This is a genomic window from Mesorhizobium sp. WSM4806, assembly GCF_055811635.1.
The window spans coordinates 1-57671 of the sequence record NZ_JBVVQZ010000003.1; the positions used below are offsets into that span (position 1 = coordinate 1).

Below are 57671 nucleotides of genomic sequence, written 5' to 3' on the forward strand. Positions count from 1 at the left end.
GGCAGTAGGGCAGTAGGGCAGTAGGGCAGTAGGGCAGTAGGGCAGTAGGGCAGTAGGGCAGTAGGGCAGTAGGGCAGGGGTTCGAGCGCCCTTAAACATATTGCCCTACTGCCCTACTGCCTTATTCCCCTTAGCCACTCATTCCCCAGCGCCAGGGCGTCGGTAATCTCGAATCGTTCGGCAACGCCGACACGGATGATGTTCAGGCCGCCCTCGCGGGTGTAGCGGAATTCACCTGACGCGTTCGAGCCGGCGGGCCGACCGGCCTGGAATCTGATGACCCGGGTGCCGCCATCGGGCCAGGTCACGGTGATCTCGGCTTTGTCGCCCGTGTGGACAACGCCTGCCTTGCAGCTGGTCATCGGCTGGCCGACATGGCGCGCGCAAGGAATCTCGTTGCGGGCACCCAGCGCCGGCGCGGGCCTGCCTGGCGGCTGCAGCCGCGCAACGGTTTGCGCGTTGGCCGGAGGCGCCGCATTGGCGGCGCGATTGCGGATGGGCTTGTCCGCTGCCGCGGGCGCCTGCTTCTCGCCGGCCGAAGGATTTTCGCTGGCAAAAAGCGCCAGGCGGTAAGCATCCTCGATGGCCACTCTGCCGATTGCCTCAACGGCAGTCATCGTGGGTTCGCGACCGGTCGCATCCAGGCGCGCCGTCAGGTCCGGCGGTGGCTGATCTGCAGTTGCCGGGTTCGAGTCGCCGGCTGCAGCGGCCGTGCTTTCGCCGGTCGCTTCGATATCCACCTCCGCAACTGCCGCCGGATTCTCGGGGTTCAGGTAGCGCGCGGGAGCCCATCCCGCCAGTTGCGGGTTGTCAATTTCTGCGACCTTGCACCAACGATAGCCATTGACGTCGTTGCAGCCGAGATTGTTGACGCTCGTGCCATTCGGCAGCCGAGCCTTGATCTTGCCCATCGCCGATGCCGTGGCGCGGACGTTCAGGAGATCGCCCGGAGCAAGGTCGGTCACGATGGAGACGAAAGGCGCCTCCTCGGCCCTGGCCGGCAGCAGCGCCGTCAGCAGGAGAGGGGCGGCAATCAGCAGCGTCGTTCGGAGCGTAACTGTGCGCCTCATCATTTTGGCCGTGGGCGATATAAGCATTTCCGAGGCGCGGCCGGGCACAGAATCGCCGCCGCATTCCAGGACGATTTTATAAGCGACGACATGGCGCTATGTAAGCCGGAAAATGCGGCCGGGGAATGGTGTTCGGTCCGCGGCATGAGCAAGCTCAGCGTGCGGCATGAACGCGTTCCGCGTTCATGCCTGGGGTATGAACTCGTTGCGTTCAGTCGGACATAAATCCGGTGCGCAGTGCGTAGGCCCATTCCGGCCGCCCCGCCTGTTCGGCCTGCCGCGCTGCCGCCTCATGGTCATAGTCGACGGCGATGGCGTCGAAGCGGTCGGAGCGGCCCGGCCCACCCAATTCGACGATGCCGTAGCGTGCATGCGGAGAGCCTTGCTCGGAGACATGCGCCGGTGGCGTGTCGTCACCATAAGCGGGGCAGCCGATGCTGCCCGGATTGAAGACCACCGGGCCGTCGGGGATACGGATCAGTTCGCTGCGGTGGCTGTGGCCACACAGCACGATGCGGCAAGCGGGATCGAGCGTGGCCAGCCGCCGCTTGATGGCGACGAGCGGCGCGCGCGCCAGCCGGCCGTCGGCCATCGTATCGGTAAGGTATTTTTCGTCATGGTCGGGTCGGGCATGAAAGGCGGTCACGGCTGGGGCGATCTCCAGCGTGAGCGGCAAGGCCAACAGTGCCTCGCGCTGGACCGATGTCAGCCGTTCCTGCGCATAGCGGTCGGACGGCCACATGGCTTCATCCGCGGTATCGCGGGCGACGCGGCGGTCGTGGTTGCCGCGAACTGTCGGCAGGGCGAGCGCTTCAAGCCGCTCCATGGTTTCGCGCGGCCAGAGCGGGCCGGAGACGCAATCGCCGAGATTGAGGATGAGGTCAGCACCACCGCGCTGGCGCAGATCGTCGAGCACGGCGTCCAGGGCGAGGATGTTGCCGTGGATATCGGCGAGAACGGCAATGCGCATGGGAAGCTCCGTGAGTTGACGAATGACTGGCAGGGGAAGAGCGGACCCTACAGGACTTGGGTTCCTCGCCCCCACCAAAGTGGGGGAGAGGTGGCTCGGCGAAGCCGAGACGGAGAGGGGGACTGCGCCGACGTGATTCCGAATGCTTTTAGACAACTTTCCCCTGGTGTGCCACTTCAGAGGCCCCCCTCTCCGACCGCTTCGCGGCCACCTCTCCCCCGCTATGCGGGGCGAGGAACCCAAGTCCTGCTAGGCTAGGCGCGAACTTCAATCTCGGAGGCGCCGACCGCGGGCAGAGCTGGGTCGTCGACGGCTGCGGCAATGACGCTATCGAGCAGCCCCGGAAAGCGTGCATTGAGATCGTCGCGGCGCAGCGTGATCAGCCGGCTGGTGCCGACGACCTCGGTGCGGGTGACGCCGGCCTCGCGCAATTTGGCCAGGTGGTAACTGAGATTGGTCTTTGAGCCGAGATCGAGGAACTGGCTGCAATTCAGCGGCACGCCCTCCTTGCTGGCGAGATAGCGCACGATGGCCAGCCGGGTGGGATCGCCGAGCACGGCAAGCACGTTCGGCAGGCTGATCTGGTCGGCGGTGGGGTGGGGCAGCGTCATGCCGGAGAACTAAGCGCAATCAGGGCCGATTTCAACGCATCTCCTCCTGGTGGATGCCCTCAGTTTCCACCTCCCGCTACCTTGTCCTGACATGGGGCTGTCAGCAGGGTTCGGCTATTCTCGGGCGGCTCATTGACAACATGCGCCATTATGTACAATTGTTCAATGACTTTTGAACTAAGGATTTCACCATGGACAAGCGCCTCTTCTGGCTTGCGCTCGGATCATTCACGATCGCGACCGAAGGCTTCGTCATCTCCAGCCTGCTGCCTGACATCGCGGGGGATGCCGGCATCTCGGTCTCGCTCGCCGGGACGCTGATCACCGCCTTCGCGCTCGCCTATGCGCTCGGCGCGCCGATCCTGGCGACGCTGACCGGCGAATGGGACCGGCGACGCGTCATCTTGTGGACGCTGGTGTTTTTCGTGCTGGGCAACCTGGCGGCGGCGCTCAGTTCCTCCTTCGAACTGCTGCTGATCGCGCGCATCGTCATGGCGCTGTCGTCCGGCCTGTTTGCGGCGACGGCGCAGGGGACGGCCGTGGCGCTTGTCGATGATCATCACCGCGCCCGCGCCATTGCCGTCGTCGTCGGCGGCACTACGGTGGCGGTGGCGGTCGGCGCACCCCTCGGCGCGCTTGTCGCGACGGTTGCGGGCTGGCGCGGCACGTTCTTTGCCATCGCCGGGCTCGGCGCACTGGCCGGCGCAATCCTGTGGTACCGGCTGCCGCGCGGCATCGTCGGCACCAAGCTGCCGCTCAGGCAGCGGCTGGCCGCAACGCTTCGCCCCGGCGTGCCGTCGATCCTGCTGACTACACTTTTGGCGCTCACCGGCGCCTTCACGGTCTTTGCCTTTGTCGCGCCGCTAGCCATCGAAGGCGGCGGCTTGAGCCCGATCGCGCTGCCCGGCATGCTGCTTGCGTTCGGTGTCGGCGCCGTCATCGGCAACATCGCCGGCGGGCAGGCGGCCGACCGCTTCGGTGCGACGCGCACCGTCACTTGGTCGCTGGCGCTGAGTGCGGTCATGCTGGTGATGCTTTCGGTCATCCCGGCCTTCCTGCCGCACAGCATCGCCGGGCCGGCGCTGATGGCCATGATGGTGCCGTGGGGCATCGTCGGCTGGGCCTTCCCGCCGGCGCAGGCCAGCCGCATCATCAGGCTGGCGCCCGACGCAGCGCCCATCGTGCTGTCGCTCAACGCTTCGGCGCTCTATCTCGGCGTGGCGCTGGGCGCCGTCGTCGGCGGCGCGGTGCTGCGCTATGGCGCGCCGGCTGATCTCGGCCTGATCGCAGCGGTGTTCCCGATCCTGGGTCTTGGCGTCATGCTGGCCGGCCACCGGGCCGCCCGGGCGGTGGCCATGCCGGCGGAGTAAAGGAAGATCGCGGAAGCGTGGCGCTGTCCTCATCGCGCTGCCGGGCAGAATTTGGGTTCCGAGCAAGGAACTCAGGTCCTGTAACCCCACACTACTTCCAGGTCCGGCGCCTCTCGATCTCGGCTTCGGACGGCTGTTGCTGGGCGAAGGATCCAGTCTTGATCTCACCGGCGCGTTCATAGCTCGCTATGATGACGCCGGTGGTCGATGCCTGTGAGCGGTTCAGCTTGAAAGCCGCCGGGATTGCGCCGCTGCCAAACAGCCGCTTGCCCTTGCCCAGTACCAGCGGGAAGGTCAGCAGGCTGATCTCGTCGATCAGGTCGTTGGCGAGCAAGGTCTGGACGAGTTCGCTCGATCCCTGGATGAGCAAGCCCGGCCCATCCTCCTGCTTGAGCTGGCGCAGGGTAGCCACGACGTCGTCGCCAAGCGACTGGCTGTTTTGCCACGACAGCGTGTCGGGCCGGTGGGTGGCCACATATTTGGTGACGGCGTTGAAACGGTCGGCGATCGGATCGTCTTTCTGGTACGGCCAATGCGCGGCGAAGATGTCGTAGGTCTTGCGGCCGAGGAGCAGCGCGAAGGGTTTTGCGAAGGTCTCACCAATAAAGGCGCCCCCGACGTCGTCCCAGTAATGGAACGTCCAGCCACCGAATTCGAAGCCGCCGAGCGGGTCTTCTTGCGGCCCACCGGGCGCTTGCATGACGCCGTCGAGGCTGACGAATGTCGCAGTGGTGATCTTCCTCATTGGATTCTCCCTTTCATTATCCGTGCCGTTGCCGCCGAATTTCGGCCAAAGGACGTGCGAGCGGAAGCCTGCCCGACAGGGCCGGAAAATTTCTGGGTCCCCGGCGCATATCGAGCGGCAAGCACGGGACGCCTCGACGCGGCGACGTCATTGCGACCGCCTGCCGCCAACACTTTGCGACGAGAACCAGACGTCGCCGATGACGGCGGTGGCGGTGCGGTCCGGTGCCTTGTCGGCCGTCAGCCAGATCTTTCGGCTGCGTGCCGCCTTGTCGCGGTCGATTTTTGTCGAGGCCGCCGAGGCGCCGATGCAAGGGATAAACCATGATCGCATGAACGGATCGCAGGCAAACCCCTTATCCGTGCGTGTCACCATCACCGCGAGGCCAATGCGCTCGGCCGGACGCCACGGAAAGACCATGCGGCCGCCGGGCTTCAGCGCCTTCAGCCATTCGGCTGGGGGTGCCGCAACGCCGGCATTGACATAGATGATGTCGGACGGTGGCAGGCCGCCGACGACCGCATCGCCATGGATGGCGGTCACATTGCCGTAGGCTTCGAGATTCTTGATCGCACGTTCGGCGAGACTGGAATCCAGTTCGAAAGCGGTGACTGCGCCGCCCGGCGAAACCAGTTTTGCCAGCAGAGCTGTGTAATAGCCGGTGCCGGCGCCGACATGAGTGACGGCCTCGCCGGGTTTTGGCGCCACCTTGCCGATCCACATGGCATGCAGGAACGGCTCGCCATTGTTGATGCCCTTTTCGGCGTCGAGCGACACCAGCACGTTCTGATAGATGTGAACAGGATCGGCGCTCGGCGTTTCTACCTTGCCGTTGCCGGCGACGACCGTCCACGGCCCGGGCCCGAGAAAAGCTTCGCGCGGCACCGCGGCGAACACGTCCTCGAGACGCGGATCGGCCGAACCTGCATTGGCAGCCATCAGTCGCGCGTAGAATTTTCTGGCTTCGGCAATTCTGGTCATGTCGCGTGAGAAGATAGCGCGATTGACCGAATTGTCGCGCAGCCCCACGAGCTCACTCAATGCATGGTCGAGAAAACCCTCAGCCGACGCGGCGAAGCGCGGCGCCGTGCGCTGCTCAAAGATTATATGCAGCTTGTCGCCGACCTGATCGAGAACGGCAACGAGGCCCGGTCGACATCGCGGCGCGGCTCGGCGTCGCCCAGCCGACGGTGGCCAAGATGCGGACGCGGCCGACAGTCCTGCCGGAACCGCCGCGCTGCCGCGGCGTTTGAGATCGTGCCAGCAATTGGCGCGAGACCGAGGAGGATACGATGGGCGTTGAACAGGCACCGACAGCGAAGGGCAAGCAAGCGGCCAAGGGATTGAAGCAGGCTGCGGCGAAGGACGAACGCAAGACCGAAGCGGATACTGGACGCCCGCTCAAGAAGGGCGGGGCCCGCTTCGAGGAGCGCTCGAAAAGCTCGGACGGCAAGAGCGCGGGCACCAAGCAGAAGATCTGAGCGTGACTGACCAAGTCCAAGACCAAAAAAAGCGCCGGCAGGGCTCTCAGCCGCGGGTGTCGTGCACGGACTGACCCCAGAGCCGGCGGGCCCGTCATGCGAAAAATACTGTGACTTGGCGCAACCATTGGGATAATTGTTTGTTGGGTCGGATCGGGCCATGAGATCGGCAAGGTACCGATACGTGCATCGCGGGGAGTTGCCATGCTCTGGAAAGGTCGTCGTCAAAGTGACAATGTCGAGGACCAACGCGGCCAGGGCGGCGGGCTCAACCTGCCGCGCGGCGGCCCCGGCCGTCTCCGCATCCCGATCGGCGGCCGCTCCGGCGGCGGAATGTCGCTGTCGACCATCATCATTCTCGTGGTCCTCTATTTCGGGCTGAAGGCCATCGGCATCGACCCGCTTCAGATCCTGGCCGGTGGCGGCTTGGTGCCGGGTGGCGGCGGTCAGATCACCGACAACAGCGGAGAACAGGGCGGTGGCACCGGGGCACCCGCCTCCGACGAGATGAAGCAGTTCGTTTCGACTGTCCTGGCCGAGACCGAGGACACCTGGACCGGCATTTTCCGGGCCGAGGGCCTGACCTACGAGGACCCCAAGCTGGTCCTGTTCAGCGGGCAGATCCGTTCGGCTTGCGGCTTCGCCTCGTCCGCGGCCGGCCCGTTCTACTGCCCCGGCGACCGCAAGGTCTATCTCGACACCACCTTCTTCCAGCAGCTCGACCAGCAATTCGGCGCTTCGGGCGATTTTGCCCAAGCCTATGTGATCGCGCATGAGGTCGGCCACCATGTCCAGAACCTCACCGGCATCCTGCCCAAGTTCAACCAGATGCGGCAGCAGATGGGCGAGGCCGAGGCCAACCACATGTCGGTGCAGGTCGAGCTCCAGGCGGATTGCTTCGCCGGCGTCTGGGCGCATTTCACCGGGCAGAAAGGCATTCTGGAACAGGGCGACATGGACGAGGCGCTGAACGCCGCCCAGCAGATCGGCGACGACACGATGCAGAAGAAGATGCAGGGCTATGTCGTGCCGGAAAGCTTCAACCATGGCACCTCGCAGCAGCGTCAAACCTGGCTGGCACGCGGCTACAAGAGCGGCAAGCTGTCGGACTGCGATACGTTCAACACCCCGATCTGAGGTGTTTGGGCTCTCGTTGAAATGGCGTTGAAAGGGGCGGCGGTGCAGCCGCGCTCATATCGACAGTTGATGTCAGGATGAAAATTCCTGGCCTGTTCCCTTATTGTTCTGTGGGGCTTGCTCGCCTATAACGAGCTTTCCACCTTCGCTGCGAGGCGGCTCCAGGAGTCGATACCGTCATGATCGAAGCCAAAACCGCCAGGCGGGGCCTTGCGCTTGTTTTCACCACGCTGCTGCTCGACATCACCGGCATCGGCATCATCATGCCGGTGCTGCCGGCCTATCTGCAGGAACTGACCGGCGTCGGGGTCAGCGAAGCGGCGATCGAAGGCGGCTGGCTGTTCTTCGTCTATGCGGCCATGCAGTTCCTGTTCGCGCCGCTGGTCGGCAATCTCAGCGACCGCTTCGGCCGTCGTCCGATCCTGCTGGCCTCGGTGCTGACCTTCGCCGTCGACAATCTGATCTGCGCGGTGGCCTGGTCCTATTGGGTCCTGTTCATCGGCCGGGTGCTGGCCGGCATCAGCGGCGCCAGCTATTCGACCGCCTCCGCCTTCATCGCCGATGTCAGCACCGACGAGAACAGGGCGAAGAATTTCGGCCTGCTTGGCATCGCCTTCGGCGTCGGTTTCGTCATCGGCCCGGTGCTGGGCGGGTTGCTCGGCGAATTCGGGCCGCGCGTGCCGTTCTGGGGCGCGGCGGTGCTTGCTCTGATCAACTTCATCGTCGGCTGGTTCTTCCTGCCGGAAACGCTGGAGCAGCATCACCGGCGCCGCTTCGAATGGCGCCGCGCCAATCCTCTCGGCGCCCTGAAGCAGATGCGCAATTACAAGGGGATCGGCTGGATCGGCCTGGTGTTCTTCCTGATGACGCTCGGTCACATGATGTACCCTGCCGTGTGGTCGTTCGTCGGCAGTTACCGCTACGGCTGGAGCGAACAGCAGATCGGCTTCTCACTCGGCGTCTTCGGCCTTGGCGGGGCGTTGGTGATGGGTTTTGTCCTGCCGCGCGTCATCCCACGGCTCGGCGAATGGCGGACCGCCGCCATCGGCCTTGCTTTTACCGCGCTCGCCGCCTTCGGCTATGCCGCGGCGTGGAAGGGCTGGATGATCTATGCGGTGATCGTGGCGACCTGCCTCGAGGCGCTGGCCGATCCGCCGCTGCGGAGCCTGGCGGCGGCCAAGGTGCCGCCCTCCGCGCAAGGCGAACTGCAAGGTGCGATGACGAGCGTGTTTTCGATCACCAGCATCATAACGCCGCTGCTTTATACGGGAATCTTCGCCTGGTTCACCGGGCCGAGCGCGCCGGTGACGTTCGGCGGCGCGCCCTTTGTGCTCGGCGGTATCTTTCTTGCTTTGTCGCTGATCGCGTTTGTGCTCAGGGTCGAGAAGCCGAGCGCGGTGAGGGACGTCACGACGGCGACGGTGCGAACCTGAATCAGGCGCGCTCCGCCAGCGCCGGCTCGCCGCGCTTTTCGCGGATGAGATTGACGAAGCGGCGGAACAGATAATGCGAGTCCTGCGGGCCCGGCGAGGCTTCGGGATGATGCTGGACCGAAAACACCGGCCTGCCAGTCAGGGTGATGCCGCAGTTCGAGCCGTCGAACAGCGAGACATGGGTTTCTTCGACGCCCGTGGGCAACGAGCCGGCATCGACGGCAAAGCCGTGGTTCATCGAGACGATCTCAACCTTGCCGGTGGTGTGATCCTTGACCGGATGATTGGCGCCGTGATGGCCTTGATGCATTTTGGCGGTCCTGCCGCCAAGCGCCAGCGCCAGCATCTGGTGGCCGAGGCAGATGCCGAAGACCGGGATGTCGGTCTTTAGCAAGTCCTGGATGACCGGAACGGCATAGTCGCCGGTGGCTTCCGGGTCGCCGGGACCGTTGGAGAGAAAGATGCCGTCGGGCCGCATGGCCAGGATATCCTCGGCGCCGGTGTTGGCCGGCACCACGGTGACCTTGGCGCCCAGGCCGGCAAGCAGGCGCAATATGTTGCGTTTTACGCCGTAGTCGATGGCGACGACATGCATGGACGGATCGGTCTGTTCGCCAAAGCCCTCGTCCCAGACCCAGGGCGTCTCGCGCCAGATCGAGGACTGGCCGGAAGTGACGTCCTTGGCCAGGTCAAGCCCGATCAGGCCGGACCACGCAGCGGCGCGGCGCTTCAGCTCCTCGATGTCGAAGATGCCGTCGGGCGCGTGCGCGATGACGGCGTTGGGCATGCCCTTTTCGCGGATCAGCGCGGTCAGCGCGCGGGTGTCGATGCCCGAAAGCGCCACGATGCCACGTTTCTTCAGCCATTGGTCGAGACCAGAAGCGGCGCGATAGCTGGACGGATTGGTGACGTCGGCCTTGAACACGGCGCCGACGGCGCCGGCCCGGGCAACCGGGTTGAGATCCTCGATGTCCTCGTCATTGGTGCCGATATTGCCGATATGCGGAAAGGTGAATGTGACGATCTGGCCGGCATAGGACGGGTCGGTGAGGATTTCCTGATAGCCTGTCAGCGCGGTGTTGAAGCAGACTTCGGCGACGGCGGAGCCAGTGGCGCCAAGGCCGCGGCCCTCGATGACGGTGCCGTCGGCCAGCACCAGCAAGGCGGTCGGCTTCTCGGTGGCCCAAGTGGGGGTCGACGCGGCGGTCATCGTTGCCATGGCGGCACTCCTAAAGGCTGCGCCCTTCAATCGGTCCGGCGAACCATTCTGCGCAGCAAACCGCGCGCAGCGGCGATTTCGCAGCCAGCGCGCGCAACAAAAACTCAGTTCATGCAAGGCCCAGTACATAGGGGAAGGCGCCAGAGCGGTCAATGACGCTACGCCCGCAGGCGCGATTTATTTCGTCGAACAATATCAGCGGTTTGCCGGGCGGCGTCGAATTTGCCTTGGGCTTTCGGCACGGCTATTGTCCGTCGCATTCGAAGGAGAAAGCATCATGCGCGGCAAAATCGCCGAATCCCTGAAGACCGCGATGAAGGCGCAGGACAAGCGCCGGCTGCCGACATTGCGGCTGATCCAGGCGGCCATTCACGATCGCGACATCGCCAATCGCGGCGCCGGCAAGGAGCCGGCCAGCGACGACGAGATCCTGCAGATACTGGCCAAGATGGTGAAGCAGCGCGAAGAGTCGGCCAAGGCTTTCGACGACGGCAAGCGGCCGGAGCTTGCCGCGCAGGAGCGCGATGAGATGGCCATCATCCGCGATTTCCTGCCGACGCAACTGGGCCAGGCAGAGACCGAAACGGCGATCCGCACCGCCATCGCCGAGACCGGCGCCAGCAGCGTCAAGGACATGGGCAAGGTTATGGCCGTGCTCAAGGAGAAATACGCCGGCCAGATGGATTTCTCCAAGGCGAGCGGCATCGTCAAGGGACTGCTGCAGTAGGATTTTGCCGCTGCAGCGAGCTCGTAAGGCATTGGAGGAGGCGACAGCGAGGAGCCAGCCCTGGCCGCATATGATTGATTCTCAGGCGCTCTTCGGTTTCTGAGAGCGGGCGGGGCGGGCGGCAGCTCGCACCGACAGGTTCAGTGCCACGGCGGCGCGAATGAGCGCCTTCAACGCCTCTTCATCGATCTTGTCGCCCTCATGGATGTCGATGGCGCGCCTGGTGTTGCCTTCGAGGCTGGAGTTGAAGAGGCCAGATGGGTCCTCCAGCGTGGCGCCCCTGGCGAAAGTCATTTTCACGACATTCTTGTAGGTCTCACCGGTGCAGATAATTCCGGCGTGTTCCCACACCGGAACCCCTCTCCACTTCCACTCCTCGACCACTTCGGGATCGACCTGCTTGATGAGGGTTCGGATCCGAGCGAGCATCTCGCCCCGCCAATCGCTCAGCTCATTGATTCTCGCATCTATCAATTGAGAGGGGGTGTCTCCTCCTGCTCCCTCCGTCGAGTCGCCCTTCTTCATGGCTGTTGTCGCTTTGGTCATGATTGGTCCCAGTGGCTTTGTGAACGTTCGACGTCCGGCGTCTGGCGTACGCATCGATGCGGCGAGCCGTTTGCCGTTCCGGCGCGAGCAACAAACTCTCGACGTCGAGGAGGAACCTTCGTCGCTCCAGACCCGTTTTGCAACCAGGATCATGACGAAAAATGGAGCTTCGATTTGGCGGCGCGTTTGTTGAACATTTTCGGCGCCGCCACCAGCGCCGGCGCCTATTCGCCAGGGCAGGAACAAGCCCCCGCGGCGTTTCGGCGCCATGGGCTCGCAGAGGCGCTCGCGAGCCGAGGCAGAACCATCAGGGATCATAGCGATGTTGCATCGTTCCGGTGGCGACCGGACTCTTCGCGGCCGCAGGCCATGAACCTGGAGGCCGTGCGCGGGGCCTGTGACTTGGTCGCAAGCCACGTGGCGACGGCGATTTCGGCGCAGGAAGACGTGCTTGTTTTGGGCGGCGATTGTACCGTGGAGTTGGGCACGGTCGCCGGGGCGAACACGGCCGGCGCGCGGATCGGACTCGTCTACATGGACTTTGACGCCGATCTCAACACACCTGACACGAGCGACGGCGCCTTGGACTGGACTGGTGTCGCCCATCTGCTCAACATCCCGGGATGCGAGCCTTCGCTCGCGGGGCTCGGCCCAACGCGTCCGATGCTCGTGCCTCAGCAACTTCTCTATTTCGGCGTCGAGAATATCACTCCGCCTGAAGCCGCCGCGATCAGAGATCACGCGATCAAGGTCATTTCGCGTGAGGAAGCTTTGATTGATATCGAGGCGGCGGCGGCGCGCGCGGCCGAATGGGCGGCGCGCTTTGACTGTGTGCTTATTCACTTCGATGCCGATGTGCTCTCCTTTATCGATTTCCCGATTGCTGAGAATGTGCGCCGTTGCGACGGTCTCAAACTGGAGCAAGCCGCCTTCGTGCTAAAGCAGTTGACCGCCCTGCAGCAATGGCGCGGCCTGACCGTCACAGAAGTTAATCCGGCCCATGCGCCAGACGAGCCCACCGCGTTTGCACGCCTGAATGAGGTGTTTGCAGACGCCCTTGGCTAATTCGTGATGCATCTCACAGTCGCTCGCCTGGCAATTGGCTGGCTTGCTTCACCCAGGCGGCGAACTGGGCTTCGTCGAGCTGGTCCTCATAAATGTCGAGGTAGCGCACGTCCTTGTGCCTGGACTCGCCGGGAGGAACAGGACGCAGTGACGTGCCCCGGAAGAAGGTCACTTTGACGTAGCGGGTGAAGACATGAAACGACAGGAACCAGCCCTGGCCTTCGATGCCGTAAAACGGCGAGTTCCATTTGACGGCCTTGTGCACGCCGGGGACGGTGCGCACGATGATTGCGTCGAGGCGGCGCCCGACATCGCTTTTCCAGCCCAACATGGCCGCGATGTAGGCCTGCACCGGGGCGTCACCTTCGGCCTTCGCGATCTGGGGGTTGCCGCCTGCGAGGAGTGCCGGCTTCGCTTCCTTCCCGGACTGCGGCTTCGGCATCGCCTTGCGCGGTTTGGTTGCCGCGCCCCGCTCGGCGGCGGCCTTTGCCGACTTCTCGGACCTGTGGTCGGCCATTGTGTTCACTCCAAAGTAGGTGGACCCAATCGATGACATTTGATTTTAGAAAGCCGCCCCTGAAGATCAACTTCAGAATCCGAGGGCGGCAGCGGAGCGATCGTACGTCATGGTTGAACTCGTCAAACCGGCGCTTGAACATCTGCCGTCGTACAAGGCCGCCCTTGAGCGCGGCTGGTCGCCGGACAATGTACGGCTAATGGAGGCGACGCGCGAGCAGCTTGCGGCCATCGAAAAGAATCCAACGGCCGTCCTCGCCGATCTCGACGACCCCGATGCCAAGGGTGGTCCGATCACCTTGCTTGATGGGACGAACGTGCCGCGCCTGCCGGGATTCCGGCGCTGGATCTGGGACGGCGAAGTCGCCGGCTCGATCGGCCTTCGCTGGCAGCGCGGCACCGCCGAGCTGCCGCCACATGTGCTCGGCCACATCGGCTATGCCGTAGTGCCATGGAAGCGGCGGCGCGGCCATGCGACAGAGGCAGTGAGGCTGATGCTCGGCGAGGCGAGGGCGCTCGGCCTGCCCTTCGTCGAGATCACCGCCAAGCCGGGTAATCTCGCCTCGCAGAAGGTGGTCCTGGCCAATGGCGGACGGCTCGTCGGGCGATTCTTCGAGGACGCTGCCTATGGCGGCGCCGAAAGCCTGCGCTATCGCATCGACCTGTAGCGCCTGCCGACTATTCGGCAGCGGCCGGCAGCGGCGGCATCGTGTTTCGGCGCCACTCCCAGATATGTGAGGCGAGCGCGACCGCCACGGCGACCAGCATGGCCATGGCGCCAACCACCGGCAGGCTGCGATAGCCATAACCGGCATTGAGCATGGCGGCGCCGAGCGAGGCGGCCAGCGCGATGCCGACATTGAAGCCGGCCGGGATAAGCGATGAGGCGAGATTGGAGGCGTCCGCCGTCCAGGTCAGGATACGGGTCTGGATCGGGGTGCCGATGGCAAAGCTGAGACCACCCCAGATAGTGATCGCAACGACCATCGGCACCGGGTACGGGCTGGCGGTGTAAATGACGGCAAGTGTCACCGCCTGCATGAAAAGCATGGTGATGAGCGACGGCATCAGTTTCCAGTCGGCGAGCCGCCCGCCAAGAAAGACGCCGATCGTCGCGCCGACACCGTTGAGCAGCAGCACCCAGGGCACCAGGCCCTCGCCGAGGCCGGTGACTTCAAGCAGCGTCGGCGTGATGTAGGTGAACAGGCCGAACTGGCCGATCATCAGCATCAGCATGAGGATTAGCGACGTCCAAACCTGCTGGCGTGCGAGCACGCGGACCTCGCTGCCGAAACTGACGGGCCGGCGCGACGATCCCGTCCGGCGCGGCAGGAGGGCGGCCATGGCGGCGATGGAAACCACACCAAGCGCGCACATCACCCAGAACGTCGCGCGCCACCCCCAAATATTGCCAATCGCCGTGCCGGCCGGCACGCCGATGACATTGGAGACCGTGAGGCCCGACAGGATGAGCGCCACGGCCATTCCACGCTGATCCTGGCGGACCAGGCCGACCGCAACCACCATCGCGACGCCGAAATAGGCGCCGTGCGCCACGGCCACTGCAATCCGCAACAGCAACATGGAGGCGAAGTCGGGCGCAAGGGCGCAGGCGGCCTGGCCGATGGTGAAGGCTGCGGCAAGGCTAAGCAGCAACGCCTTGCGGGAAAGCGTCTTGGTGGCGAGCGTCAACAGCGGTCCGCCGATCGCGATGCCGCCGGCGTAGCCGGAGACGAGGTAGCCGGCGGTTGGGATGGAGACGCCAAGGCCGTCCGCCACCTGCGGCAGCACGCCGGCGATGACGAACTCGGTGGTGCCGAATGCGAACGCAGCGATGAACAGGGCGATGAGGGGAAGCATGGCGTGGGAAGGCGATCCTTGAACGAGATGGCTCAAATCACGGACGAGAGCGGCGGGCAATCGAGAAATTCTCGACGCCGCTTTAGGTTTTCTTCATCGGTTCAGCCAAGCTCCGGCCGCACAAGGCTAGACGGTCGTCGTCTTCCTTCCGTAGGGGATTTTCAACCATGCCCGCTCGTGAAAATAGTAGAGCAGCGATTTGGTGATGACCTCGGTCACGCCGATGGCCGCAGCGAGCTTGATGCTGCCCGTCACGATGAGCGAAATGATTATCGTGTCGACCGTGCCGGTGACGCGCCAGGAAAGCGCCTTGGCGAAACTGCGCGAATGGGTATCCATAGACTTTCTCCCGGCGGATTTTAAGCGATCCTTAGAGCGCCTTGCGTTCTGGTGGAACCAAAACCGCGCTCCAGGTCTTTGCTTGACGCGTGTTGTCCGGCGCCAAGCGAAGACGGTTGGCTGAAAAATGCTCTAGCCGACAGACGGAAGGGTTAGCAAAGACTAATTTTCGCGCGCGGGCTCCAGGCAATTCCCGCGCTGGGCCCAATTTATCCGGCCTTCAGCCGCGAGCCGGTGAGCAGGCCGCGTTCCTCGAGCACGGGGTAGGCTATCGAGGCAAGCAGCGAATTGATCTGCTTCAGGTCGCGGATAGTGTCGAGATGGATGGAACTGGTCTCGACGCTCTTGGCGGTGCCGTCGCGCAGCCGCACGAAATGGCTGGCGCTGGTCTCCTTCTCGCGGTCGCGCAGCCGATCCTTTTCCAGCACCAGCTGGCGGGCGGTCTCCGGATCGCGCGAGACCAGCACGTTGAAGGCAAGCCGCGCGTTGGCGAGCACCGAAGCGTGGAAGCCGCTAAGCTCGCGCCAACCCTCGGGCGTGAACTCCAGCCCGCGCTCAAGCTTTTTCCTGACATGCACCAGCATGTTGCGCACGATGATGTCGCCGACCTGTTCGAGCTTGACGCAGGCGCCGATCAACTCCTGGCAGCGTAGCGCCTCGTCCTCGCTCAGCGGGTTCCTGGTGACCTTGGCCAGATAGAGCTTTATCGACGCATGTTTCTTGTCGACGCGGTCGTCGAGCGCGGCCAGCGCCTTGATCTTGTCGGCGTCGGCGCTTTCATAGAGCTCGATGATGCGCTTCAGCATGATCTCGACCGTCTCGCAGACCCGCACCACCTCACGGGTGGCGTTGGCCAGCGCCTGGCTCGGCACATCAAGGGCGCTGTCGTTGAGCGCGGACAACTCGACGACGTCGAGGGCTTCTGCCGGCGCCGGTTTGGTGCCGAGCGCCACGATCTTTTCCGAAACGCGGTAGACAAGGCCGGCCAGCGGCAGGCCGGCAACCAGGATCAGGATGTTGAAGAGGATGTGGGCGTTGACGATCTGGTCGGGCACGGTGGCGCCGAGAAAGGCGACCGGCGGCTTCAACCACAGGAACAGGATAAGCATGGCCAGCGAGCCCATGCCGCGCATCAGGAGATTGCCGATCGGTACGACACGCACGCCCGGCTCCGCATTGCGGGTGAGCAGCGGCGCGATGATCGACGAACCCAGATTGACGCCGAGCACCAGCACGATGCCGAGTTCGGGCGGGATGAAGCCGCGGCCGGCGAGCGTCACCATCAAAAGGACCGCGGCGATCGAGGAATGGAACAGCCAGGTGACCAGCGCCGCCAGCAGATAGGCGGTGACCGGGTCGCCGGAGAAGTAATCGACGACGACCGGCATCAGCGTGCTCTGGCGCAGCGGCTCCGAGGCCTGGCCGATCATTTCCAGCGACAACACCAGCAGGCCGATGCCGACCAGGATGCGGCCGAACTGGCGCCAGTCGCGCCGCTCGGTGGCCATGAACATGACGGTGCCGGCGACAAGACAGACCGGCACCAGCAGCGACAGGTCGAAGGTGAGCAGCTTGACCACCAGCGCCGAGCCGATCTCGGCGCCGCGCACGGCAAGCTGGCCCGATATACCGCTGACGATGCCGGCGCCGGCGAAGGACCCGACCAGCAAGGTGACGGCAGTGGAGCTTTGCAGGGCGATCGCCAGGCCGCAGCCGGCCAGAACCGCCATGAAAGGATTGCGCATGGTGGCGCGCAGCTTGTGGCGCAGCACATCGCCATAGGCGCGCTCGACACCTGTCTTCACCAAGCGGGTGGCAAACAGCATCAGCGCCACCGCGCCGGCAAGATGCAGCAAAACGACCGAACCGCTCATGTCAGGCTCGCATTCCGACAGCCACCAGCAATATGGGAGCCGTGATGGCAAAGGCGCAAAAGAGGGGGCGAATCAAGGACATTGCAAAGGTCGATACTACTCCGATTACTTTTAGCCGGATAATAAATTTTGCCCAATTCGGCCGGCTGTTGCGCGACAGGGCGTGTCGGAAATGGATGGATCGCAAAATGGTTGCATCGCCGGCCGGCTTCTTGATGGTCGCGCGCTCAAGTGCCGACGACCGCTTCAGATCAGGTTTGAGCCGAGTGTTGAGTTAGATGTTATAAATACATGAAATCATTACAAAAACGTAATCCGCGTGTTCAGTTTCGGTTCATTCTTCGGGCTCTATTGCTTGGGCATCGACAACCAAGGAGTACCCCGTCATGAAACGCATCATTCTTTCCGCAGTCGCCGTATCGATGCTGGCTGCGACGTCCCTGCAGGGTCAGGCAGCGCCGCTGAACGCGCCGAATGCACCGCAGTCGACCTACAGCCAGGTCGACTGGAAGAAGCCGGACAGGCACGTCAAGACGCGCGTCGTGGTGAAGAAGAAAGTCGTCGTCAAGAGGAACCATTGGCGCAACGGCCAGAGATATTCGAGTTGGAGGCGCCACCAGCCGGTCCGCGACTATCGCCACTATGGCCTGCGTCGTCCGGGCCGTGGCCAGGAATGGATCCGCGTCGGCAACGACTATCTCTTGGTCAGCGTCGTCTCCGGCATCATCTTCGGCGCGATTGCCGCGCACTGACCGTCAAAAACGTCGACCGGCACAATGCCGGATAGGAAGGAAGGCGGCTTGCAACGGCCGCCTTCTTTTTGCCCTGTGAAAACCGGGTATGGTTCGCATTAGGAGTCGTCGGGTTTCGCCGGCGTGATTATATGGAGGCAAACGAGCCGTTCCCGATGCGCTTTCCACCTGCCTTCCTCGACGAGATACGCGACCGCGTGCCGATTTCCTCGGTGATCGGCCAGCGCGTGGCGTGGGACAGGAAGAAGACCAATGCGCCACGCGGCGATTATTGGGCGTGCTGTCCCTTCCATGGCGAGAAGAGCCCGTCCTTCCACTGCGAGGACAAGAAGGGACGCTATCATTGCTTCGGCTGCTCGGTTTCGGGCGACCACTTCAAATTCCTCACCGAACTTGACGGAATGAGCTTTCCCGAAGCGGTCGAGAAGATCGCCGACATGGCCGGGGTGCCGATGCCGGTGCGCGATGCCCAGGAGGAACGGCGCGAAAAGGAACGCGCCAGCCTGACCGAAGTCATGGAAATGGCGACCGTCTTCTTCCAGGAGCGGCTGCAGGGGCCGGAAGGCGCAAAAGCCCGCGCCTATCTGCGCGACCGCGGGCTGACGCCGGCGACGCAGCAATCGTTCCGGCTCGGCTATGCACCCGATAGCCGCAATGCGCTGAAGGAGCATCTTGCCGCCAAGGGCGTGCCCAAGGCCGATATCGAGGCATGCGGGCTGGTGCGCCATGGCGACGACGTTCCGGTTTCCTACGATTGGTTCCGCGACCGCATCATGTTCCCGATCCCGGACTCCAGAGGCAAGATAATCGCCTTTGGCGGGCGGGCGCTGGCAGCCGATGCGCTCGCCAAATACATGAATTCGCCCGACACCGAGCTCTTCCACAAGGGCAACGTGCTCTATAATTTCGCCCGAGCGCGCCAAGCGCTGGGAAAGTGGGCGCTGGCCAAGGGCGGCACGGTGATTGCCGTCGAGGGCTATATGGACGTGATCGCGCTGGCGCAGGCCGGTTTCGAAAATGTCGTGGCGCCGCTCGGCACCGCGCTGACCGAAAACCAGCTTGAACTGCTGTGGCGGATGGCCGGCGAGCCGGTGCTGTGCTTCGATGGCGACCAGGCCGGACTGAAGGCGGCATGGCGCGCCGCCGACATGGCGCTGCCGGCGGTCCAGGCAGGCCGCTCGGTGCGTTTTGCGCTTCTGCCCGAAGGCAAGGATCCCGACGATCTGGTCAAGGCCGAAGGGCCGGACGCGTTTGGCGCCGTGCTTTCCGAGGCGCGGCCGCTGGCCGACCTTTTGTGGATGCGCGAAACGGCCGGCGGCATCTTCGACACGCCGGAACGACGGGCGGAACTGGAAAAAACGCTGCGCGAACTGACCAGCCGCATCCGCGACGAGAGCTTGCGCTATCACTACCAACAGGAAATGCGCGAGCGAGTGCTAAGCTTTTTCGGCGCCCAGCGCGGCGCGCGCCAAACCTATCAAGGGGGGCGCCAAGATGGGCGGTCCGGCGGGCGCTTTCAGGGCAAGGGCTCAGCTGCTGGCGGGCAGTTCGCACGCGGCGGCAATGCCGGTGGACGCACCGCGATCACCGAAAGCCTTGGCCGCTCGGCGCTGGTCAAGCGCGGCAGCGAGGGGATGTCGGTGCGCGAGGCGACGATCATCGCAGCTCTTGTCAATCATCCGGCGCTGATCGACGAGAATTTCGCGCATGTCGAGTTCCTCGACCTCGCCAACACCGATCTGAAGCGATTGCACGCGGCGATCCTCGATGCGATGGCGCATGACATGGCCAACGACCGCAACGCGGTGATCGCGACGATCGAACGTGCCGGCTGCGGCGAGATCTGGGCGCGCGTGGTGGCGCTGATCAAACGGGCGCGGCAATGGCCGGCGCTGGAAACAGCCGGACTTGACGATGCCCGCGACGCCTTCAGCCAGGCGCTCCACTTGCAGCGTAGCGCGCGCACATTACATAAGGAGCTGAAACAGGCAGAAGCGGCGCTCGCCAGCGATCCCACGGACGAAAATTACCGGCATCTCGTCGACATCCAGGCGCAATTTCGTGATGTGCAGGCAACGGAGGCGCTGATCGAAGGGTTCGGCGTGTCTTCGGGCAGGGCCGGGCGGGTGTAGGTCGAAGCTTACGAAAGAGTGAAAGTGCAGACCGTGCTTGTGCGCCGAATCAGCCGCGGCGCTTTAAGTCGGGTAATTGATTCGCTTTTTTCATGCGAATCATGCGAGAGGCGCTTGACCTTCTGGCAGAATGACGGAATCAGGACGATTCGAAACGTTAACCCGCGCCGGCGTCGACGGAAATGCAGCGATGTGAGGTACCGGTCACTGGACAGGCAGTCAGCCTGCCACAGATACCAGGGTTAATCTGGACTTAACGAGAGATGCAGTTACTGGCCCGGGGAAACGCGTTCTAGCGCGAGCGCATCTGATAAACCGGTACGGCAGCTTACGCGGCTTGATACTTATGCGGCTAGATACCTGGCCGCTTGGAGAAAATAAAGAATGGCGACAAAAGAAAAGGAAGAGGTCGAGACCGAACGCGAAGGCGCCACCGATGGCCCTCTGCTCGACCTTTCCGACGATGCTGTCAAGAAGATGATCAAGGCCGCCAAGAAGCGCGGCTATGTCACCATGGACGAACTGAATTCGGTGCTGCCCTCGGAGGAAGTCACCTCCGAGCAGATCGAGGACACGATGGCCATGCTCTCCGACATGGGCATCAACGTGGTCGAGGACGACGAGCAGGGCGAGGAGCCCGAAGCCGCCGACGCGGCTGCCGACGCCGAGGAAGACGCCAACGAACTGGCCGAGCAGACCGGTACCGCCGTTGCTGCGACGACCACCAAGAAAGAGCCGACCGATCGCACCGACGATCCGGTTCGCATGTATCTGCGCGAGATGGGCTCGGTCGAGCTTCTGTCGCGCGAGGGCGAAATCGCGATTGCCAAGCGCATCGAGGCTGGCCGCGAGACGATGATCGCGGGCCTGTGCGAAAGCCCGCTGACCTTCCAGGCCATCATCATCTGGCGTGACGAGCTCAACGAATCGAAGATCCTCTTGCGCGAGATCATCGACCTCGAAGCGACCTATGCCGGACCGGAGGCCAAGCAGGCGCCGGTGGTCGAGCGGATCGAGGAAGCCAAGACCGACGACAAGCCGCGCCGTTCGCGCGAGGACGAGGACGACATCACCAATGTCGGCGGCGACACGCGCGGTCTGACTGATGACGACGAGGAAGACGAGGACGAAGCCAGCCTGTCGCTGGCGGCGATGGAAGCGGAGCTGCGCCCGCAGGTGATGGAGACGCTCGACGTCATCGCCGACACCTACAAGAAGTTGCGCAAGCTGCAGGACCAGCAGGTCGAGAACCGGCTGGCTGCCGCCGGCACGCTGTCGCCCAGCCAGGACCGCCGGCTGAAGGAGCTGAAGGACCAGCTGATCAAGGCGGTGAAGTCGCTATCCCTGAACACGGCGCGCATCGAGGCATTGGTCGAGCAGCTCTACGACATCAACAAGCGCCTGGTGCAGAACGAAGGCAAGCTGTTGCGGCTGGCCGAAAGCTATGGCGTGCGCCGCGAGGAATTCCTGAAGGAGTATCAGGGCTCGGAACTCGATCCCAACTGGACGCGCTCGATCGGCAATCTGACCTCGCGCGGCTGGAAGGAATTCACCAAGAACGAGAAGGACGCGATCCGCGACCTGCGCGCCGAGATCCAGAACCTCGCCACCGAAACGGCGATCTCGATCCTGGAATTCCGCAGGATCGTCAACCAGGTGCAGAAGGGCGAGCGCGAAGCCGCGATCGCCAAGAAGGAAATGGTCGAGGCCAATCTGCGCCTCGTCATTTCCATCGCCAAGAAATACACCAATCGCGGCCTGCAGTTCCTCGATCTGATCCAGGAAGGCAATATCGGCCTGATGAAGGCGGTCGACAAATTTGAATATCGCCGCGGCTACAAGTTCTCGACCTATGCGACGTGGTGGATCCGGCAAGCGATCACCCGCTCGATCGCCGACCAGGCGCGCACCATCCGCATTCCGGTGCATATGATCGAGACGATCAACAAGATCGTGCGCACCTCGCGCCAGATGCTGCACGAGATCGGCCGCGAGCCGACGCCGGAGGAACTGGCGGAAAAGCTCGCTATGCCGCTGGAAAAAGTGCGCAAGGTGCTGAAGATCGCCAAGGAACCGATCTCGCTCGAAACGCCGGTCGGCGACGAGGAGGATTCGCATCTCGGCGATTTCATCGAGGACAAGATGGCGATCCTGCCGATCGACGCGGCGATCCAGGCCAATCTGCGCGAGACGACGACGCGGGTGCTTGCTTCGCTCACCCCGCGTGAAGAGCGCGTGCTCAGAATGCGCTTCGGCATCGGCATGAACACCGACCACACGCTGGAGGAAGTCGGCCAGCAGTTCTCGGTCACCCGTGAGCGCATCCGCCAGATCGAAGCCAAGGCGCTGCGCAAGCTCAAGCACCCGAGCCGCTCGCGCAAGCTGCGGAGCTTCCTCGACAGCTGATGCCGGGCAACGAATAACAATTTAAAGGGCGCTGCGGCGCCCTTTTTCGTTCAGGGATTGTCTCGCTGGACGGTGCGGTTGTTGTTGCAGCATACCGGCTGTGGGAGGATAATCGGGTGTCGGATGCATTTTCTGGGCGACAAACCCGGATGCCCGCCCCGGCGGTGACGCCGCGCTCCGAGGCCTCCGGAGGGAGGTGTGCATGACAACCTATATCGTGCTGATCAACTGGACCGAGCAGGGCGCCAGAAATGTGCGCGAGTCGCCGAAGCGGCTCGATGCCGCCAAGAAGCTGCTGGGAGACATGGGCGGCTCGTTCAAGGCTTTTTATCTCACCATGGGCGAATGCGACATGGTGGCGGTCGTCGAAGCGCCCGACGATGCGGTGCTCGCTCGTTTCTCGCTGATGCTGGCGACAGGCGGTAATGTGAGGACGCGGACGCTCAAGGCTTTCCCGGAATTGGCCTATCGCGAAATCATCGCCTCGCTCGGCTGAGGCGTGCGCGGCTATAGACCCGCGCAAGCTACCGGTCAGGCGCCGCTTGACGGCGCCCGGCCAATCTGGCTCGAAGGTGGCTGGCCGAAGTGGCTTGCCCGAAATGTTGCGGGGCGAAGGTGTTTCCCGGATAGTCAGCGCAGCACTTCAACGCGCGTGTCGAGACCTATGCCCAACCCTCTGCTGACCATCTGGTACAATACCCGTTGTCCGGTTTGCGATGCCGGCATCGTCAGGCAGAAGCGGCGGCTGGTCGAGGCGATCAAGGCCGGGCGGATCGCGTTTCGCGACATCAATGCCGAACCGGCGGCGCTGGCCGGATACGGCGTGTCGCTGGAGGACATCCGCCGCCGGCTGCACGCAACCGATGCGGACGGCAGGCTGCTGGTCGGCGCCGACGTCGCAATTGCCGTCTGGCTGAGAACGCCGGGCGAGGGCTGGCTGGCAGCGCTGTTCGGCAACCGCGCCGCGCTGCCATTGACGCGCTATGCCTATGATCGCTTCGCCGATCTTCTCTATGCCTGGAACCGGCGCAAGGGCCGCTGGTAACCGGTATTAGCCAAGCTCTGTGACGAAATCAATCTGGTGGCACCGTTCTCAGATACATCGTAAGATATATCTTGACTCAACGGCCTCACCCGCATAACTGAGATATATCGTAAGACATAACTCAAGGAGCAGGCAATGCACGGACATCATCATTTCGGCGAGCATGCCGAGCGCGTTTTCATGCATATGGCCGGCAAGTTCGGCGGTCGTGGCGGCGGCTTCGGCCCATTCGGCCATGGCATGAGGGGCGGCGGGCGCGGCGGGCCGGGCGACATGTTCCGCGCCGGGCGTATGCTGGCCGACGGCGATCTCAAGCTGATCACGCTGTCGCTGCTGGCCGAGACGCCGCGCCATGGCTATGACATCATCAAGGCGCTGGAGGAACGCACCAGCGGCGTCTACAGCCCGAGCCCCGGCGTGGTCTATCCGACGCTGACCTTCCTGGAAGAGGCCGGCTATGCCGTCTCGTCGGCGGAAGGCAACAAGAAGGTGTTTTCGATTACCGAGGCAGGGCAGGCGCATCTCAATGACAATCGCGAGATGATCGACCATGTGCTCGATCATCTCGAGCGTTTCGGCCGCAAAATGGCAAAGGCGCGTGACTGGTTCGGCTGGAACGACGATGGCGAGGATAGCGGACGTCGCGGCCGCGGCGGTTCGGAAAAGCGCGACGAATTCCGCGCCGTGCGCCACCGGCTACGCGCAGCCCTCGGCGACATTGTCGACGCGCCCGCTGAAAAACAGGCCGAGGCGATCGCGATATTGAAAGGGGCGGCCGAAGCCCTCGAAGCGCTGTCGCGCGACTGACTTCCAGGCCGGATGCGGGCCTTGCCCGTTTGCCTAAGGACCGCTAGTGAAATCATCCTGCACCACGCTATGTGATACAGGATGATTGCCGTTGGAGGGCGCGCTCATGTCTTTTCTGAAACGTCTTTTCGGCGGCGGCGGCGACGCGGGAGAGCCAAAGAGTGCTGCACCGGCAAAGCAGATCGAGCACAAGGGATTTTTGATCAGCGCCACGCCGTACAAGGCGGAAGGCCAATACCAGACCTGCGGCGTGGTTTCCAAGGAGATCGACGGCGTGATGAAGGAGCACAAATTCATCCGCGCCGATCGTTTTGCCGGGCTCGACGACGCTGTCGACATCTCGATCAAAAAGGGCATTCAGCTGGTCGACGAACAGGGCGAGAAGATGTTCGGGTGAGACCCGATCGGTCTCCGGCGCATCTTGAAACGAACAAGGCAAGCGCCCTGTCAGGCGCCTGCCTTTGATTTCAAGTTGCCGACGGCTGGCGGCCTACGCCGCCGCAGCCTGTTTGCTTACGGTCGATGTCACCAAGGCATCCACCTTGGCTGATGCCTTGGCCAGAGCGGCAGTGACCGCATCCGGCCCCATGCCGACGCCTTCGATGCGGATGACTTCGACGTCGGTCATGCCGATGAAGCCAAGCACGCTGCGCAGGTAAGGGATGGCGTGGTCCATCTGCACGGCAGCGCCTTCCGAATAGATGCCGCCCGAGGCGAGGACGATGTAGACCTTCTTGCCGGTGACGAGGCCCTTCGGGCCATTCTCGCCATAAGAGAAAGTCTTGCCGGTGCGGGAGACGTGGTCGACCCAGGATTTCAGCGTCGACGAGATGCCGAAATTGATGAATCCGGTGGCCAGGATGATGGTGTCGGCCGCAAACAGTTCATCGAGCACGCCGTCGGAAACGCCGACGACCTCGGCCTGGCGCTGGGTGCGGGCCTCGGCGGGCGTATAGATGCCGGTCGAATAGTCCGGATCGATGTGCGGCAGCGGGTTTGCCACGAGATCGCGTGCGACCAGCTTGGCCGAAGGATCGGCGGCGAGCAGCTTTTCCGCAAGTTCAGTGGCGATGCGGGTCGAATGCGAGGCATTGCCGCGCGGACTGGATGTGACGAGAAGGATGGACATGGCGGGTCTCCAGGGTTGGCTGAACTGTCCCGACCTATATGGGCGAGCTGACCCATTTGAAAAACCGGTATATTTTATGTATGTTCCATCCAAATAGTGGATAGAACGATGCAGCCAAACCCGACGCTCGATCAGCTTCAGATCCTTGTCACCGTCGCCGACACCGGCAGCTTCTCCGCCGCCGGCCGCAAGCTCAACCGAGCGCAGTCGGTCATCAGCTACGCCATCGCCAATCTCGAGGCGCAGCTTGGGCTGAAACTGTTCGAGCGCGAGGGCACGCGCGAGCCGCATCTGACCGATGTCGGCCGGGCGACGCTGGAAGATGCGCGGCGCATGGTCGGCGTATTGCAGCGCATCCGCTCTCGCGTCGACAGCCACAAGCAGGGCCTGGAGGCTGAAGTCGCGCTGTCGGTCGATGCGACGCTGCCTTCCACCGTGCTGGTGCGCGTGTTGAAGGCGTTCGAGGCGCAATTTCCAACCGTGATGCTGCGCCTGCATATCGGCACGCTCGGGCTGATCCCCGATCATGTCGTCAATGGACATGCCGATCTCGGTATTGGCGGCCTGCTGGGCGAGGTCGACGCGCATCTTGTGCGCATTGGCTTCATGTCGATGGTGCCGGCGGCCGCGCCAAGCCATCCGCTGGCGCTGCTTCCCAAGCCGGTGCCGCTGGAGGAAGTGCGCGAACACATCCAACTTGTCGTCAGCGACCAGTCCGAGCGCACCAAAGGGCGCGACTACGGCGTCTATGCCTACCGCACCTGGCGACTTACGGATATGCGAACCAAGCATGCGCTGATGCGCGAAGGGTTGGGCTGGGGCGGACTGCCGCGATGGTTGATTGCTGACGATGTGGCCAACGGCCGGCTGGTGGAACTCGATCTGGAGCCGTATCGCGAAGTCCGCGCGCCGCTTTATGCCATGCACCGCGCCGACCGCAGCCCGAAGCCGGCTGCGGCCTGGCTGATCGACCAGTTCAAGCGCCAGCTTGGCTGTTTCAACGAGTTCGAGCCGAACCAGGGGCCTGGGGCGACAGACCATCAATCAGCGCCATGAGAACGGCACGGTAGTCCTCGGTCGAAGCGCCTGCTTCGATGGCGAGCGCCGCGCGGTCGAAGGCGGCGGCAAGCAGCGCGGTCAGCGCTTCCACCGGCAATCTCATCATGGACTGCGAGCGCATCGCGGCAACCAGGCCTTCGCGCAACGAGCGGTTGCCGTGGCGGTTGTCGATCTCGTCCATGGCGGCGCGGCCGAGCACGGCCGGCCCGTCGAGCAGCAGCAGCCGGGTGCGGCCGGGTGCGCGCATGGCGGCAAGATAGGCATCCGAGCCGGCGATCAGTGCGTCGCGGGCAAACAGCGAGGGCGGCGAGGCGCGCTCGATCTCTTCCGCCACAGCCGCCGCCTCCTGCTCGACCACTGCGGCGAACAGCGCCTGCTTGTCGGCAAAGTGATGATAGAGCGCGCCGCGCGTGACGCCGGCCGCAGCCACGATCTCGGGCGTGCCGGTCTCCGCATAGGATTTCTCGGTGAACAGTTTTCGCGCCGCGGCGATCAGGTCGGCGCGCGTCGCTTCGGTGCGATCGCGGTTGGAGCGGCGCGCGGTTCTTTGTTGCATACATTCAGCCTGTATGTTAATGCGTATTTGCATGCAGACTGTATGTTATTTGACGGGAGAAGGAAAGATGAAGACGACAAGCTATTACCCGGTGCTGATGACCGGCGACGTTGCCGGCACGAAGGCCTTCTATGTCGCGCACTTCGGCTTCAAGCCGCTGTTCGAGAGCGACTGGTACGTGCATCTGCAATCAACCGAGGATCGCCGCGTCAATCTCGGCATCGTCCAGGGCGATCATGAAACCATTCCTGAGGAAGGGCGCGGCCGGACCTCCGGCCTGCTGATCAATTTCGAGGTCAAGAACCCAGATGCTATCTATGAGCGGGTCATCGCCGCCGGCCTGCCGATCCTGCGAACGCTCCGCGACGAAGCCTTCGGCCAGCGTCATTTCATCACCAAAGACCCCAATGGCGTGCTGATCGACGTGATCAAGCCGATCCCGCCGAGCGCCGAGTTTCTGGAGCAGTTTGTCGAAGGCGCGGCGGGCTGAGCGAGACAGGAATTGTCTGTAGGCTGAAGCCTTCAGCCGCGTGGCCGGTCATGTCTTTGCGGTCTATGCTGAGCTCATCAGCCTGGGCCCATTCCATGCGTGAAATCTGCCTTGTCCGCGCACCCTCCAACCTTGGCCTGCGTCCGCTGAGGCCAGGTCATATTCCGGGCACGTGGCGTGCGCCGCAGGCGTTGACCGAAGCCGGCCTGATCGAGACGCTTTCGCCCCTCAAAGTGGTTGATCTTGATCGGCCCGCCTATAACACGGAGCCGCAGCCGGGCACCCGGCTGCGCAACGGCAATGCGATACGCAGCTTCAATCTCGGACTCGCCGAAGTGGTTGCCGGCGCGCTGAGACGAGGCGAGTTCCCGCTGGTCGTCGGCGGCGACTGCGCGGTCCTGCTTGGCGCGCTGGCTGGTGCACGGCGATCCGGTCCGCTGGCACTGGTCCATGTCGATGGCCATAGCGATTTCCGCCATCCGGGCAACTACGACGTCGATGCTTCGCTCGGCTCGGCCGCCGGCATGGACCTTGCGCTCGCCACCGGACGTGGTGAGCCGTTGCTGACCGACTGGCCTGAGATCGCGAGCCCACTTGTTGCGGACGAACAGGTGGTTCAGATCGGCGAACGCGAGAACCGCAACCCCGACTTCGCCTGGCCCGACATCACTTCGACCGCGATGACGCTGATCGATGTCTTTGCCGCGCGGGAGCTCGGCGCGGCAGAGGTCCTGGAAAAGACCTTGACCACGCTGGCGCGAACCGGCTGGCCCTATTGGGTGCATTTCGATGTCGATGCGCTCGATCAGACGGTGATGCCTGCGGTGGATTCACCAGGCAGCCCCGGTATCGATCCCGACGATCTCATCGCCGTCCTCGCGGCGCTGGTGGCGGATCCGCGCTGTACCGGAATGGACATGACCATTTTCGATCCGGACCTCGATCCGACCGGCGAGTTGGCAGTGCTGCTGGTTTCGCTGCTTGGCCAACTGTTTGCGCCGCGATAGTTATTACGTCCGCGCCACCGCCATCAGCGTGACCTGAGAAATGCCGGAGCGGCGCACCACTGTGCACAGCGTTTCGCGGCCGATGCGCTCGGCGTCGAGCATGCGCACCAGATCGTCGACGCCGGTGACCGGGCGGCCGTCGATGGCGGCGATGATGTCGCCCTCTTTCAGGCCGGCTCTGGCGGCCGGGCTGTTCGCCTCGACACTGCGCAAGCGCACCGCCGTGCTGCTCGACACTTGCGACAAAAGGGCGGCGCGACGCGGCAGGTTTGTCGTATCGGCGGAGACACCGATGAAGGCGCGGCGGACGCGGCCGAAGCGGATGATCTCGGAAATGACGAAATTGGCGGTGTTGGAGGCAACCGCGAAGGCGATGCCTTGCGCGCCATGGATCATGGCTGTGTTGACGCCGATAACCTCGCCCGCCGACGACACCAGCGGTCCGCCGGAATTGCCGGGGTTGAGCGCTGCGTCGGTCTGGATGACATCGTCGATCAGCCGGCCGGTGGAGGCACGCATCGAGCGGCCGAGCGCCGAGACGACACCTGATGTGACGGTCCATTCGAAGCCGAGCGGGTTGCCGATGGCAATGGCGATCTGGCCGCGCCGCAGGCGCTTGGAATCGCCGAGCGGCGCAATATCGGCAAAGCTGCCGTCGGCACGCACCAGCGCGATGTCGGTGTCGGGGTCGCGGCCGAGAACACGGCCTTCTCTGGAGACGCCGTCCGGCATCGTAACACGGACGCTGCGGGCATCGCCAACGACGTGGAAATTGGTGACGACCAGCCCATCCGGTGTGATGACGAAGCCGGAGCCCAGGCCGCCGGCACCACCGATGCGCTCGATGCGGCAGACGGCGGGACCGATGCGGTCCACGGCATCAGCGACCGTTGCCGAATAATCGTCGAGCAGCGCATCGTCGAACTGCAATTGCTGGGCGGGGAGGGACATGGCAGGGCTCCGTGTCTTTAGAGCAAGATGAAGGATGCCTATATGTGCGGAGCGGCCGGATCGGCCGCGACCTGACCAGATGGCCAGTCCAACGCCCAACTAGCCGTCAGGCGAGTACCCGCCAACGCGCTGCCGAGCGATATCTGGGGTAGAGCGACGAGCGTCCATTGGACGCTCAAAGTGCGCTCTAAGACTTTGAGTTCTCGCACCGTGTTTTCCGAAAATCGATGCCGATTTTCGGGCCGAGGCGAAAAAGACCCAGGAGACCGACATGAGCGACTTCAATCTGAGCGCATTTTCTGACGCCATAGCCGATATCGCCGCCGCAGCGGCGCCGGCGACGGCGAGCTTCGCTACGCATCAGCATCGCACCGCGACCGCCTTCCATTGGCGCGACGGCTATTTTGTCGCTGCCGAGGAGGCGGTTGAGGCCGGCGAGGAGATCGAGCTGACGCTTTCTTCGGGCGACAAGGTGAAGGCTGAGCTGGTCGGCCGCGATCCATCCACCGGGACCGCCCTTCTGAAGCCGACCGGCGCACCGGACGTGCCGCCGCTGGCCGAGGCAGGCACGGCGCGGCCGGGCCATCTGGCCATTGCCGTCGCCAATAGCGACGGTGCGTCGCTCGCTGCATTCGGAACGGTTGGTGAGGTCGGTCCGGCCTGGCGCTCTATGCGCGGCGGCACGATCGACCGGCGCATCAATCTGGCCGTCAATGCCGGTGGCCGTTTCGAGGGCGGCCCGGTGCTCGACGCCAAGGGCGCACTGATCGGCATGCTGCTGTTCGGGCCGCGCCGGCGGGCGCTGGTCATGCCTTACGAGACGATCGAACGGGCGGTGGCGACGCTGCGCGAGAAGGGCCATGTCGCGCGCGGCTATCTCGGCGCCGGCCTGCACCCGATCCGCAACGGCGACACGCATGGCGCGATGGTGATGAGCCTCGACGACAATGGCCCGGCGAAGGCGGCCGGCCTGCATCTTGGCGACATCATCGCGTCGTGGAACGGCGAGGCCGTGCACGGCCCGCGCGAGCTGATCCGCAGGCTCGGGCCGGACAGCGCCGGCGCGTCGGTGACGCTCGGCGTGGTGCGCGGCGGCGAACGGCGCGACGTCGTGCTGACCATCGGCGAAAAGCCGCTAAACTGAGAAGATCAATGGCAAGTCACAGGATCACGGGGCGGCGGCTGACGGTGCTGATCGCGCTCGATGACGTCGTGCGCGCCGAGCACCTGTCCACCGCTCTTGCCGCGACCGGCGATCTGCTGCCGATTGTGGCCGGTAGCAGCAATAGCGCCGACAGAGCGGATGTCGCGATCGTCGATGGCGTTTACCTGGAAAGAGGCGGCGTGGAAGGCGGGCCCAGCGATCCCGCGATACCTCGGGTGCTCCTGTCGCAACGAGCGAGCCGGCAGCGGCCGGCCGATACCGTGTTTGCCGTGCTGCCGCCGGCAGTGGACGATCTGCTGATCGCTGCCGCCGCGCGACTGGCGGCGGCTGGCTATCGGATCTCGGGCGAGGGCCGCCCCTTGTCCGATCGACATGACGATTTCGCCTTCCATGACGACGATCTCTACGACGAGGAGCCGGTCGGCGACAGCGCCGGCCGGCCGGTGCTGTCGCCGCGCGAGAGCGAAGTGCTGGCGCTTTTGGCCGAGGGCGCGCCCAACAAGGTGATCGCGCGGCGCCTGAACATTTCCGTGCATACGGCGAAGTTCCACGTCGCGGCGATCCTGATCAAGCTAGGTGCGGCCAACCGCACCGACGCCATCGCCATCGCCATGCGGCAAGGCCTGGTGCTGGTTTAGTGAATGACGTCCCAAGGCAGGATGTGGGGCGACCATGTCAAAGTTTGCGCTGCCCTCATGCGCCTGCCGGCACCTTCTCCCCGTATAGTGACGGGGAGAAGGGAGCTGAACGCAGCCACGGCTCCATTCTTGCGACGTTGCCAGTTGGCGAAAGCTGTGATGAAGGCGTCCTTCTCCCCGTCTCTATACGGGGAGAAGTGCCCGGCAGGGCGATGAGGGGCAGCGCGACGCCGCGGAAATCCTCCGCAGCGTCACCATCTCTCGATGCTCCCCGCTCTTGTATCCGGCGACGGCACGGGGCAAGGATCGCGACCAACCGATTTGCAACGGAGGCGCAAGACATGTCGCTCAAGGGAAAGACGCTGTTCATCTCCGGCGGGTCGCGCGGCATCGGGCTGGCGATCGCGCTGCGCGCCGCGCGCGACGGCGCCAATGTGACCATCGCGGCCAAGACCGCCGAGCCCCACCCGAAGCTGCCGGGCACGATCTATACGGCGGCTGAGGAGATCGAGCAGGCCGGCGGCAAGGCATTGCCGATGCTGTGCGACATACGCGAGGAGGGGCAGGTGGCCGAGGCGGTCGCCAGAACCGTCGAAAAATTCGGCGGCATCGACATCTGCATCAACAATGCCAGCGCCATCCAACTCACCGGCACGCTGGAAACCGACATGAAGCGCTACGACCTGATGCACCAGATCAACACACGCGGCACGTTCCTGGTTTCCAAAATGTGCATTCCGCACCTGAAGTTGGCCGACAATCCTCACATCTTGAATCTGGCGCCGCCACTCGACATGAAGGCCAAATGGTTCAAGAACCATGTCGCCTATACGATGGCCAAATTCGGCATGTCGATGTGCACGCTGGGCATGAGCGCGGAGTTCGCCAGGGACGGCATCGCCGTCAATTCGCTGTGGCCGATCTCGACGATCGATACGGCAGCGGTGCGCAATCTTCTGGGCGGGGCGACAGTGGCGGCGATGAGCCGTTCGCCCGATATCATGGCCGATGCCGCGCATGCGATCCTGCTCAGGCCGTCGCGCGAAGCGACCGGCAATTTCTACATCGACGAGGAGGTGCTGGGCGCCGAGGGCGTCAGCGATTTTTCGATCTATGCGCCTGACGCGACAGGTCCGCTTGCCGGCGATTTCTTCGTGCCGGACGAGGTGTTTGCGAATTCGAAAACCAACGTGAAAAATATCTACTGACTGGCACCGGATAGCCCTCGTTTCCCAACCGAAGCAGGAAACAAAAACCCCGCCGGCGAGGGGGTACCGGCGGGGCTCATGTGTCCCGCTGGAGTCGGGACAGGGCAGGGAAGCCCTAGCCAGAATCTGGGGTGGACGACCTCGCGATTCAATGCCTGGTTAAATCGCGACTTACATTCTCCTTCAACCTCGGCTGATTGCCGGAAATTGCCCAACCCGGAGAAACCGGGGTGGGCTATGTCTTCCCGCATAGATTCCAGAAACCAGTTCAGGTTTCTGAAACTGCGAGTCAATTCGCGCTGGCGACCGGCGCAACCAGCGAGGTGATGCGGCGGATGGCGACGCGACGGTTCTCGCGCTCCGGCTCAGACGTATCGACCTTGAGATACTCCTCGCCATAGCCCTGTGTCGTCAGGTTCTCCGGCGGGATGCTAAAGGCATTGCTCAGGGCTTCGGCGACCGCCTCGGCGCGACGGTCGGACAGAGCGAGGTTCGCCTCCGGCTTGCCGACGGCATCGGTATGGCCCTCGATCAGGAAGGTTTCCGCCGGGTTCTTCTCCAGCAGCTTCTCCATGGCGGTGGCGACGCCTTCCAGTTTCTGCACCTCGGTTTCGGGGATCGAGGCTGAACCGAATTCGAAGTTCAGCGTGTCGAGGTCGATGCGGCGGGCGATGTCGCGAACGCGGGCCGAGCGCTTGACCTCATCGATCGAGTAGAGGCGCTGCACCCTCTCCACCGGCGGCTGTTCAAGGAAGGCATAGTAGTCTTCCGGATCCTCGACCTCCTCGGAATCCAGAATGTACTCCTCGCGCGGAATGTCGATCCGAATCGGCGGCAGGTCGTCGCCCGGATCGCGCCAGTCGCCATAGTCCTCATAGTGTCGCTCGTCGACATAGCTCAGCACATATTCGCGCCCATCGGGCGCGATGCGTGAACGCTGGACGACGTCGCCGTAACGGTTGCGGATGGTGACGATCTGGATACCATTGTCACGCTCGACGATTTCCCGGGTGCGATTGCTCGACAACTCCTCATAGTAGACGTTCCGCGCGCCACGCCGCATGCGCGGCGCATCGTCGCTTTCCACGATCGTCTGGTTGTTGAACTGGAGGATGACGCGGTCGCCGAGTTCCCTGACGACGTCGACCCCGCGCGGGCGTTCACGACGGCGGCGAATGTTTTCCTCGTCGGGCGCACGCTCAACGCGTCTGCCCTTTTCCTCCGTCGCCCGAACCATCCTCTCAAGCTTGATCGCCTGCTGGGCCGCCCTGTCGTCGGTGGGCGGCGGTCCCTGGTCGACCGGAGCCGGCCTCGGGGCTTCCGCCTGTTCGCCGTTCTGCTGAGTGGGCTGACCAGCGGCGTCCTGACCAGCGGCGTCCTGGCCGCCGGTTTCTTGCGCGTTGTCCCTGCCGCCCCTGCGCTTGCGCTCCTTCTGGCTGTCGAACACTGGAGCCTCGCCTTGTGCCGGACCTTCGCCTTCGGCGGGCGCGGCCTGTTCGCGCTCGGCGGGCTGCTCGCCGGTTGAAGGCTGCTCGCCTGTCACCGGCTGTTCGTCGACAGGCTTCTTGCCGCGTTCCCTGGCCTGATCCCGGGGCTTGTCGCCCTCAGCGGGAGCCGTTTGCTGGTCGGTCGGAAGCGGCTCCGCCTGCTCGCCGGCTTCCTTGCTGGCTGGCTGTTCGGCTGGTGCTGCTTCGATCTGCTGATCCTGCTCCCGCTTCTTCCTGCGCGGCGTGACCTGCTCGTTGTCATTTGCAGGCGCGGCGTTTTCGCGAGGCGCAGCCTGCTCGGCTTCCTGCTGCTGTTGCCGGTCGCGCTTCTTTCTGCGCGGTTCTGGCTGTTCGTCGCTGGCAGGCGCCGCCTGCTCGGCGGGCTTTTCGGCAGGTGCTGCTTCCTCCTGCTGTTGCCGCTTCTTCCTGCGCGGCTCGGGCTGTTCGTCGCTGGCAGGTGCGGCCTGCTCAGCGGGCCGTTCGGCCGGTGCGGCTTCCTCCTGCTGTTGCCGGTCACGCTTCTTCCTGCGCGGCTCGGGCTGTTCGTCGCTGGCAGGTGCGGCCTGCTCGGCGGGCCGTTCGGCCGGTGCGGCTTCCTCCTGCTGTTGCCGGTCACGCTTCTTTCTGCGCGGCTCGGGCTGTTCGTCGCTCGCAGGTGCGGCCCGCTCGGCGGGTGCGGCTTCCTCTTGCTGTTGCTGCTCGCGCTTCTTCCTGCGCTGACCGCCCTGCTGCTCCTCGCCGGAAGGCGCGGCCTGTTCCTCGCGCTTCTTGCGAGGCTTCTGCTCCGGTTCCGCCTGCGGTGCGCAGCCTTCCGCCGACTCGCCTTCGGGGCAATTCGATTGCACGGGGATCAACGGCGTGGCGGTACTCTGCGGTGGGTCGAACGCGGCGCTGCCCTGCAACGGGAATGCGCCCAACGGCGCGGACGCCATCAGCAGGCCAAGTGCCGTGCCTGCCAGAATCCGTGGTTGGCGTTTCATTAAAAATCCTCCTTTGGCGTCCCATCCCGGCCCAAACTGTTCATCAACCGGATTGGTTCCGGTTAGCGGGCATTAACGGCTACGAAGGGCAATTGGCCGGCGTTTTGAAGGCGACTTCGTGTTATTCCTATGGTGCCGGCCTATGGTGCTGGCCGGGTCTGCGGCTGTTGCGGTGCTTGACCTTCACCCGGCCAGGGGCCACATCCCATCGATGGAAACGCCGTTCTGGAAAATCAAGACGCTCGAGGCGATGACCCCGGCCGAGTGGGAATCGCTTTGCGACGGCTGCGGCAAATGCTGCCTGTCGAAACTCGAGGACGAAGACACTGGCGCGATTTACTGGACGAGCGTCGGCTGCCGGCTGTTCGACGCCGAAACTTGTCGCTGTTCCGATTATGCCAACCGGTTGGCGCGCGTCCCGGACTGCGTCGGTCTGACGCCGCAGAATGTGCGCACCATCAGTTGGCTGCCCAAAACCTGCGCCTACCGGCTGGTCGCCGAGGGCCACGATCTCTACTGGTGGCACAGGCTGGTGTCAGGCAGTGCCGAGACGGTGCATGAGGCCGGCATCTCAATGCGGGGCCGGGTCAGCGCCAGCGAGACCGATCTTGCCGAGCCCGACGACTATTTCGAGCACATGCTGGACGACGAGCCGTAGCGACGGGCCTTCAGGACCCGGAACCGGCTGCCCGACAGCGCGTTTTCCACCCATGGTTCAGAACCGGCCGGATTGTTCAGAACCGGAAAGCCGAGAAGACTGCCCAATTGCTTGTGCTACATGAACCGGAAATGAACGGCCGGTTCCTAAAAAGTTCAGATACGTAAGCGTATTCTTCTCGCCATCGGTAAGACACATTGGTTCGATCAAAGGCGGGCGGAAGCCCTGAACAAGGAGAGAAGACATGTTCAACACGATCAAGACTGCGGCCCTTTCGGCGCTTATCGGCCTCGGCACGCTTGCCGCCATCCCCGCCACAGCCCATGCAGACAGCATCTATCTCGGCTTCGGCGACAACGACGAACCGCGCGTCGGCGTCTATTCCGGCGATGACGATGGTTACTACCGCGAACGCCGCCGCGAACGCGACTGGCGCCGGTCCTGCTCGCCAAACCGTGCCCTCGGCAAGGCAGAGCGCATGGGTCTGCGCCGTGCCCGTATCATCGACGTTGGCCGCCGCACAGTGAAAGTAGCGGGCCGCCAGTATGGCGACCGCGTCGTGGTCGTGTTCGCCAATGAGCGCGGCTGCCCGGTCCTCTACCGGTAAGCGTTCGGCACGTTGCCTACCGGCAACGGCCAGCTTGGTAGTATGACCTTCTGCGAAGGTCAGTCCGGAGTAGTAGAGCCCCCTGAGATAGAAGGGTGCGGCTCGAACAAACCCCGGAGGACCAGTCCTCCGGGGTTTTTTTAATGCAGCAAAATCGATGTTGCCGGTTACCCGCGCTTCAGCGGGCGGTCACTTCAACTCGAAAGTGACTGTGACCTGCACGGTGTAGGAATTCTCGCCGGCCTGCACCGGAACCGATTCGCGGGCCGCGTCAAAGGCCTTGGCGGTCATCGGTATCGGCGGCGGCGCGACGTTCTGGTCGGTGATTTCCAGCACCCGCCCGATGCTGACGCCGGCGGCTTCGGCCAGCGTCCTGGCCTTGGCCATGGCGTCGGCGACCGCCTTCTTGCGGGCTTCGGTGACAGTTGCCGTTGGATCCTCGTTGGAGAACGAGATGCCGCCGCCCTGGTTGACGCCGAGCGATACCGCCTTGTCGAGAATTTCGCCTGTCTTGTCGATGTCGCGGATGCGCACCGAAAGCGTGTTGGTCACCTGGTAGGCGATGAGTTCGGCTTCCTGGCTGCCGTCCGGCTTGTTGGTATAATTGTAGCGCGGGCTGATCTGGATACCGGCTGTCTGCAGGTCGCGCTCCTTGATGCCGGCCGACTTCATTGCGGCGATCACCGAGGCCATGGCGTCGTTGTTGGCATCGAGCGCGGCACGCGCGGTCTTGGCCTCGCGCATGACGCTGAGCGTCAGCAGCGCCAGATCGGGGGCCGCGGTCGCTTCGCCTTCGCCAGTGACGACGATGCGGGGCGGCGGCGGCGAATCGGCCGCGCCGGCCATCGCCGGAAAAGCGATTGCGGCGGCGAGCGCCAAGGGCAAAAGATGTCTGGTCATAAAAATCTCCTCGGTCTGCGATCCAGTCGCGCTTGTCGACTACCGCATCGGCATAAAAATCGGAATCGATTTTCGGGAAGCTCGATGCGTAGATTCAAAGCGTTAGGGCGTATTTTGTATTTTGCGCGTCTAAGTGGACGCACCTCGCTCTAATGTCTGAATATGGGCTGATTTGGACGATTTCGGCCAGCCCATCCGGAAAGCCTTGTGCGGTTCGGGGAAAAACATTAATCCAGCCGCGTGTGGGGCCTGTAGCTCAATGGTTAGAGCCGGCGGCTCATAACCGCTTGGTTGGGGGTTCGAGTCCCTCCGGGCCCACCATGACCATTGTCTTTATTACAAAAAATCGGCTTTTGCCCACGCTTTGCCCACGCTTTGCCCACGGCGCGCACGGCGAGGAAGAAAGCGACGAAAGCCGCTGTCATAAATCGCTTCGAAGTTCTGGCTCACCGCACGACCCGCAAAGCCGCCCGCCGCTTCATCTGATCGCGCTTTTCCTCACGCTGGTTGATCGCCATCGCAATGTCGACTGCAATTCTTTTTTTGTTGGCCTCGCGCACGTAATCGTCCGTCACCGTCATGGAAGAATGTCCCATCGCTTCCATTATAGCGCGTGCCTGGATGTTGCATTCGGCGAGGTAGGTGCCGAACGTGCGGCGCAGGCCATGAAGCGTATAGCCGTCAGGAATGTCAGCCTGCCGGGCCCAATGCTGCATCATGCCTGTCAGGCTCTTCTCTGAAAACGGGTTGCCATAGCCGTTCTTCAAGACGGTTCCACCCTTCGAGCGGTCAAGTGGGTCTAGCGCTGCCGCCAGCTTGTCCACCACGGGAATGAACATCTCCCTCCCGCCATGGCGGTTACGATTCTTCTTCTGTCGGAAGGCAAACGCCTCGATCAATGCCAAGGAACCATCGAACAGTTCGATCTCTTCAGTCACCAGATCATCCCATTCAAGGTCAGCGATGTCCCCTCGTCGGTTGCCGAGCCAGAAACCCAGCGCATAGCAGGTCCGAGCGGCTGTACCGATCGGATGTCTCTCTTCATACTTTTCTCGGATCGCAATTGGCCAAGCCGGGTTCTTGGTCGATTTTGGTATGCGCACGCGGATCGACAACGATGGATCATCCTGCGGCTTTATCCATTTCTCGACTTCGATAGCCACCCAGAGCAGCTTTTTGACGGCTACCAGCATGTGTTTGGCGACGGTGCGGTTTGTCTTAAAGATACCTTCGATGATCGTGCGAAGCCTGTCGGCATCCATGTACTCAACCGGCACATCGCGCCATGTCAGCACATGTTCGGGGTCGACAGGCATATTCAGGAAGCGCTCTATCAAGTTGCTGTTCTTGGCTTGGGTAGCCGGATCGAAGTCAGCCCACTCCATCGTGGTTTCAAGTCGCCGTGCTGCGTGCCCGAACGAACGCGGCAGGACACGTCCCGGCATGTCAATGATTTCCGACTTGCCTATGCAACCTTCTACGGCACGTTGGTAGCAGGCTCCAAACGCTTCGTCGCCCGGCTGTCCGGGCAAGGCGATCTGCCGAGCATGGCGATTTGCACGAAAGCGCCAGTACTCCTTGCCGTTGACGACGCGGGAAGAAGCCCCAGGGTAGTCAGGATGTTTAGCCATCAAACGCTCTTTCGAGGCTTCTGCTGGAGTTGCCCACCACCATTCACCTTCTCATGAATCGGATCATGCGAAACGGCCTTGCTTTCCATGGCAACGCGCAGGAGCACCGGGTAAGGGAACCCTCTGCCTTGCTCGATGCCTTCAAAGGTGCGCTTCGGTATTCCCAGCTCCTTGGCCGCGGCTTCAGCAGTGAGCCCTTCCTTGGCCCGCCAGGCTTTGACTTCTTGCGCCAGTTTCTCATTCTCGTTCATGTCATGCCTTTCGCAGGCAATCTCCATACTACGCCTGCGGCATATACGCAACGAGCGTATTTATTTTCTTCTTTCTCTGTCCCGTTTGCTTCTTTCCAGTAGTTCTTGAAGACCGCTACCTTTATCCGGCAACGAGGTGAAAGCTATGTCGAGGGCCACACGATCCCAAACAGCGCGGCTGTTGATGCGCTTGGGCTTTGGCATGCGCCCATCGGCAACCATTTCATCAAAAAGCGTTGTTCCGACACCGGTGTAGCGAGCTGCTTCCTCACGAGTTAGACCTCGTGGGGGATATGAGATTGCATCACTCTTCATGGGCGCTGTCTCGCCTCTGAGGTGCCTGGCGTATTGGTGTAGAAGCACAAAGCCGCATCCTCCTTGCCGTTCCTAGCGAGTGGTCGTGCCGACTTAGAAAGAAAGGGCCTTAAGCGGAAGCGGTCTGACTAAGTTCGTTCGGCGTAAACTGGCGGCAACGTGTGAACGGGTGGATCACGGCAGGAGAGCTATCGGCGGACGGCTCCGCAATGCATTACTCGCCCCGCCTTCGCCGCCTCCTTTAGCGTGGAAACTTGAGCCGTTATCGAGGGGGCGAACACCGCCGCCACAGCATTGTTATGGGCCGAAATCAATATGCCTCCATATTGAAGACCTCTCGATCAGCCGATCGAAATCGACGAGGCGCCGCACCGCGATCGGCAGCTTTGCGCGGTAGCCCCGCGTCCAAGTGCCCGAGACGACTAAGTCCAAATAGCCCGCTGGCAGGCTGGCGTCCCCAGCTTGCCCAACGGCAAGGGGTCAAACTAGCACTGTTGCTTTCCGCTCATTTTGCTTGGTAAGCACCACGAGGGTGCTCTGGTTTCTCGCCACGGCGATGTTCTGGCTGACCTCAGAGAAAAGTAGCGCTATTTCTTTGGCTTCATCTGCGGCCGATCCGCCTCTGCTGCCTCGCTGTCGGACTTCAGATCAGCAACTAGGGCCTCCAGTTCGGAAAGATGCGCGATGAACTCCTGGGGAAGGGGGACGGCTACCGTATCCGCCGCGGGATTGTCGTGGCTGTGAGTGTTTGCGCGGGTCATGCCTTCGTGGAATCGTATTGCCAACGCGTCCGAGAGTCGAACATAGCGCAGTAGCTGGGTTTGGATGACATCCGTTCCTCTTCGCACGATGTCCCGGAATATCACTTCCTCCACCACACGCTCGTAAGTGTCGCGTAATCGGCCATAGAGGTTCTTCACGCGGTACTCGTATTCGGCCGGGCTGGTCGCAAGCAGCTTGGTCAGTTGTGCTGAGTCGTTCTTCAACAGCCCGATGCGCTTGCCGACGTTTTGCCCCTTCCACGGCATCCCTGCCGTATCCACTCTGCCAGCGGCAGCCTTGTCGCTAAAAAGTGCCACCGTGACGGGCTCGATGCCCACTTCATCAGCCGCGCGACTGAGCTCATTGAAAAACACAATATCGTGCGTAAACACGATGACCTGTCGCTTGGTTGCCTCCTCAGCGATCCGCTGGGCGACCCTTGCACTTCGATCGCGATCGAGCGACGAAACGGGATCGTCAATCACGATCGGACCTGAACCGTCGGTCAAAGCAACTTCGGTCAGGAATCCGGCAAGAGCCAAGGCACGCTGCTCACCCTCGCTCAGGATATCCGAGGTGACCTTGGCCAGTTTTGTCTTGGGATCGACCTCGAATTCCGCCTTTGTCTGATTGCTCTTGCGTGCGAGGCCTACCTTGAGGTGCATGATGTCGAAGCGGGCGCGCTCGGCATCAAAACGCGTGACGACGGCTGTTGTCAGGTGGGCATCGACAAGCTCATTCGCGCGCTGCGTAATGCCACGAGTTTGAACGTCGGCGAGAGCCTTGGAGTAGGCGTCATCAACGATGAGCAAATTCCGTCGCACGGTGAGCTTCGTTTTGTTGATGGAGAGCAGCTTGCGGTCCTCAAGCTCCGTCTTTTCCGCCAGGAGTTTGATCCGCTCTTCGTTGTCTCCCGCCTGCGTTAGTCCATCCTTCTCGCCTTTCAATTTGAGCGCGAAAGTTTCCAGCTGCTCGATCGGCACGACGAGAGGAGGAATTGTCTGACTGCTCTCACCCCGCAATCGCGCGAGGGCCTCCGCTCGCCGTGCGACCGCCGATGCCTGGAGGGTTGCGAGGGCGCCAGCGAGCATCTCGTCCCGCCTTTTTACCTGCTCGAGACGGTCGGCAAAATCGGAGGCGCCAAGGAGAGCCAGAGCATGCATGCTTCCCAGGGCGTCTTCGACGGCTTTCTCCGCTTCCCGGGCGGCAGCATCGAGTGTGTCGTCCATGTATTTTTGGAAACGCTGCATGCGGGCAGCACCGTCGGGCAAAAGCGGCTGCTGGCATAGCACGCATGCAGCAGCGCCGCCGTCTGCCACCAGAACCGGGAACTCCTTATCCTTATAAGCTTCTGTCACCGAGTAGTTGCGAGCCGCCGCCCAAAGTGCCCGCCATGCACCGCTTCCGACACCTGGCAGAGGTTCATCGGTGAACAACTCGCCAGCGGCTACCGTCGCTGCCTGGCGTGCTGCAACTGCTGAAGCGCGGAGCTTTCGAAGCTCGTCCAGAGTTGCATCTGCGAATGCCGATCCGACAGCCCCGACCTCCAGCAGCAGCGCATCTGTCCACTTCAAAAGCGCGGTGACGTCGGCAGCGGCGGCAGCGCCTGCGGAAAGGGCGGAGGTGAGTTCAGCGAGACGCTGCTGGTCCGTCTCGGTAAACGTCGTTGCCGACTCAATCTGCGCATCGGTTGTGGACTTGTTCAGCTTCTTGTTGAAGAGCTGAGCCGCGGTGCCGTGCTGGGCAGGAAACGCGAGCGCAGTCAGTTCGACCTTGTTGCCGACTTCCTTCGCCCGTTCTGCCTCCAGTTTCTCCTTCAAGGTAATGCAGACTGCGTTGAGCCGATGCGGCAGAGCCAGTCCGAAAGGAAGAAAACGGATTTGATTTCCGCCGTCGACGTAAAGCTCGGCGGAGGCCGTATCAAACACCGCAACTTGCATGAGCTGCGGCGACGCTGTGTTGCTTGGCGACCAGGGAACTACTACCTCGCCTTCGCCGGCATCGATCACGATGTCGGCTGTCTGAGGGCCGGGCGTGCTTCCGTAAACGTCAGCAAGAACCTTCAGCCTGGCTGGGTTCTCAACGCGCGTCCGACAAGCGGTGCGAAAGATCCGAACAAACCCGCTTTTGCCGCTCCCGTTGCGACCGTAGACGATCGTCAAAGCCTTGGGACAGAACGTGAGAGACGCCTTGGGCACCAGCCGATTCACATTCTCGACATTGGCGATGCGCTTGAGGACGATAGGTTGATATTGTCCGTTCCCAAAGTGGGCTTTCGTAAACGGTATCGGGGTGGGCGGCGCCGAAGTGAGCGCAAAGCCGGCCGCGTATTTGACCATCGCCAGCAGAGCCACAATGTCAGCATCTGTGAGCTCATTGCTGATCGCCAGCCGCCGCAGAGCGTCCTGTTTCCAGGCCGAGAGCTTTGTCGACCAGTCGACAACATCATCAATCGGCGTCCCCGCCATTATCCTTCCCCCATAAAAACCCTAGCGAATTCCTGTGGGACTCTGGCTAGGAGGATCCAGCAATATGCTGTCTCGCCCTGGCGATCGCCTCGTCCAGCCGCGCGCGCGATACCGCGGCAAGGCGCTCAACTCCAAGAAGATGGGCCATGTCGCGTGCAGGATCGGGCATGTCGAGAAGTCCGGGATTGTCGATCACGACCGAGGCAAGCTCCGCCAACGGTATGTCGGCAATTGAACGTCGCGCTTCCTCGTTGACCGGCTGACGATAGGGAAGGAGATCCGAGAGCCCGCCCTTTTTCCAAATGAATTCGCCGCTGGATTCCTGCGTGCAATCCAGATCTCGCAGGTGCAGGTCGATCCTCTCGCGGATGCGGCCGCCCGTGCGCAGCCAACCGTGAACCCGTGCAATGCGCTGGGCGAGAACGTCAGAGCGCAATGGGCTCTCCATGTCAACGACGGCTTCGATCATCCCGCGCAGCGTGGTGCCGTAGCTAAACTCGAAGAATTGCTCGGGGTCCGGCCGAAAGTCCGTTAGATCCGTCACACGATAACGTCTTTGTCCGCCCTGGTTTTGGGTTGGCTCGCCGACCATCGTTGAAAATGCTGCAAAGCCCGAGGGCTCGGGTGCTGTGGCAACACTTGCCGAAACCAGCTCAACCTCGGACGTGGTCGGGAGGGGCAGGGGCTCCTCGATTGGGGCCGGCGTCTGGGCCTCCGGTTCGCCTGTCGGCTCGAGCTGCTGACCCATTTCCCAACTCGTTGTCACCTCCCCCGTCTGCTCGCTTGAATGACGCGCCCGGCTTTCCTCAAGCAGGGTCTCCAGGGTTGCGTGAAGGCGATCCGCGCAGCTCTTTGCGTCAAACCACCAATCCGTCGACCAGACACGAAGGATGGTCCAGCCGAGCCCGGTCAGAACCTGCTCGCGAACCTTGTCGCGATCCCTTGCCGTTGCCGATCGGTGGTAGGTCGCTCCATCGCACTCGACGCCCGCGAGATAGGCCCCAGTCAGATCCGGGTGGCGAATTCCCAGATCAATCCGGAAGTCGGAAATCCCGACTTGCGGAACGACTGTCCAGCCGCGCTGCTCAAGATGATCGGCGACTGCTTCCTCGAACGGGGAATCGAAGCCGCCCACCGATCCAAGATCCTGGGCGGGCAATGCAATTGGGCCGCGTTCGGCATAGTCGAGGAAGGTCTTCAGATGCTGGACTGCGATCGCCTTGCTTCGCGATGGATCGATCTGGTCCGCCGTGAAACCGGAGAAGACGATCAGTTCCTGGCGGGCGCGTGTTACCGCGACGTTGAGGCGGCGCTCGCCACCGTCTCGGTTCAACGCCCCAAAGTCCATTGCTGGTGGCCTCCCGGAGGCATCCTTGTAGAATGTGATCGAGAACAGGATAACGTCTCTCTCGTCGCCCTGGACGTTCTCCAGGTTCTTCACGATCGTCGGCTCGACCCGGTCTTCGGCAAAAAACCATTCGAGTTCCGGACGGTCTCGGCGTGCGGCATCGAGCAGGTCCAGGATCAATGACTGCTGTTGCGCATTGAAGGTGATCACGCCCAAAGTCGGGCGACCGTTCTCCGGCAGGGCCAGCCAGCCCATCATCCGGGTGACTGCCTCGCGCACGACCGCCATGGCCTCGACCTTGTTGGTGCGGCTCTTGCCACGGTCATAGACGCCATCAGGAACCCGGTGCAGGCGAACCGCACGGTCATCGACAGCCGGCGAGGGGAACGTGACCAGGCGGTTATGGTAGTAGTGATAGTTGGAGAACGCGATCAGCGATTCACTTCGGCTACGGTAGTGCCATCTGAGGTCGCGCACCGGGATCCCGGACGCCCTTGCTTCATCGAGAATGCTCTCCAGGTCCTTCTCGTGATCCGCAATCTCCTCTTCGTCCTCATTGCGGCCGAAGAAGTTGGTCGGCGGCAGTTGCTTGGGATCACCCACGATGATTGTCTGCCGCGCTCTGGCTATGGCGCCGACTGCATCCCAGGTGGTGATCTGCGAGGCCTCGTCGAAAATCACCACGTCGAACAAAGCCTGGTTCGGGGGAAGGTATTGCGCAATGGAAAGTGGTGACATCAGCATGCACGGGGCAAGCTTGGCAAAACTCTGCGGCATCTTGCCGATCATGTCGCGGATGGACTGGCTCGGTCGCTGAAGCTCCATTTGATGTCGCAGCAAGCCGAGTTCGGAGTTGCGTGAGACGCTCTGTACCGGCGCAAATCCATGGGCAAGCGCGCTGACGACCCGCTGGGTCGCATGAGTGCGCACCAGGTCGTCGATCTCGCGAAATTCCGTAATGGCGTTCTCGTGCTGGAACCTGCGGAAGCTTCGCAATACGGGATCGCCGTCGAGAACCTTCGGCAACCACCATCTGGCATAACCCGCACGAAAGGCCGACCGTGCTTGTTCGGGGGCTATTGTTCCCGTCTCGATTTGCCCAACAAGAGGCGCAAGATGGTGGTGGATGGCCTGTCTTTTCACCTGGCACCAGGCTGCCCAATCGCGAAACAAGTTTCGAGCATTCGGTAGCGCAATCAGCTTTGCTCTAAGCACTTCAAGGCCAGGACCGTCCGAAGTATCCGCAAGCTTCCGTGCCGAAACCTCGCCGAATGCCAGGCGCGCGGCCTCAAGTTCCTTGACGGCCGCCAGCAGCTGATCGCCGGCCTCGCGCAGCTGGTCGTTTTCAAGGGTGCCGCGCAGACTTGGCGCGACAGAACGGACGACGGCCCGAAATTCGTCCGGGCTGCGGCCAGGAATGCGAAGTGATACGCGAAGCCGTCGAGCAAGATCGAGGGTGCCGCCGATGGCCTTTACGTCCGTTGCCAGACCTTCGATCGGCAGTGGCTTGCCTCCCAACGGGCTGTGGTCGACCGCAGCCAGAAACTCTCTCATCCGACGGAGCAGCTGAAGTTCCTTGCCGGGGTCGGCGGTGCCACGTTGTGCTCGGCTTTGAAGCAGTTTCTGGATCTTGCTTTTGCCGAGCGCCGATCTTGGCCAGAACGACGCTTCAGCATCACGCCATTGGCGATCCATGACATCCAGATCGAGGTCACGGACAGTCGCAATCTCATAAGTGGCGGAGAGCCTACGCTCGGTTTCTCGATATCCCTGGATCGAGCGCTCCAGGGCAGTGACCGCATCCGCGAAAGTCGAGAAATCCCGGTCATATGCTATCGAGATATCGCGACTGCGGGCCTGGGCCATGATCTGCGCCAACCCCACGAGCGACTGGATTTCCGCATGCGACAATGGCTCACTGGGAGCAAGACCTAGACAGGACTGATAGTCCCGTATCGATGCAGTCAACTGGCCGATGGCGGAGTGCAGAGACGTCGCTGTAGCAAGCAACCTCAGTTGCCAATCGCTGCTCCATTCTCCAACATCGATCAGGTCCAACTCCGGCCGACGTTCAACCGACGCGAAGACCAGGCCGACCTGCGCGGCCAGATCCTCCAGCGCCAGCAGCGTTTGTGCGTCATGCGAGTCCGGCGCCTGCCACGTGAACGCCGGTGCCGGATGATCGTTCGATTTGAGTGCAATACCCAATGCCAGATAGGGCGTCCAACCGTTCTGGTAGCGCTTGTGAAGCGCCGCGACATAGGCGTTCAACTCGTCCCGGCGCGAGCGAAGCCGCTCATTGATGGCAATCCACTGTGAGGCGTCCGCCCGGCCATTCTCCCATGATGCCTTCAACTGGGCGAGAAAATGCCTGCGATCGGCCTTATTCGAATGCAGCTCAATACAGTGATTTCCAAGTCCGTGTTCGCGCAGCCGGCGGTAGACTACATCGAGCGCGGCAGTTTTTTCGGCCACGAACAGGATTGTTTTGCCGACCCCAAGGCAGTTGGCGATCATGTTGGCGATCGTCTGGCTCTTTCCGGTCCCGGGCGGCCCGACGATGACGAAGTCACGTCCCTCGGCCGCTGCCATGCTTGCCGATGTTTGCGAGGAATCCAGGGGAAGCAGGCTTATGATGCTTGAAGGTTGATACGCATGATCGAGCTCTGCCTCATCGCGAAAGGCCGACTGTCCGCCTGAGCTCTCGAACGTCTGCTGGGGCGTATCGATGAGGTGACGAACGACCCTGTTTTGACGAAGCGCGTCGGTGCGTTCGACAAGATCCTTCCACATCAGGAACTTGGCGAACGAAAATGTCGACAGCGCGGTCTCGTCGATCACCTCCATGCCAGGAACATCGCGCACTGCCTGTCGCATCGAGGACAGGATCCGCGGCACGTCGATCCCGCTGTCGTCGAGCGGCAAGTCACCGGCAAATTGAGGAAGACGAAGTTCGAAATCCCGCTCCAGGAACTGAAGAAGTGTGGCATTGAAGCGTGGCTCGTCCTCATGGAAGCGGATCGTGAAGCGCGAGCTTGCGCTGCGCCGCTCAAGCCGGACCGGCACCAGCAGCAGCGGCGCCCGGTAGCTGCGCTCATCCTCCGGTTTCTTCTTCCAGCGGAGGAAACCGACGGCGAGGAACAGCGTATTTGCTCCGCCCTCAGCGAAGTCGTTGCGAACTTGCCGGTAGAGGTCGATCAGCCTCGCTTCAAGCTGGCGGGCATCCAACGTGGAGGCGAGCTCATCCCTGAGCAGCGCTTCAGCCGCGAACCCGCGTTGCAGATCGCGACCGTGGACATCCCGATAAAGCTCCGCATCGCGTTCTCCCAAAGGGTTTTGCTCTGGCAGCGAAATAAGACGGACCGCAGCCCCGTTCGCCAACCTGTCTTCCAGATAGGCGACGTCGGTGCACAGGAAGGGAATTGTCTTCTTCGAATCGGGGAAATTAAGCAGCCGGTTCCTGAGCGTCAGGTCGAGCAGCTTCTTTTGCCAGCGGTCGATGCGCCCTGCCCCTGTGGTGGGCTTGATCTCAACGGCCTCAGCCGGCATCTCGCCGATTGCTGGCGCCGCCGGAAGTGGCAGAGTCGCAACCGCTGTTGCCGACTCTTCGTCGGCGACATTGCGTCGGACCGGCTCGTGCGAGGCGAGCGGTGTGATGCCGCCGCTGCGTGATCGCCGCACGTCTATGGCTGCGACGAAGGCATGTGCCTGCTCCTCCGCAAGCCGAACACTGAGCGCGTTCTGCGCCGCTTCTAGCGTCAGCGCAGGCCGGTGCGTGACGCCTGTGGTCTCAAATGCAATGAATTCGCGCGAGGCCAGCGCCTTGCGGACCTCCATCTGATCCTGCTCAACCGCATTGGCAAAAGTGCGCTTGGCCAGCCAGACCCCCACAGCCGCATGTCCATCAAACATCAGGACGGCGGGATGGAGACCGGCTGCCTCCAAGGCCGCCGCGAAGAGAAGCGAAGTATCCAGGCAGGTCGCGAGGCGCTCCTCGGCAATCGTCGTGGGGCGCCTGACTTTCTGGCCACGGCTCTCGAAGCTTGCGGGAGGCTCGGCATAGTGCAGCCCCATGCCGGCCATCGCCGAATAAATTGCGGCAGCCAGCATGTATGCCCGTTGCGGGCTTTGCGATTGATAGCCGTCGAGGCCACTCGGATGCCCGTGCGCGGCAAGCCGTTCGGCCGCTGCCTTAAGGATCGGCGCAACGCCGGGATCATTGGGCATCACGAACGCCGGAAGCAGTTGAGCCATGTCCGCGACGCCACCCCACTCGTCGCGCGCAAGCAGCCTCACCGTCACTCGCTTTTCGTCCAGGACCTCACCGGCCGCAGACAGGCGCAAGGTAATCTCACCTCGCTCAGCCTCGTTCAGGCCGGCGAGATATCCAGCGTCAAGCTCTACCTTGCGGTCACTCAGCTGGAGCCGGTCGCCTGGGATGAGGCGGTCTACCGTCCAGGTCTTCGGCCGCAGGAACGACGGCGACGACGTAAGCTCCAGCCGGCAATTCTCAAAACTGCGGGCGGTGTCGTTATCGAGCCGGATGGACCGGATAACCGGAATCGCATTCTGATAGGATGCATAAGTGAAGCTGGACGCGACGTCGGCAACTATGGTCGAGCCAGGTGGCCTTCCGGCAACTTCACTATCATTTGTTACTAACTCTGAACTATCTGCAGATTGCATTGACCCTGTACCCCCGCGTGGAGATTAAGCAATTTCTTGAGGATATTAAAAGGCTCTTGGCTGACGGATGAATAAAAAAGCTTCGCTTATCCACGCGAAGTTGAGGCTCGCAACAGGGAGGTCAGGCCTGTCAATGCTCCCTCACAAGAAGGTCGCAGACACCCTATCCTGACTTCGAGGCCTCAATTCACAGATACTGTTGCCGAACGCCGGCGCACTTTGCTAACCGGACTGGAGACGCCTTCGCCGCTCGCTGCGACGTTTTGGGCGATTTGACTTGATGGGCAATGTTGCCTGAACGTCTGTTCGGGCCGGGAGAGCGCGCCAGATGGCATTTCGATTTGTTCATACAGCCGACACCCATCTCGATTCACCGCTGCGCACGCTCGCGTTGCGCAATCCCGAACTCGCCGAACTGGTGGGAGATGCCAGCCGCCAGGCTTTCATCTCGATCGTGGACCTGTGTCTTGCGGAGCGGGTTGATGCGCTTGTCATTGCCGGCGATCTTTACGATGGCGATCAGACATCAATGAAGACGGCGCGCTTCTTGGCCTCGCAAATGATGCGTCTGCACCAGGCCGGTGTCAGGGTCTACATGATCCGCGGCAACCACGACGCCATGTCTCGAATCTCTAAACAGCTCGTCCTGCCGGACACGGTGACGATTTTCAGTGGCCGCACGCAGTCCGTGATCCAGTCGGGCGCCGGGCTGGACGTCGTGCTTCAAGGACTGAGCTTCGCCAGCCCCAAGGTGGCCGAAAGCCTGCTGCCCAAATTTGCCGGCCCCCGAGAGGGCGCCGCGAACATCGGCATCATGCACACCAGCTTGGCCGGCTCGCCCGGCCACGACGTCTATGCGCCTTGCAGCGTCGCCGACCTGCAAGGTCACGGCTTTGAATATTGGGCCCTTGGCCATATTCACGTTCGCAAGGTCTATCCCGGCGCAAGCACGCTCGTGATGCCTGGAATCCCTCAGGGCAGAGACATCAATGAGGCTGGTGAGAAATCGGTCACCCTGGCGACCATAAACGACGATCGGTCTGTCGACATTGAGGAGAGGCTGACCAGCGTCGCGCAGTTCGAGCGCGTGAGCGTCGACCTGGCAGGAACATCCGAACTGCCCGAGGCCGTCGGCCGCATCCGGTCTGCGCTTGAACAATCCCGGACTGCCGCCAGATCACAATACCTCATCGCCCGCCTCAGCCTGGTCGGCGCTTCCGCGCTGTCATGGACGATGATCCGCGATAAGGATTTGGTGCTTGCCGAGGCCGAACAGGCGGCAGAGCAGGTGGGCAACACGTGGGTGGAGAAGGTCGAACTCAATCTCTCTGCTCACGGAACTGGGAAGTCCGAAGACGTCGCGGATCCGACCCTAGAACTAGCCGAGTCAATGCGCGCCAACGCAACGTCGGACGCATTCCGTTCGGACGCCAGGGAATTGGTGTTGAAGACCATCGCGGACCTGCCGCCGGATGCGCGAGACTTCGCAGGAAAAGACGAGTCGGCGTTGGAGGCATTCCTCGATGACGTGCTTGCACGTGGCGTCGACCTGGTCACGGCTCGCCTCAAGGCAGGCGGCACGCGATGAGATTGCGGCGGCTCGATCTCACCCGTTACGGCAAGTTCACCGACAAGGCGATTGACTTCGGACCCAAGCCGAGTTCAGGGCCTGATCTGCACATAGTGTTTGGCTTGAACGAAGCCGGCAAATCGACCGCGCTTTCTGCCTATCTCGACCTGCTCTTCGGCATCGAAGAGCGCAGTCGCTACAATTTCCTGCACGAATATAGCTCCATGCGCATCTGCGGGCTGCTCGAATTTGAGGCGCAGACGCTTGCCGTTTCACGCACCAAGAGTCGCAGCAACTCGCTGCACGATACCGAAGGTCGGCCACTGAGCGAGATTGCCATTTCGGCTCACCTCGCCGGATTGTCCCGCGATGCCTACAGCAGCATGTTCTCACTGGATGACGAGACGCTGGAAGCAGGGGGCAAGGCGATCCTTGAATCGCGTGGTGATCTCGGCAAGCTCCTTTTCACCGCCAGCGCCGGGCTTGGTCATGCGAGCGATCTCTTGGCCGCACTGGAGACGGAGGCAGATGGACTTCACCGAAAACAGGCCCAGACCACTGAAATCGCGGTGCTGAAGAAGCGGTTCGCCGAACTCAAGTCACGCAAGGAAACGATCGACACCCTGGCCTCGACATTCGAGGCGCTCGAGGCGGAACGGGTGGAGGCCCAGGACAAGTATGATTGCAGCCTCGCTGAACGCTCAGTGTTGTCGGCGCGGCTCGCCACAATCGACCGCTATGCGCGTGCTGCGCCGCTGCTTGCGAAGATCAAGCGCAAGGCGAGCAGACTGGCTGAGCTGCCTGACATCCCGTCTCCTCCCAGGACCTGGAGCGGCAGTGTCGCCGATTTGATCGATCATGACGCCCGGCTGAGAACCCGCCTCCAGGCCAATGCCGACGAGATCGATCGGGCGAAGGCTAAGATCGCGGCAATCGTTCTCGACGAAGCTGTGCTGGCGATCTCCGAACAGGTGCGAGGACTCGCCGATCGCAAGGCGCGCTATTTATCCGCGGGCATGGATCTGCCGACCCGCAAAATGGAAGTCCAGATGCTCGACCAGACGGTGGCGAACTGTCTCACCGCGCTCGGAAGATCGGCCGAACAGGATCCATCCCGGCTCATACTGCCGGCGTTTGTGGTCGGCACGCTTCGCAACATGGTCGAACAACGCTCCGGGATTACGACGAGCCTGCGGATGGCCCGCTACGAAGCCGCTGCCGCGCTCGACGGGCTCAATGCTGCGCGAGGTCGCGTTGGCGAGGAGAGGGCGGTGCCCGAGCCCGTGAGGGCCCGGCTGATGGCAGCCGTGTCCGAGGCGAAAGCCAGCACTCACGCGCGCGAGATAAAAGAAGCTCGCGCGATGGAGGACGAGCGGCAAACAAAGCTGGCCGATACGATGCGGCGGCTTCGGCCGTGGTCGGGAGATGCGGACGCACTTTCGAAGATGTTGGTTCCGACAGCGACGCACATTGCTGCCTGGAAAACACTGGCCGCAGATCTTGAAAAGGACAAGGCAGTCTTCTCCGAGCGCCTGGCTGAGCATGAACAAAGCCGAGTATCTACTTCGTCACGGCTGGCTGCTGTTCGCGCCTCGACCGATCTCGCCGACGATGACATAGCCGCAGCCATTCGACGTGAGCGACACGAGGCCTGGCGAAATCACCGGGCGGACCTCAAGGCTGAAACCGCAGCTGTCTTTGCCGCAGCATTGGCCAAAGACGATCATGTCGGCGCGGCTCGATTGGCCCATGCGGGCGAGCTCGCGGATCTGCGCGCAATCAAGCAGAGGGCTGCCGAGACCGAAGCGGCAATAGAGCGCGTAAGCTGCCAACTCGCCGGCGTGGCTCAGCGTGCAGAAATGGCGTCCGCCGAAATCAAGCGAATGGCCACCGCCTTGCTTGAGGATTGCCAGGCCCAGTCGCTCGACCTCTTGATCGGACTTATCGAGGAGCGCCTTTCCGCGCGCGCCGACGCGCTTGTCGCTTGGGACGACATCCTGCTCGCACGCGCAAGGATTGAGCGCGCCAGAGCCGAAGGCGAACGGATCCATCTCGGATTGGCCTCGGCTCTTCAGAGTGTTGGAATACAGACCGAAGCCGGGGAGGCTCTGGAGGCGAGGGTGGTTGTCGCCGACCGTTTTCTGGACAGGCAGGCGAAGGTCGACGCCGAACGAGCGGAGGCGCTGAGGATCGTCGCCGCGAAAGAAGAGGAACTGACCGCCAGGCGGCTCGCTGTTGAAATTGCCGAGCTGCGAGAGGGTGCATGGCAGGCCGAGGTCAAGGAAACACTAAAAGGCACCTGGCTCCAAGAAGGCATCGCCGGAACTGGGCTTGGCAGCGTGCTCGATCAGTTATCGGAGCTGTCCAAGGCCCTGCAGGATCGTGAGGCCATGCGTATCCGCATCAGCAAGATGGAGGCGGACAGGACTGCATTTGCTGAAGAGGTGGCACGCCTTGGTACCCAAGCCGGCGAGCCTGCAACCGACGAGGCGCCAGAACAGGTGAGCGCCAGGCTGACAGAGCGTCTAGAGCAAGCCGAGCGTGCCCGTGAGGCGAGGGCAAATCTCCTCCTTGACGTTCAGAAGTTGCAGGATGTTCGAGAGGCAATGAACGCCGAGTTCGCGGCACACGAGAAAACAAAGCAGGAAGTGCTCGATGCCTTTGGGGTGAAGACTTTGCCGGAGGTCGTGGAGCGCGATGAACAGCTTCGCGAGCGAAATGACCTGCACAGTGCCGTGGCCGAGCTTGAAGAACGACTGACGAGCGAGCTCGCCCTCAACGACTTCATCCAGGCGCAGTCGTTGCTGGAAGGCCTCGATCTCGATGGGCTCGCAATTGAAAAGGCCGAACTCGAGCGGCGCCTCGCCAACCTCGATGAATCACTGCAACAGCAACTCGTCCGACGAACCCGGGCGACCGACAAGCTCGATGCGATCGGCGGCGACAGCGTCGTTGCCCGGATCGATGCCGATCGTCGCACCGTCCTTCTCGAAATCGAGGAGAAGGCCGTTCGCTTCATTGAATTGAAACTTGGGGTGATGTCGGCGGCGAGCGCGCTCCGGGTCTATCGCGAACGTCACCGCTCTGGAATGATGAGCGAGGCCTCCGACGCCTTTGCACTGATCACGCGGGGCCAGTACACAGGCTTGACCACCCAGCCTATAAAGGGCGGCGAAGTACTCATCGCAACGCAGCAGGATGGCCAATCGAAGGTCGCAGACGCTCTGTCGAAAGGTGCGCGTTTCCAACTCTATCTGGCTCTACGCCTGGCCGGATACTATGAGTTTGCCAAGCTCAGGCCTTCTGTCCCATTTATCGCCGACGACATCATGGAAACCTTCGACCATCTCAGATCGGAGGAAGTCTTCCGCCTGTTCGGCGAGATGGCCAGCGCAGGCCAGGTAATCTACCTGACCCATCATCAGCACCTGTGCGACATTGCCAAGGCCGTCATTCCTAAAGTCGCCATCCACGAGCTCGGGTAAGATCAAACGGCATTTTTGTTGGCCCGATCTCGCGAGGCAAGCCGTAGGACAACCACCGCTTTGCGCTCGGTCATAGAGTTCAGTTTTTGCGGTTACCTGAAAGCCGACATTTCGACAACAGCCCATCCGAAGACTGTCAGGTGTGTAGATCGCTAGCTTGACCGCTGTCATGCGCATTGGCAAACAAGCCTCAGAAGCAGTGCTGTGTTTGTGCAGTCCCGGCTCTCTCGATCGATGTCGCTTACAAGGTGCAGAGATGACGCAGGCCGGCGGACCCGCTGCGATAAACGGCTTTCTCTATCAAATCATCCACCACCTTGGCTGGCTAGCTGATGTCACGCTTTCTGGAAACCTAGACGGCCGCGAGATCAAGGATGCATGCCTTGTGTTGGAACCTCGTCGCGGTGGAGACGCGCGGGCAGAAGCAAGTGGTCTCTACCTGGTGGAACAATACAAAACTCGGGAGGATGGCACATGGCCTCTTGCTGGCATTGAATCTGTCCTGAGCGATCTCCGCAAAGCCGTACCGCCATCGCGTCGGGCGAATGCCTGTTATCGCTTCGTGACCGATGGGCGCCCTGGCAAGCTGAACCCATTCAACGCCTTTCTCGCCGACGTAAAGTCGGCAGCCGGACCAGATGATCTCGACGATGTCGCGAAGCGAAGTTTTGCCAAGGATCAGGTCGGTACCAACCGCGAGTTCTTCGACCACATCGCTAAAGTGACACGAGCCGGCTCTCAACAATCGGCTACCGACGAAAGCGCGGTCGCGTTTCATCTCTTGTCGCATTTTGAGATGGAGTTTGGTGCCGACGGCAGCGCCCGCGCAACCGCTGTGGAAAAGCTGTTGCGGCGCTATGCGCCCGACCTTGGCGACGAGCGCGGAATCCGAGAGCGTCTGATCGGCGTGCTTGTCGAGACATTGAGCAACGGCGAAGCTCAATTCGATGCCGCCAGGATTGATTCTATGTTCCGTTGTGTGGGCCTCAATCCGGAGCGGCTGCGTAAGGCGGCGGAACTTGCCGAAACGATGAGCGCGTTAACGCGCCGCCGGCTTGCGCGATTAAAGTATCGAACTGACCGCGACGTGCGTGACGTACCTGATTGGCCTGAAGACAAGGCGATATTGTTGATTGCGGGAGCAAGCGGCGCAGGAAAGACGTGGCAACTCGGAAAGATACTGGAGGCATTCGGGCAAGAGCGCCAGATCGCAACCTTGGTGCTTGCAGGCAAAACGCGAGAAGACCTTCTGGCGCAGGCAGCGCGCGACGTGTGGCAAACGGGCCTTGGCGACACCTCCGACAAATCCCTTGTTGCGGTATCGCATTTCCTGGGAGAACTTCTAGGCGAGGGCCCTGCTTCCCGGTTAACCGTGGCGATCGACGACATCCAGGATATCGACATCGCGCGCGATCTCGTTCGTCAGGATTGGGGTGATTGGGGAATGCGTCTGGTCTTGACCGTTCCGCGAGCCGTGGCACGGGCACTGGAGATGACCGATGGTGATGTCGTTCATGTGCATGCCGTCGGCGAGTTCTCGGTCGACGAACTTGATCGCCTCTTGAAGCGGAGCGGTCGAAGGTGGACGGATCTCCCGCCTGACTTGAAGGCGCTGCTGCGCAACCCGATACTGGCCGGACTCTACCTAGAGCTTCCATACGTCTCGGTGCAAAGCGTCCCACGTAGCGAATACGAGATTTTCGAAGGATTCTGGGCACGGATTGCCGCCAAGGGCCGGATCGGCGACGAAGGGATCGTAATCGCTCTCGCCGTTTCCATGATGGATGGCTCCTATCCTCTACCCCGGCCGGTGTGGAATGAGATTGGACTGAATGACGAAGCGCTTTTGCGGCTGGATGCCGCCGGGTGGCTTCGTGTCAACGAAAGCGGTGATGTGGCGTTTGCTCATGATCGTCTGCTCAATTGGGCGGTCGCAAAGTCTCTCGTATGGCAATACCAGCGCAAGCAATTGACCCTTCAAAGCTTGGGCGCTTTCCTCGCCAACGAAAGTGAGCCGAAACGCAGAGGGCTCGGTTATGTGCCGATGGACACGCTTTGGCTGTTAGCAGCGGACGCGAAGAATTCCGAGGCCCTACGCCAGGCTGTCGCGCAAATGGAAGACAGCCGGGAATTCGGAAGCTACGGCGAGGAGCTCTATGTTCAGCACTTGCCGACCCTCGGGCAGCGAGCCGTTCCAATACTTCTTGAGCGGTTGAAAGCAATCGACCCCCCTGCCGCCGACGGGGGGCATCGGGCCAAGCTGATCGGCAAAGCATTCGCCAATCTCGCCCGGCAGGACAATGTCGAGTTGGGGGATGTCGTCAATTCATTGCTGCATTCATTGTCCCAAAACCGACAGGCAGTTGCCATCGCTGTGCTCACTGCCGCACCCGACATCCGTCATCTCAATCGGCTCTGGGAAATCCACCAGCAGCGCGTGGACGCCTTGGAGGACAAGACAGACGTTTCACGGTATGACGGCTACAGGGCCAGTTCCACGGCCCTGCGTGCCGGCCTCGAGTTGGACCCAGAATGGCTGCGTAAGCGCATTCTTGCAGCCGATGTGGAGAAGGAGCCTGTTTCCGAGCTTGGATATCTGCTGAACGGGTTGGAGCATCCCGATGCACCCGCGATATGGGAGGAGACCAAGGCTGTATTGATGTCTAAAGTTGGTGCCAGTAAGCCGCGTAGCCTGCTTTATTGCATCGCGCGGTTTTTGGATCGTAGTAACCTCGACTTCGTGACCCAGCATCTATCCCAGGCAGCAGATTCTGCCAGCGGTGCGGCGCTATATGCCTTGTCGATCCTGGATCCACAGGGGGCGATTGAACACCTCGTCGAGGTCGAGAAGTTCGAGCGGTATCTGACCCGAAATCACTGGCTCCCGGGCGTGTTGCGGGCGCAATCCGAATTAACGCAACAACATATTCGTCTTCTTGCCGAAGCAGAACCGAACGCGCATCGCCTTATCGAAGATCTCTTCTGGGAGCGGCCTGACGAAATGGACGAGGCAACGCTTAGGCTCATGCTTCGCGCGCTTGAACAGGACCTGCACGACCGTTTCTATGAATCCATCGAAGGCGATCCAGGTTGGCTCTATCACTCTCTGGATTTTCTCGGACGCATCGTCTCTCCTGAGCTGCTGGCAATCCTTTCAGAGGTGGCTGGGGGCGAATTGGAGCGGATGATTACTGCAGTCGCGTGCAGCCGACTGCGCACCAATAGCAACTACCGTGATCGCCTTCGCGAAAGCGCGCGTCGAGTTTTGATCCTTATGAGCGGTGAGGGAATCACCACTTTGATAAAACGGGAGCTGGAATCTGAACATTTTTGGGTTCGCCACGGTGGGTTGAATTGGGCATTCGTTCGCGCGGACGACGGCATCATTGAAAGGCTCGCAGTGATCGCTCGCCGCCCAGTCCCGCGTGATTCCAACGGAAAACTGGAATCCGATCCGTATGCCGAATTCCACCAATCGATGACAGCGCTTGCGGCCCTCGGCGCAGACGAAGTTCTGGTCGACATCTTGCAAGATAGTGGCATAGCGGAAGTGCCGACCAACCTTGCCGAGCTTCGTAGTCACCGCGGCCGGATGCCAAACGCGCTAACGGACCCAGCTCTGCGGATATTACAGAGCACCGGGCCGAGCGAAGAGTCGCTCGTGATCGCACTGCTGATTGCTTGGTTGAGCGGGGACACGGATCTGATTCCGTCGGTGCGGTTGGTCCTTCAGCGAGCCGAGCCAGAAAGCAAGGTGGCGCTGTATGCGTGCATCGCACTTCGGCAGCTAGGTGATCAGTCGGCTGATTTCGCGCAACTTGCTCTCCGTATGGCCCATACGACTAAGAATGCTTGGATGGGCATAAATGCAATGGCCGGGCTCGGCGATCGCGGCTTGGAATTGCTTGGGGACTGGCTGCAGGGCCGGGACGCTACGACGGCCAGCGGGAAGCATGACGACGAGGTGATCCGCGTCCTTTATGCCAATCCTGCGACCAGGAAGCTGAGCGTCAGCGCCGCCGTTGACCGCTGTCAGCGCGGACGGTTTCTCCGCGATGTACCGTATGACATAGCTGCGGAAGCGGGCGAACCGTTGTTGCGTGAGCAGATCTTCGACAAGGCTTTTGCCGGGCGCTCTTTCGTGACCACGGAGCCTCTCCGCGCCATAGAAGGCTTGGCAAAATTTGATGCAGCGCGAGCTGTCGACGCGATCGA

General features: G+C 62.3%; 46 protein-coding genes, 1 tRNA gene and 1 pseudogene (1 of these 48 running past the window's edge). 27 read left to right on the top strand and 21 right to left on the bottom strand.

Going from position 1 to position 57671, the window contains the following annotated elements:
- Positions 1-113: 113 nt before the first annotated feature.
- The 3 genes from AC0L2M_RS05495 to AC0L2M_RS05505 form a co-directional block, all read right to left on the bottom strand.
- Positions 114-911, bottom strand: a complete 798-nt coding sequence (locus AC0L2M_RS05495; protein WP_473534281.1) for an SH3 domain-containing protein — start codon at positions 909-911, stop codon at positions 114-116.
- Between the two features lie 370 nt (positions 912-1281).
- Positions 1282-2040 carry a metallophosphoesterase family protein gene (locus tag AC0L2M_RS05500; RefSeq protein WP_473534282.1) on the bottom strand — a complete coding sequence of 253 codons (759 nt, stop codon included), beginning with the start codon at positions 2038-2040 and terminating at the stop codon, positions 1282-1284.
- Between the two features lie 254 nt (positions 2041-2294).
- On the bottom strand, positions 2295-2651 hold the full coding sequence (locus tag AC0L2M_RS05505; protein ID WP_027151146.1) for an ArsR/SmtB family transcription factor: 357 nt from the start codon (positions 2649-2651) through the stop codon (positions 2295-2297).
- 191 nt (positions 2652-2842) lie between these two features.
- Here AC0L2M_RS05505 and AC0L2M_RS05510 point away from each other — a divergent pair, with 191 nt between their 5' ends.
- Positions 2843-4021 carry an MFS transporter gene (locus AC0L2M_RS05510; RefSeq protein ID WP_473481496.1) on the top strand — a complete coding sequence of 393 codons (1179 nt, stop codon included), beginning with the start codon at positions 2843-2845 and terminating at the stop codon, positions 4019-4021.
- A 91-nt stretch (positions 4022-4112) separates the two neighbouring features.
- Here AC0L2M_RS05510 and AC0L2M_RS05515 read toward each other — a convergent pair whose 3' ends face one another.
- Together AC0L2M_RS05515 and AC0L2M_RS05520 are read right to left on the bottom strand one after the other, a co-directional pair.
- Positions 4113-4766: a dihydrofolate reductase family protein gene (locus AC0L2M_RS05515; RefSeq protein ID WP_473534283.1), complete on the bottom strand. Its 654-nt coding sequence runs from the start codon at positions 4764-4766 to the stop codon at positions 4113-4115.
- Between the two features lie 147 nt (positions 4767-4913).
- Positions 4914-5747: a protein-L-isoaspartate O-methyltransferase family protein gene (locus AC0L2M_RS05520; protein WP_236387360.1), complete on the bottom strand. Its 834-nt coding sequence runs from the start codon at positions 5745-5747 to the stop codon at positions 4914-4916.
- 93 nt (positions 5748-5840) lie between these two features.
- Between AC0L2M_RS05520 and AC0L2M_RS05525 the strand changes: the two are divergent.
- The 4 genes and pseudogenes from AC0L2M_RS05525 to AC0L2M_RS05540 all read left to right on the top strand — a co-directional run.
- A pseudogene (locus AC0L2M_RS05525) lies at positions 5841-5977 on the top strand (manganese-binding transcriptional regulator MntR); the annotation flags it as partial.
- 81 nt (positions 5978-6058) lie between these two features.
- A complete protein-coding gene (locus tag AC0L2M_RS05530; RefSeq protein WP_023799765.1) occupies positions 6059-6247 on the top strand; it encodes a hypothetical protein in 189 nt (62 codons plus the stop codon).
- Between the two features lie 204 nt (positions 6248-6451).
- Positions 6452-7384 (top strand): KPN_02809 family neutral zinc metallopeptidase, encoded by a 933-nt coding sequence (ypfJ, locus tag AC0L2M_RS05535; RefSeq protein ID WP_023799764.1) that lies wholly within the window; start codon positions 6452-6454, stop codon positions 7382-7384.
- A gap of 179 nt (positions 7385-7563) precedes the next feature.
- Positions 7564-8817 carry a TCR/Tet family MFS transporter gene (locus tag AC0L2M_RS05540; RefSeq protein WP_128247800.1) on the top strand — a complete coding sequence of 418 codons (1254 nt, stop codon included), beginning with the start codon at positions 7564-7566 and terminating at the stop codon, positions 8815-8817.
- Between the two features lies 1 nt (position 8818).
- Here AC0L2M_RS05540 and carA read toward each other — a convergent pair whose 3' ends face one another.
- Positions 8819-10036 (bottom strand): glutamine-hydrolyzing carbamoyl-phosphate synthase small subunit, encoded by a 1218-nt coding sequence (gene carA, locus AC0L2M_RS05545; protein ID WP_473534284.1) that lies wholly within the window; start codon positions 10034-10036, stop codon positions 8819-8821.
- Positions 10037-10313: 277 nt separating this feature from the next.
- Between carA and AC0L2M_RS05550 the strand changes: the two genes are divergently transcribed.
- Positions 10314-10763 carry a GatB/YqeY domain-containing protein gene (locus tag AC0L2M_RS05550; protein WP_473534285.1) on the top strand — a complete coding sequence of 150 codons (450 nt, stop codon included), beginning with the start codon at positions 10314-10316 and terminating at the stop codon, positions 10761-10763.
- 81 nt (positions 10764-10844) lie between these two features.
- Here AC0L2M_RS05550 and AC0L2M_RS05555 read toward each other — a convergent pair whose 3' ends face one another.
- Positions 10845-11309, bottom strand: a complete 465-nt coding sequence (locus AC0L2M_RS05555; protein WP_473534286.1) for a DUF1801 domain-containing protein — start codon at positions 11307-11309, stop codon at positions 10845-10847.
- A gap of 174 nt (positions 11310-11483) precedes the next feature.
- Between AC0L2M_RS05555 and AC0L2M_RS05560 the strand changes: the two genes are divergently transcribed.
- A complete protein-coding gene (locus AC0L2M_RS05560; protein ID WP_473534287.1) occupies positions 11484-12374 on the top strand; it encodes an arginase family protein in 891 nt (296 codons plus the stop codon).
- A gap of 13 nt (positions 12375-12387) precedes the next feature.
- On the opposite strand, the gene AC0L2M_RS05565 is transcribed toward AC0L2M_RS05560, so the two are convergent.
- Entirely contained in the window at positions 12388-12816 is a 429-nt protein-coding gene (locus AC0L2M_RS05565) for a DUF1801 domain-containing protein (protein WP_473534485.1), read from the bottom strand.
- A 184-nt stretch (positions 12817-13000) separates the two neighbouring features.
- Here AC0L2M_RS05565 and AC0L2M_RS05570 point away from each other — a divergent pair, with 184 nt between their 5' ends.
- A complete protein-coding gene (locus AC0L2M_RS05570) occupies positions 13001-13558 on the top strand; it encodes a GNAT family N-acetyltransferase (RefSeq protein ID WP_473534288.1) in 558 nt (185 codons plus the stop codon).
- Positions 13559-13568: 10 nt separating this feature from the next.
- Here the strand turns inward: AC0L2M_RS05570 and AC0L2M_RS05575 are convergent, their stop codons facing one another.
- The 3 genes from AC0L2M_RS05575 to AC0L2M_RS05585 form a co-directional block, all read right to left on the bottom strand.
- On the bottom strand, positions 13569-14750 hold the full coding sequence (locus tag AC0L2M_RS05575; protein WP_473534289.1) for an MFS transporter: 1182 nt from the start codon (positions 14748-14750) through the stop codon (positions 13569-13571).
- A 126-nt stretch (positions 14751-14876) separates the two neighbouring features.
- A complete protein-coding gene (locus AC0L2M_RS05580; protein WP_023799755.1) occupies positions 14877-15089 on the bottom strand; it encodes a DUF2061 domain-containing protein in 213 nt (70 codons plus the stop codon).
- A gap of 209 nt (positions 15090-15298) precedes the next feature.
- Positions 15299-16963, bottom strand: coding sequence for a Na/Pi cotransporter family protein (locus AC0L2M_RS05585; protein WP_023799754.1), 1665 nt, complete (start codon positions 16961-16963; stop codon positions 15299-15301).
- Positions 16964-17349: 386 nt separating this feature from the next.
- Here AC0L2M_RS05585 and AC0L2M_RS05590 point away from each other — a divergent pair, with 386 nt between their 5' ends.
- The 7 genes from AC0L2M_RS05590 (at position 17350) to AC0L2M_RS05620 (ending at position 24502) form a co-directional block, all read left to right on the top strand.
- Positions 17350-17715, top strand: coding sequence for an RcnB family protein (locus AC0L2M_RS05590; protein WP_023799752.1), 366 nt, complete (start codon positions 17350-17352; stop codon positions 17713-17715).
- 155 nt (positions 17716-17870) lie between these two features.
- Positions 17871-19847: a DNA primase gene (gene dnaG / locus AC0L2M_RS05595; protein WP_473534290.1), complete on the top strand. Its 1977-nt coding sequence runs from the start codon at positions 17871-17873 to the stop codon at positions 19845-19847.
- A 384-nt stretch (positions 19848-20231) separates the two neighbouring features.
- Positions 20232-22253 (top strand): RNA polymerase sigma factor RpoD, encoded by a 2022-nt coding sequence (gene rpoD / locus AC0L2M_RS05600; protein ID WP_023799750.1) that lies wholly within the window; start codon positions 20232-20234, stop codon positions 22251-22253.
- A 202-nt stretch (positions 22254-22455) separates the two neighbouring features.
- Positions 22456-22749: a GYD domain-containing protein gene (locus AC0L2M_RS05605; protein WP_023799749.1), complete on the top strand. Its 294-nt coding sequence runs from the start codon at positions 22456-22458 to the stop codon at positions 22747-22749.
- 168 nt (positions 22750-22917) lie between these two features.
- On the top strand, positions 22918-23298 hold the full coding sequence (locus AC0L2M_RS05610; RefSeq protein WP_473534291.1) for a thiol-disulfide oxidoreductase DCC family protein: 381 nt from the start codon (positions 22918-22920) through the stop codon (positions 23296-23298).
- Between the two features lie 135 nt (positions 23299-23433).
- Complete coding sequence (locus AC0L2M_RS05615) at positions 23434-24105, top strand: PadR family transcriptional regulator (protein ID WP_473534292.1); 672 nt, start codon at positions 23434-23436, stop codon at positions 24103-24105.
- A gap of 106 nt (positions 24106-24211) precedes the next feature.
- On the top strand, positions 24212-24502 hold the full coding sequence (locus AC0L2M_RS05620) for an HlyU family transcriptional regulator (RefSeq protein ID WP_023799746.1): 291 nt from the start codon (positions 24212-24214) through the stop codon (positions 24500-24502).
- 93 nt (positions 24503-24595) lie between these two features.
- Here AC0L2M_RS05620 and AC0L2M_RS05625 read toward each other — a convergent pair whose 3' ends face one another.
- The gene (locus AC0L2M_RS05625) at positions 24596-25234 is read right to left on the bottom strand and encodes an FMN-dependent NADH-azoreductase (RefSeq protein WP_023799745.1); all 639 of its coding nucleotides are present in this window, start codon (positions 25232-25234) and stop codon (positions 24596-24598) included.
- A gap of 108 nt (positions 25235-25342) precedes the next feature.
- Between AC0L2M_RS05625 and AC0L2M_RS05630 the strand changes: the two genes are divergently transcribed.
- On the top strand, positions 25343-26290 hold the full coding sequence (locus AC0L2M_RS05630; RefSeq protein ID WP_128170293.1) for a LysR family transcriptional regulator: 948 nt from the start codon (positions 25343-25345) through the stop codon (positions 26288-26290).
- On the opposite strand, the gene AC0L2M_RS05635 is transcribed toward AC0L2M_RS05630, so the two are convergent.
- Positions 26232-26849 carry a TetR/AcrR family transcriptional regulator gene (locus AC0L2M_RS05635; RefSeq protein ID WP_287231215.1) on the bottom strand — a complete coding sequence of 206 codons (618 nt, stop codon included), beginning with the start codon at positions 26847-26849 and terminating at the stop codon, positions 26232-26234. The genes AC0L2M_RS05630 and AC0L2M_RS05635 overlap by 59 nt on opposite strands.
- A gap of 67 nt (positions 26850-26916) precedes the next feature.
- Between AC0L2M_RS05635 and AC0L2M_RS05640 the strand changes: the two genes are divergently transcribed.
- Positions 26917-27339, top strand: a complete 423-nt coding sequence (locus tag AC0L2M_RS05640) for a VOC family protein (RefSeq protein WP_023799742.1) — start codon at positions 26917-26919, stop codon at positions 27337-27339.
- Between the two features lie 95 nt (positions 27340-27434).
- On the top strand, positions 27435-28346 hold the full coding sequence (locus AC0L2M_RS05645; RefSeq protein WP_287176508.1) for an arginase family protein: 912 nt from the start codon (positions 27435-27437) through the stop codon (positions 28344-28346).
- A 3-nt stretch (positions 28347-28349) separates the two neighbouring features.
- Here the strand turns inward: AC0L2M_RS05645 and AC0L2M_RS05650 are convergent, their stop codons facing one another.
- A complete protein-coding gene (locus tag AC0L2M_RS05650) occupies positions 28350-29297 on the bottom strand; it encodes a S1C family serine protease (protein WP_473534293.1) in 948 nt (315 codons plus the stop codon).
- A 271-nt stretch (positions 29298-29568) separates the two neighbouring features.
- Between AC0L2M_RS05650 and AC0L2M_RS05655 the strand changes: the two genes are divergently transcribed.
- From AC0L2M_RS05655 to AC0L2M_RS05665, 3 genes are all read left to right on the top strand, one after another.
- A complete protein-coding gene (locus AC0L2M_RS05655) occupies positions 29569-30441 on the top strand; it encodes a S1C family serine protease (RefSeq protein ID WP_473534294.1) in 873 nt (290 codons plus the stop codon).
- A gap of 8 nt (positions 30442-30449) precedes the next feature.
- Positions 30450-31100: a helix-turn-helix transcriptional regulator gene (locus AC0L2M_RS05660; RefSeq protein ID WP_473534295.1), complete on the top strand. Its 651-nt coding sequence runs from the start codon at positions 30450-30452 to the stop codon at positions 31098-31100.
- A 341-nt stretch (positions 31101-31441) separates the two neighbouring features.
- The gene (locus AC0L2M_RS05665) at positions 31442-32308 is read left to right on the top strand and encodes an SDR family oxidoreductase (RefSeq protein ID WP_128175681.1); all 867 of its coding nucleotides are present in this window, start codon (positions 31442-31444) and stop codon (positions 32306-32308) included.
- 289 nt (positions 32309-32597) lie between these two features.
- Here AC0L2M_RS05665 and AC0L2M_RS05670 read toward each other — a convergent pair whose 3' ends face one another.
- Positions 32598-34775 carry an OmpA family protein gene (locus tag AC0L2M_RS05670; RefSeq protein WP_473534296.1) on the bottom strand — a complete coding sequence of 726 codons (2178 nt, stop codon included), beginning with the start codon at positions 34773-34775 and terminating at the stop codon, positions 32598-32600.
- 211 nt (positions 34776-34986) lie between these two features.
- On the opposite strand from AC0L2M_RS05670, the gene AC0L2M_RS05675 reads away from it, so the two are divergent.
- Positions 34987-35433 carry a YcgN family cysteine cluster protein gene (locus AC0L2M_RS05675; RefSeq protein WP_287195921.1) on the top strand — a complete coding sequence of 149 codons (447 nt, stop codon included), beginning with the start codon at positions 34987-34989 and terminating at the stop codon, positions 35431-35433.
- A 244-nt stretch (positions 35434-35677) separates the two neighbouring features.
- Positions 35678-36040: a hypothetical protein gene (locus tag AC0L2M_RS05680; RefSeq protein ID WP_473534297.1), complete on the top strand. Its 363-nt coding sequence runs from the start codon at positions 35678-35680 to the stop codon at positions 36038-36040.
- Positions 36041-36229: 189 nt separating this feature from the next.
- On the opposite strand, the gene AC0L2M_RS05685 is transcribed toward AC0L2M_RS05680, so the two are convergent.
- On the bottom strand, positions 36230-36940 hold the full coding sequence (locus AC0L2M_RS05685) for an SIMPL domain-containing protein (protein WP_027151186.1): 711 nt from the start codon (positions 36938-36940) through the stop codon (positions 36230-36232).
- A 245-nt stretch (positions 36941-37185) separates the two neighbouring features.
- Here AC0L2M_RS05685 and AC0L2M_RS05690 point away from each other — a divergent pair.
- Positions 37186-37261: transfer RNA gene (locus AC0L2M_RS05690), tRNA-Ile, on the top strand.
- 125 nt (positions 37262-37386) lie between these two features.
- On the opposite strand, the gene AC0L2M_RS05695 is transcribed toward AC0L2M_RS05690, so the two are convergent.
- The 5 genes from AC0L2M_RS05695 to AC0L2M_RS05715 form a co-directional block, all read right to left on the bottom strand.
- Positions 37387-38571 (bottom strand): tyrosine-type recombinase/integrase, encoded by a 1185-nt coding sequence (locus AC0L2M_RS05695; protein WP_473534298.1) that lies wholly within the window; start codon positions 38569-38571, stop codon positions 37387-37389.
- Entirely contained in the window at positions 38571-38822 is a 252-nt protein-coding gene (locus AC0L2M_RS05700) for a helix-turn-helix domain-containing protein (RefSeq protein WP_473534299.1), read from the bottom strand. The genes AC0L2M_RS05695 and AC0L2M_RS05700 overlap by 1 nt, the downstream gene beginning before the upstream one ends.
- Before the next feature lie 60 nt (positions 38823-38882).
- Positions 38883-39137, bottom strand: coding sequence for a helix-turn-helix transcriptional regulator (locus AC0L2M_RS05705; protein WP_473534300.1), 255 nt, complete (start codon positions 39135-39137; stop codon positions 38883-38885).
- Between the two features lie 587 nt (positions 39138-39724).
- On the bottom strand, positions 39725-42367 hold the full coding sequence (locus AC0L2M_RS05710; RefSeq protein WP_473534301.1) for an AAA family ATPase: 2643 nt from the start codon (positions 42365-42367) through the stop codon (positions 39725-39727).
- A 46-nt stretch (positions 42368-42413) separates the two neighbouring features.
- The gene (locus AC0L2M_RS05715) at positions 42414-48401 is read right to left on the bottom strand and encodes a DUF3320 domain-containing protein (RefSeq protein WP_473534302.1); all 5988 of its coding nucleotides are present in this window, start codon (positions 48399-48401) and stop codon (positions 42414-42416) included.
- A 328-nt stretch (positions 48402-48729) separates the two neighbouring features.
- Between AC0L2M_RS05715 and AC0L2M_RS05720 the strand changes: the two genes are divergently transcribed.
- From AC0L2M_RS05720 to AC0L2M_RS05730, 3 genes are all read left to right on the top strand, one after another.
- Positions 48730-49989 (top strand): metallophosphoesterase family protein, encoded by a 1260-nt coding sequence (locus AC0L2M_RS05720; RefSeq protein ID WP_473534303.1) that lies wholly within the window; start codon positions 48730-48732, stop codon positions 49987-49989.
- On the top strand, positions 49986-53456 hold the full coding sequence (locus AC0L2M_RS05725; RefSeq protein ID WP_473534304.1) for an ATP-binding protein: 3471 nt from the start codon (positions 49986-49988) through the stop codon (positions 53454-53456). The genes AC0L2M_RS05720 and AC0L2M_RS05725 overlap by 4 nt, the downstream gene beginning before the upstream one ends.
- A 256-nt stretch (positions 53457-53712) precedes the next feature.
- A protein-coding gene (locus tag AC0L2M_RS05730) for a hypothetical protein (RefSeq protein WP_473534305.1) crosses the window boundary here: on the top strand, positions 53713-57671 show its 5' portion. 568 nt of this gene lie beyond the right edge of the window; the window shows 3959 of its 4527 coding nt (coding positions 1-3959); its start codon is at positions 53713-53715; its stop codon lies off the right edge, out of view.

Excerpts from the sequence above, each read along its gene's own strand:
- AC0L2M_RS05495 (WP_473534281.1), bottom strand. The coding sequence starts at position 911 with ATGGGCAAGATCAAGGCTCGGCTGCCGAATGGCACGAGCGTCAACAAT.
- AC0L2M_RS05500 (WP_473534282.1), bottom strand. The coding sequence starts at position 2,040 with ATGCGCATTGCCGTTCTCGCCGATATCCACGGCAACATCCTCGCCCTG.
- AC0L2M_RS05505 (WP_027151146.1), bottom strand. The coding sequence starts at position 2,651 with ATGACGCTGCCCCACCCCACCGCCGACCAGATCAGCCTGCCGAACGTG.
- AC0L2M_RS05510 (WP_473481496.1), top strand. The coding sequence starts at position 2,843 with ATGGACAAGCGCCTCTTCTGGCTTGCGCTCGGATCATTCACGATCGCG.
- AC0L2M_RS05515 (WP_473534283.1), bottom strand. The coding sequence starts at position 4,766 with ATGAGGAAGATCACCACTGCGACATTCGTCAGCCTCGACGGCGTCATG.
- AC0L2M_RS05520 (WP_236387360.1), bottom strand. The coding sequence starts at position 5,747 with ATGACCAGAATTGCCGAAGCCAGAAAATTCTACGCGCGACTGATGGCT.
- AC0L2M_RS05530 (WP_023799765.1), top strand. The coding sequence starts at position 6,059 with ATGGGCGTTGAACAGGCACCGACAGCGAAGGGCAAGCAAGCGGCCAAG.
- ypfJ (WP_023799764.1), top strand. The coding sequence starts at position 6,452 with ATGCTCTGGAAAGGTCGTCGTCAAAGTGACAATGTCGAGGACCAACGC.
- AC0L2M_RS05540 (WP_128247800.1), top strand. The coding sequence starts at position 7,564 with ATGATCGAAGCCAAAACCGCCAGGCGGGGCCTTGCGCTTGTTTTCACC.
- carA (WP_473534284.1), bottom strand. The coding sequence starts at position 10,036 with ATGGCAACGATGACCGCCGCGTCGACCCCCACTTGGGCCACCGAGAAG.
- AC0L2M_RS05550 (WP_473534285.1), top strand. The coding sequence starts at position 10,314 with ATGCGCGGCAAAATCGCCGAATCCCTGAAGACCGCGATGAAGGCGCAG.
- AC0L2M_RS05555 (WP_473534286.1), bottom strand. The coding sequence starts at position 11,309 with ATGACCAAAGCGACAACAGCCATGAAGAAGGGCGACTCGACGGAGGGA.
- AC0L2M_RS05565 (WP_473534485.1), bottom strand. The coding sequence starts at position 12,816 with ATGCCGAAGCCGCAGTCCGGGAAGGAAGCGAAGCCGGCACTCCTCGCA.
- AC0L2M_RS05570 (WP_473534288.1), top strand. The coding sequence starts at position 13,001 with ATGGTTGAACTCGTCAAACCGGCGCTTGAACATCTGCCGTCGTACAAG.
- AC0L2M_RS05575 (WP_473534289.1), bottom strand. The coding sequence starts at position 14,750 with ATGCTTCCCCTCATCGCCCTGTTCATCGCTGCGTTCGCATTCGGCACC.
- AC0L2M_RS05580 (WP_023799755.1), bottom strand. The coding sequence starts at position 15,089 with ATGGATACCCATTCGCGCAGTTTCGCCAAGGCGCTTTCCTGGCGCGTC.
- AC0L2M_RS05585 (WP_023799754.1), bottom strand. The coding sequence starts at position 16,963 with ATGAGCGGTTCGGTCGTTTTGCTGCATCTTGCCGGCGCGGTGGCGCTG.
- AC0L2M_RS05590 (WP_023799752.1), top strand. The coding sequence starts at position 17,350 with ATGAAACGCATCATTCTTTCCGCAGTCGCCGTATCGATGCTGGCTGCG.
- dnaG (WP_473534290.1), top strand. The coding sequence starts at position 17,871 with ATGCGCTTTCCACCTGCCTTCCTCGACGAGATACGCGACCGCGTGCCG.
- rpoD (WP_023799750.1), top strand. The coding sequence starts at position 20,232 with ATGGCGACAAAAGAAAAGGAAGAGGTCGAGACCGAACGCGAAGGCGCC.
- AC0L2M_RS05605 (WP_023799749.1), top strand. The coding sequence starts at position 22,456 with ATGACAACCTATATCGTGCTGATCAACTGGACCGAGCAGGGCGCCAGA.
- AC0L2M_RS05610 (WP_473534291.1), top strand. The coding sequence starts at position 22,918 with ATGCCCAACCCTCTGCTGACCATCTGGTACAATACCCGTTGTCCGGTT.
- AC0L2M_RS05615 (WP_473534292.1), top strand. The coding sequence starts at position 23,434 with ATGCACGGACATCATCATTTCGGCGAGCATGCCGAGCGCGTTTTCATG.
- AC0L2M_RS05620 (WP_023799746.1), top strand. The coding sequence starts at position 24,212 with ATGTCTTTTCTGAAACGTCTTTTCGGCGGCGGCGGCGACGCGGGAGAG.
- AC0L2M_RS05625 (WP_023799745.1), bottom strand. The coding sequence starts at position 25,234 with ATGTCCATCCTTCTCGTCACATCCAGTCCGCGCGGCAATGCCTCGCAT.
- AC0L2M_RS05630 (WP_128170293.1), top strand. The coding sequence starts at position 25,343 with ATGCAGCCAAACCCGACGCTCGATCAGCTTCAGATCCTTGTCACCGTC.
- AC0L2M_RS05635 (WP_287231215.1), bottom strand. The coding sequence starts at position 26,849 with ATGCAACAAAGAACCGCGCGCCGCTCCAACCGCGATCGCACCGAAGCG.
- AC0L2M_RS05640 (WP_023799742.1), top strand. The coding sequence starts at position 26,917 with ATGAAGACGACAAGCTATTACCCGGTGCTGATGACCGGCGACGTTGCC.
- AC0L2M_RS05645 (WP_287176508.1), top strand. The coding sequence starts at position 27,435 with ATGCGTGAAATCTGCCTTGTCCGCGCACCCTCCAACCTTGGCCTGCGT.
- AC0L2M_RS05650 (WP_473534293.1), bottom strand. The coding sequence starts at position 29,297 with ATGTCCCTCCCCGCCCAGCAATTGCAGTTCGACGATGCGCTGCTCGAC.
- AC0L2M_RS05655 (WP_473534294.1), top strand. The coding sequence starts at position 29,569 with ATGAGCGACTTCAATCTGAGCGCATTTTCTGACGCCATAGCCGATATC.
- AC0L2M_RS05660 (WP_473534295.1), top strand. The coding sequence starts at position 30,450 with ATGGCAAGTCACAGGATCACGGGGCGGCGGCTGACGGTGCTGATCGCG.
- AC0L2M_RS05665 (WP_128175681.1), top strand. The coding sequence starts at position 31,442 with ATGTCGCTCAAGGGAAAGACGCTGTTCATCTCCGGCGGGTCGCGCGGC.
- AC0L2M_RS05670 (WP_473534296.1), bottom strand. The coding sequence starts at position 34,775 with ATGAAACGCCAACCACGGATTCTGGCAGGCACGGCACTTGGCCTGCTG.
- AC0L2M_RS05675 (WP_287195921.1), top strand. The coding sequence starts at position 34,987 with ATGGAAACGCCGTTCTGGAAAATCAAGACGCTCGAGGCGATGACCCCG.
- AC0L2M_RS05680 (WP_473534297.1), top strand. The coding sequence starts at position 35,678 with ATGTTCAACACGATCAAGACTGCGGCCCTTTCGGCGCTTATCGGCCTC.
- AC0L2M_RS05685 (WP_027151186.1), bottom strand. The coding sequence starts at position 36,940 with ATGACCAGACATCTTTTGCCCTTGGCGCTCGCCGCCGCAATCGCTTTT.
- AC0L2M_RS05695 (WP_473534298.1), bottom strand. The coding sequence starts at position 38,571 with ATGGCTAAACATCCTGACTACCCTGGGGCTTCTTCCCGCGTCGTCAAC.
- AC0L2M_RS05700 (WP_473534299.1), bottom strand. The coding sequence starts at position 38,822 with ATGAACGAGAATGAGAAACTGGCGCAAGAAGTCAAAGCCTGGCGGGCC.
- AC0L2M_RS05705 (WP_473534300.1), bottom strand. The coding sequence starts at position 39,137 with ATGAAGAGTGATGCAATCTCATATCCCCCACGAGGTCTAACTCGTGAG.
- AC0L2M_RS05710 (WP_473534301.1), bottom strand. The coding sequence starts at position 42,367 with ATGGCGGGGACGCCGATTGATGATGTTGTCGACTGGTCGACAAAGCTC.
- AC0L2M_RS05715 (WP_473534302.1), bottom strand. The coding sequence starts at position 48,401 with ATGCAATCTGCAGATAGTTCAGAGTTAGTAACAAATGATAGTGAAGTT.
- AC0L2M_RS05720 (WP_473534303.1), top strand. The coding sequence starts at position 48,730 with ATGGCATTTCGATTTGTTCATACAGCCGACACCCATCTCGATTCACCG.
- AC0L2M_RS05725 (WP_473534304.1), top strand. The coding sequence starts at position 49,986 with ATGAGATTGCGGCGGCTCGATCTCACCCGTTACGGCAAGTTCACCGAC.